56 protein-coding genes are annotated in these 57,671 nt (G+C 45.9%); 13 read left to right on the forward strand and 43 right to left on the reverse strand.

The annotated features are described in order from the left end of the window. Positions 1–189 precede the first annotated feature (189 nt). Positions 190–930, forward strand: coding sequence for a class I SAM-dependent methyltransferase (locus ACWPAB_RS07405; protein WP_003581037.1), 741 nt, complete (start codon positions 190–192; stop codon positions 928–930). A gap of 161 nt (positions 931–1,091) precedes the next feature. Here the strand turns inward: ACWPAB_RS07405 and ACWPAB_RS07410 are convergent, their stop codons facing one another. Further along, positions 1,092–2,639 carry an ABC-F family ATP-binding cassette domain-containing protein gene (locus ACWPAB_RS07410; protein ID WP_003573180.1) on the reverse strand — a complete coding sequence of 516 codons (1,548 nt, stop codon included), beginning with the start codon at positions 2,637–2,639 and terminating at the stop codon, positions 1,092–1,094. Between the two features lie 378 nt (positions 2,640–3,017). Between ACWPAB_RS07410 and ACWPAB_RS07415 the strand changes: the two genes are divergently transcribed. Further along, positions 3,018–3,956, forward strand: a complete 939-nt coding sequence (locus ACWPAB_RS07415) for an ADP-ribosylglycohydrolase family protein (RefSeq protein WP_003577423.1) — start codon at positions 3,018–3,020, stop codon at positions 3,954–3,956. Positions 3,957–4,033: 77 nt separating this feature from the next. After that, positions 4,034–4,633, forward strand: a complete 600-nt coding sequence (gene lepB, locus ACWPAB_RS07420) for a signal peptidase I (RefSeq protein ID WP_003563036.1) — start codon at positions 4,034–4,036, stop codon at positions 4,631–4,633. Between the two features lie 285 nt (positions 4,634–4,918). Here lepB and ACWPAB_RS07425 read toward each other — a convergent pair whose 3' ends face one another. The 4 genes from ACWPAB_RS07425 to ACWPAB_RS07440 form a co-directional block, all read right to left on the reverse strand. Then, positions 4,919–5,251, reverse strand: coding sequence for a hypothetical protein (locus ACWPAB_RS07425; RefSeq protein ID WP_003568838.1), 333 nt, complete (start codon positions 5,249–5,251; stop codon positions 4,919–4,921). 108 nt (positions 5,252–5,359) lie between these two features. After that, positions 5,360–6,103: a DUF975 family protein gene (locus ACWPAB_RS07430; RefSeq protein ID WP_016368314.1), complete on the reverse strand. Its 744-nt coding sequence runs from the start codon at positions 6,101–6,103 to the stop codon at positions 5,360–5,362. Between the two features lie 18 nt (positions 6,104–6,121). Beyond that, a complete protein-coding gene (locus ACWPAB_RS07435; protein WP_003563028.1) occupies positions 6,122–6,904 on the reverse strand; it encodes a glycosyltransferase family 2 protein in 783 nt (260 codons plus the stop codon). Positions 6,905–6,988: 84 nt separating this feature from the next. Further along, on the reverse strand, positions 6,989–7,747 hold the full coding sequence (locus tag ACWPAB_RS07440) for a DeoR/GlpR family DNA-binding transcription regulator (RefSeq protein WP_003577420.1): 759 nt from the start codon (positions 7,745–7,747) through the stop codon (positions 6,989–6,991). Positions 7,748–8,191: 444 nt separating this feature from the next. On the opposite strand from ACWPAB_RS07440, the gene ACWPAB_RS07445 reads away from it, so the two are divergent. After that, on the forward strand, positions 8,192–8,878 hold the full coding sequence (locus ACWPAB_RS07445; protein ID WP_016381754.1) for a cell wall-associated hydrolase: 687 nt from the start codon (positions 8,192–8,194) through the stop codon (positions 8,876–8,878). 640 nt (positions 8,879–9,518) lie between these two features. After that, the gene (brnQ, locus tag ACWPAB_RS07450) at positions 9,519–10,898 is read left to right on the forward strand and encodes a branched-chain amino acid transport system II carrier protein (RefSeq protein WP_003586556.1); all 1,380 of its coding nucleotides are present in this window, start codon (positions 9,519–9,521) and stop codon (positions 10,896–10,898) included. A gap of 150 nt (positions 10,899–11,048) precedes the next feature. Here brnQ and ACWPAB_RS07455 read toward each other — a convergent pair whose 3' ends face one another. Next, positions 11,049–12,143, reverse strand: a complete 1,095-nt coding sequence (locus tag ACWPAB_RS07455) for an LCP family protein (protein WP_003577416.1) — start codon at positions 12,141–12,143, stop codon at positions 11,049–11,051. Positions 12,144–12,271: 128 nt separating this feature from the next. Between ACWPAB_RS07455 and pepF the strand changes: the two genes are divergently transcribed. Genes pepF through ACWPAB_RS07470 form a run of 3 tightly spaced genes read left to right on the forward strand, consistent with a single transcriptional unit; the run spans position 12,272 to position 15,794 of the window. Further along, positions 12,272–14,071 carry an oligoendopeptidase F gene (gene pepF, locus ACWPAB_RS07460; RefSeq protein WP_003577415.1) on the forward strand — a complete coding sequence of 600 codons (1,800 nt, stop codon included), beginning with the start codon at positions 12,272–12,274 and terminating at the stop codon, positions 14,069–14,071. Beyond that, positions 14,068–14,949: an NAD(P)-dependent oxidoreductase gene (locus tag ACWPAB_RS07465; protein ID WP_016363473.1), complete on the forward strand. Its 882-nt coding sequence runs from the start codon at positions 14,068–14,070 to the stop codon at positions 14,947–14,949. Before pepF ends, ACWPAB_RS07465 begins: the two co-directional genes overlap by 4 nt. Next, positions 14,946–15,794 carry a metallophosphoesterase family protein gene (locus ACWPAB_RS07470; protein ID WP_003577413.1) on the forward strand — a complete coding sequence of 283 codons (849 nt, stop codon included), beginning with the start codon at positions 14,946–14,948 and terminating at the stop codon, positions 15,792–15,794. The genes ACWPAB_RS07465 and ACWPAB_RS07470 overlap by 4 nt, the downstream gene beginning before the upstream one ends. Before the next feature lie 71 nt (positions 15,795–15,865). On the opposite strand, the gene ACWPAB_RS07475 is transcribed toward ACWPAB_RS07470, so the two are convergent. From ACWPAB_RS07475 to gnd, 6 genes are all read right to left on the reverse strand, one after another. Continuing rightward, positions 15,866–16,663, reverse strand: coding sequence for a metal ABC transporter permease (locus ACWPAB_RS07475; protein ID WP_003586552.1), 798 nt, complete (start codon positions 16,661–16,663; stop codon positions 15,866–15,868). Continuing rightward, positions 16,660–17,379 carry a metal ABC transporter ATP-binding protein gene (locus ACWPAB_RS07480; RefSeq protein ID WP_003577411.1) on the reverse strand — a complete coding sequence of 240 codons (720 nt, stop codon included), beginning with the start codon at positions 17,377–17,379 and terminating at the stop codon, positions 16,660–16,662. Before ACWPAB_RS07480 ends, ACWPAB_RS07475 begins: the two co-directional genes overlap by 4 nt. 73 nt (positions 17,380–17,452) lie before the next feature. Then, positions 17,453–17,797: a hypothetical protein gene (locus ACWPAB_RS07485; RefSeq protein WP_003563007.1), complete on the reverse strand. Its 345-nt coding sequence runs from the start codon at positions 17,795–17,797 to the stop codon at positions 17,453–17,455. 248 nt (positions 17,798–18,045) lie between these two features. Next, positions 18,046–19,398: a gluconate:H+ symporter gene (locus ACWPAB_RS07490; RefSeq protein ID WP_003577409.1), complete on the reverse strand. Its 1,353-nt coding sequence runs from the start codon at positions 19,396–19,398 to the stop codon at positions 18,046–18,048. A 184-nt stretch (positions 19,399–19,582) separates the two neighbouring features. Next, positions 19,583–21,151, reverse strand: a complete 1,569-nt coding sequence (gene gntK, locus ACWPAB_RS07495; RefSeq protein WP_003563002.1) for a gluconokinase — start codon at positions 21,149–21,151, stop codon at positions 19,583–19,585. Positions 21,152–21,221: 70 nt separating this feature from the next. Continuing rightward, complete coding sequence (gnd, locus tag ACWPAB_RS07500; protein ID WP_003562999.1) at positions 21,222–22,127, reverse strand: phosphogluconate dehydrogenase (NAD(+)-dependent, decarboxylating); 906 nt, start codon at positions 22,125–22,127, stop codon at positions 21,222–21,224. Between the two features lie 302 nt (positions 22,128–22,429). Here gnd and ACWPAB_RS07505 point away from each other — a divergent pair, with 302 nt between their 5' ends. Further along, entirely contained in the window at positions 22,430–23,272 is an 843-nt protein-coding gene (locus ACWPAB_RS07505) for a MurR/RpiR family transcriptional regulator (protein WP_016381755.1), read from the forward strand. Between the two features lie 216 nt (positions 23,273–23,488). On the opposite strand, the gene ACWPAB_RS07510 is transcribed toward ACWPAB_RS07505, so the two are convergent. The 10 genes from ACWPAB_RS07510 to ACWPAB_RS07555 form a co-directional block, all read right to left on the reverse strand. After that, positions 23,489–23,878: a tautomerase family protein gene (locus tag ACWPAB_RS07510; RefSeq protein ID WP_003562995.1), complete on the reverse strand. Its 390-nt coding sequence runs from the start codon at positions 23,876–23,878 to the stop codon at positions 23,489–23,491. A gap of 37 nt (positions 23,879–23,915) precedes the next feature. Further along, positions 23,916–24,788 carry a class II fructose-bisphosphate aldolase gene (locus tag ACWPAB_RS07515; protein ID WP_016363297.1) on the reverse strand — a complete coding sequence of 291 codons (873 nt, stop codon included), beginning with the start codon at positions 24,786–24,788 and terminating at the stop codon, positions 23,916–23,918. A 22-nt stretch (positions 24,789–24,810) separates the two neighbouring features. Continuing rightward, complete coding sequence (iolE, locus tag ACWPAB_RS07520) at positions 24,811–25,707, reverse strand: myo-inosose-2 dehydratase (RefSeq protein ID WP_003573139.1); 897 nt, start codon at positions 25,705–25,707, stop codon at positions 24,811–24,813. 1 nt (position 25,708) lies between these two features. Then, positions 25,709–26,761, reverse strand: a complete 1,053-nt coding sequence (iolG, locus tag ACWPAB_RS07525) for an inositol 2-dehydrogenase (protein WP_003568835.1) — start codon at positions 26,759–26,761, stop codon at positions 25,709–25,711. A 37-nt stretch (positions 26,762–26,798) separates the two neighbouring features. After that, on the reverse strand, positions 26,799–27,839 hold the full coding sequence (locus tag ACWPAB_RS07530; RefSeq protein WP_003562987.1) for a Gfo/Idh/MocA family protein: 1,041 nt from the start codon (positions 27,837–27,839) through the stop codon (positions 26,799–26,801). 13 nt (positions 27,840–27,852) lie between these two features. Further along, positions 27,853–29,808 (reverse strand): 3D-(3,5/4)-trihydroxycyclohexane-1,2-dione acylhydrolase (decyclizing), encoded by a 1,956-nt coding sequence (gene iolD, locus ACWPAB_RS07535; protein ID WP_003562985.1) that lies wholly within the window; start codon positions 29,806–29,808, stop codon positions 27,853–27,855. Further along, complete coding sequence (iolC, locus tag ACWPAB_RS07540) at positions 29,805–30,785, reverse strand: 5-dehydro-2-deoxygluconokinase (protein ID WP_003568831.1); 981 nt, start codon at positions 30,783–30,785, stop codon at positions 29,805–29,807. Before iolC ends, iolD begins: the two co-directional genes overlap by 4 nt. Positions 30,786–30,821: 36 nt before the next feature. After that, positions 30,822–31,637, reverse strand: coding sequence for a 5-deoxy-glucuronate isomerase (gene iolB, locus ACWPAB_RS07545; RefSeq protein WP_003573132.1), 816 nt, complete (start codon positions 31,635–31,637; stop codon positions 30,822–30,824). A 44-nt stretch (positions 31,638–31,681) separates the two neighbouring features. Then, positions 31,682–33,160, reverse strand: coding sequence for a CoA-acylating methylmalonate-semialdehyde dehydrogenase (locus tag ACWPAB_RS07550; RefSeq protein WP_003577405.1), 1,479 nt, complete (start codon positions 33,158–33,160; stop codon positions 31,682–31,684). Positions 33,161–33,236: 76 nt separating this feature from the next. After that, complete coding sequence (locus ACWPAB_RS07555; RefSeq protein WP_003586533.1) at positions 33,237–34,727, reverse strand: sugar porter family MFS transporter; 1,491 nt, start codon at positions 34,725–34,727, stop codon at positions 33,237–33,239. A gap of 543 nt (positions 34,728–35,270) precedes the next feature. Here ACWPAB_RS07555 and ACWPAB_RS07560 point away from each other — a divergent pair. After that, positions 35,271–36,077 (forward strand): DeoR/GlpR family DNA-binding transcription regulator, encoded by an 807-nt coding sequence (locus ACWPAB_RS07560; protein ID WP_003577404.1) that lies wholly within the window; start codon positions 35,271–35,273, stop codon positions 36,075–36,077. A 186-nt stretch (positions 36,078–36,263) separates the two neighbouring features. On the opposite strand, the gene ACWPAB_RS07565 is transcribed toward ACWPAB_RS07560, so the two are convergent. The 7 genes from ACWPAB_RS07565 to ACWPAB_RS07595 form a co-directional block, all read right to left on the reverse strand. Beyond that, the gene (locus tag ACWPAB_RS07565; RefSeq protein WP_003577403.1) at positions 36,264–37,124 is read right to left on the reverse strand and encodes an aldo/keto reductase; all 861 of its coding nucleotides are present in this window, start codon (positions 37,122–37,124) and stop codon (positions 36,264–36,266) included. A gap of 196 nt (positions 37,125–37,320) precedes the next feature. Then, positions 37,321–38,073: an aspartate/glutamate racemase family protein gene (locus ACWPAB_RS07570; protein WP_003577402.1), complete on the reverse strand. Its 753-nt coding sequence runs from the start codon at positions 38,071–38,073 to the stop codon at positions 37,321–37,323. 5 nt (positions 38,074–38,078) lie between these two features. Continuing rightward, positions 38,079–39,632: a UDP-N-acetylmuramoyl-L-alanyl-D-glutamate--2,6-diaminopimelate ligase gene (locus ACWPAB_RS07575; protein WP_003577401.1), complete on the reverse strand. Its 1,554-nt coding sequence runs from the start codon at positions 39,630–39,632 to the stop codon at positions 38,079–38,081. Positions 39,633–39,773: 141 nt separating this feature from the next. Beyond that, a complete protein-coding gene (greA, locus tag ACWPAB_RS07580; protein ID WP_003562963.1) occupies positions 39,774–40,241 on the reverse strand; it encodes a transcription elongation factor GreA in 468 nt (155 codons plus the stop codon). Between the two features lie 131 nt (positions 40,242–40,372). Next, the gene (locus ACWPAB_RS07585; RefSeq protein ID WP_016381756.1) at positions 40,373–41,683 is read right to left on the reverse strand and encodes a D-alanyl-D-alanine carboxypeptidase family protein; all 1,311 of its coding nucleotides are present in this window, start codon (positions 41,681–41,683) and stop codon (positions 40,373–40,375) included. Then, the gene (locus ACWPAB_RS07590; RefSeq protein ID WP_003562959.1) at positions 41,680–42,870 is read right to left on the reverse strand and encodes a sensor histidine kinase; all 1,191 of its coding nucleotides are present in this window, start codon (positions 42,868–42,870) and stop codon (positions 41,680–41,682) included. The genes ACWPAB_RS07585 and ACWPAB_RS07590 overlap by 4 nt, the downstream gene beginning before the upstream one ends. A gap of 5 nt (positions 42,871–42,875) precedes the next feature. Then, on the reverse strand, positions 42,876–43,562 hold the full coding sequence (locus ACWPAB_RS07595) for a response regulator transcription factor (protein ID WP_003562957.1): 687 nt from the start codon (positions 43,560–43,562) through the stop codon (positions 42,876–42,878). Positions 43,563–43,716: 154 nt separating this feature from the next. Here ACWPAB_RS07595 and ACWPAB_RS07600 point away from each other — a divergent pair, with 154 nt between their 5' ends. After that, on the forward strand, positions 43,717–44,397 hold the full coding sequence (locus ACWPAB_RS07600) for a hypothetical protein (RefSeq protein ID WP_003573122.1): 681 nt from the start codon (positions 43,717–43,719) through the stop codon (positions 44,395–44,397). Positions 44,398–44,478: 81 nt separating this feature from the next. Here the strand turns inward: ACWPAB_RS07600 and guaB are convergent, their stop codons facing one another. The 8 genes from guaB to rsmG form a co-directional block, all read right to left on the reverse strand. Beyond that, a complete protein-coding gene (gene guaB, locus ACWPAB_RS07605; RefSeq protein WP_003562953.1) occupies positions 44,479–45,966 on the reverse strand; it encodes an IMP dehydrogenase in 1,488 nt (495 codons plus the stop codon). A 375-nt stretch (positions 45,967–46,341) separates the two neighbouring features. After that, positions 46,342–47,163 (reverse strand): DUF1129 domain-containing protein, encoded by an 822-nt coding sequence (locus ACWPAB_RS07610; protein WP_003577398.1) that lies wholly within the window; start codon positions 47,161–47,163, stop codon positions 46,342–46,344. Between the two features lie 31 nt (positions 47,164–47,194). Further along, entirely contained in the window at positions 47,195–48,301 is a 1,107-nt protein-coding gene (gene ychF / locus ACWPAB_RS07615; protein ID WP_003562949.1) for a redox-regulated ATPase YchF, read from the reverse strand. A 31-nt stretch (positions 48,302–48,332) separates the two neighbouring features. Next, on the reverse strand, positions 48,333–48,515 hold the full coding sequence (locus ACWPAB_RS07620) for a DUF951 domain-containing protein (RefSeq protein WP_003562948.1): 183 nt from the start codon (positions 48,513–48,515) through the stop codon (positions 48,333–48,335). A gap of 164 nt (positions 48,516–48,679) precedes the next feature. Beyond that, positions 48,680–49,552, reverse strand: a complete 873-nt coding sequence (locus ACWPAB_RS07625; protein WP_003562946.1) for a ParB/RepB/Spo0J family partition protein — start codon at positions 49,550–49,552, stop codon at positions 48,680–48,682. Beyond that, positions 49,542–50,309, reverse strand: coding sequence for a ParA family protein (locus tag ACWPAB_RS07630; protein WP_003562943.1), 768 nt, complete (start codon positions 50,307–50,309; stop codon positions 49,542–49,544). Before ACWPAB_RS07630 ends, ACWPAB_RS07625 begins: the two co-directional genes overlap by 11 nt. A gap of 9 nt (positions 50,310–50,318) precedes the next feature. Continuing rightward, the gene (gene noc / locus ACWPAB_RS07635) at positions 50,319–51,149 is read right to left on the reverse strand and encodes a nucleoid occlusion protein (protein ID WP_003562941.1); all 831 of its coding nucleotides are present in this window, start codon (positions 51,147–51,149) and stop codon (positions 50,319–50,321) included. Positions 51,150–51,152: 3 nt separating this feature from the next. Then, complete coding sequence (rsmG, locus tag ACWPAB_RS07640; protein ID WP_003577395.1) at positions 51,153–51,884, reverse strand: 16S rRNA (guanine(527)-N(7))-methyltransferase RsmG; 732 nt, start codon at positions 51,882–51,884, stop codon at positions 51,153–51,155. Between the two features lie 311 nt (positions 51,885–52,195). On the opposite strand from rsmG, the gene ACWPAB_RS07645 reads away from it, so the two are divergent. Both ACWPAB_RS07645 and ACWPAB_RS07650 read left to right on the forward strand, forming a co-directional pair. Further along, entirely contained in the window at positions 52,196–52,576 is a 381-nt protein-coding gene (locus ACWPAB_RS07645) for a hypothetical protein (RefSeq protein WP_003562937.1), read from the forward strand. Between the two features lie 132 nt (positions 52,577–52,708). After that, positions 52,709–53,380 carry a glutamine amidotransferase gene (locus tag ACWPAB_RS07650; RefSeq protein WP_003573114.1) on the forward strand — a complete coding sequence of 224 codons (672 nt, stop codon included), beginning with the start codon at positions 52,709–52,711 and terminating at the stop codon, positions 53,378–53,380. A gap of 79 nt (positions 53,381–53,459) precedes the next feature. On the opposite strand, the gene ACWPAB_RS07655 is transcribed toward ACWPAB_RS07650, so the two are convergent. The 6 genes from ACWPAB_RS07655 to ACWPAB_RS07680 form a co-directional block, all read right to left on the reverse strand. Continuing rightward, positions 53,460–54,080: an NADPH-dependent F420 reductase gene (locus tag ACWPAB_RS07655; protein WP_003562932.1), complete on the reverse strand. Its 621-nt coding sequence runs from the start codon at positions 54,078–54,080 to the stop codon at positions 53,460–53,462. Between the two features lie 147 nt (positions 54,081–54,227). Continuing rightward, entirely contained in the window at positions 54,228–54,875 is a 648-nt protein-coding gene (gene pcp, locus ACWPAB_RS07660; RefSeq protein ID WP_003573111.1) for a pyroglutamyl-peptidase I, read from the reverse strand. Between the two features lie 15 nt (positions 54,876–54,890). Further along, positions 54,891–55,805 (reverse strand): DUF979 domain-containing protein, encoded by a 915-nt coding sequence (locus tag ACWPAB_RS07665; protein WP_003577393.1) that lies wholly within the window; start codon positions 55,803–55,805, stop codon positions 54,891–54,893. A gap of 2 nt (positions 55,806–55,807) precedes the next feature. Then, positions 55,808–56,485 (reverse strand): DUF969 domain-containing protein, encoded by a 678-nt coding sequence (locus ACWPAB_RS07670; RefSeq protein ID WP_003577392.1) that lies wholly within the window; start codon positions 56,483–56,485, stop codon positions 55,808–55,810. Positions 56,486–56,793: 308 nt separating this feature from the next. After that, entirely contained in the window at positions 56,794–57,219 is a 426-nt protein-coding gene (locus ACWPAB_RS07675; RefSeq protein ID WP_003562920.1) for an Asp23/Gls24 family envelope stress response protein, read from the reverse strand. 34 nt (positions 57,220–57,253) lie between these two features. Continuing rightward, positions 57,254–57,667 (reverse strand): Asp23/Gls24 family envelope stress response protein, encoded by a 414-nt coding sequence (locus ACWPAB_RS07680; RefSeq protein ID WP_003562918.1) that lies wholly within the window; start codon positions 57,665–57,667, stop codon positions 57,254–57,256. Positions 57,668–57,671: the final 4 nt, after the last annotated feature.

The following is a 57,671-nucleotide window of genomic DNA, read 5'->3' on the forward strand; positions in this document are numbered from 1 at the left end:
CACTTTGTCGCCAAGCGACAACTTACTAAGAATATCAAATTGGCAACTCGTTGTCAACATCTTTTTTTAAATCGCTGTGCGGTTTAAACTGTTTTTATGACTGACAACTCGTACTATACTACGCAGTTTACTCACTCAAGTCAACCACTTTTTTAAAAAAAGTTTTTCAAGAAAGGAAAAGCACGCACTATGACAGAGGATCAAGCTTTTTGGAACGCATTTGCGCCTGATTATGCCGCGGCAGAGCAGGCGTCGCGTTTGCCTATCGCACACGATGTCATCGCATGGCTGCGTTCAACGCAATTGCTGCCTGCGCATTCGGCAGTCGACTTAGCTGCCGGAACTGGCCGCTACGCTGTTCAAATGATGCCATGGGTTCAGGAACTGACGCTCATTGATTGGTCGTCTGCCATGCTCGCCTTTGCAAAAGAGCGCATGCATCAACAAGCCGATGCTAAAGCTCAATTTATCGTGGCTGACTGGCGCAAATTACACAAGCCGCTTAATGCCGATATGTTGTTTGTCAGCCAGTTGCCGACACTTAAACCTCAAGACCTAAAAATGCTGATGAACTGGGCTAACCAAACCGTGGTGCTTAACTTTCAAACTGCACAGTCTGACGCTTTGCTTGAACAAGCGGCCTCGCTTTTAGGATTGCAGCTACCACCAGTTTATCAGGCGGACCCCGCCCGGATGACAAGCTTCAAAGTTTGGCTGACAGCCCAACGGATACCTTTTCAAAGTCATTCTTTGACATACGAAATTGAAGAGCAAACAACTTTAAGCGACTTGTTACCGGATCTGGCGACACCAATTGGTCTTAAAACTGCTGCCAGCCTTGCCAAGACCATCACCGGCCATGAGAATACGCACGTTCAGGTGACTGATCGGTTGACTTATACTTATACCCAACTGGTCTGGCATGTTTAATCACCACCCATTCAGTATGCTCGAAACACAAACCGAATTATCCGAATTCCGACTAAAAAAAGACTTGCTGCCAGTATGAACGTTCATACAGCAGCAAGTCTTTTTATAGATAACAGCATAAACATCATTGATGGTCATGCGCCGTTGATTTTTTCGAAACGTTAAGCTTTAACTTGCAACTGTTCAACGTTCACAACTGTGTCAACCCAGGAACTATCATAGAAGCCAGCTTCATGGGAAACTAGTAAAACTGCGCCAGGATATTGTTGCAAGCCTTCACGCAAAGCGTTTTTGGTGTCGTCGTCCAAATGATTCGTCGGCTCGTCCATCACTAGAATATTAGTCGTTTGGAGCATTAGGTCAGCCAACTTGACCTTAGCCTGTTCGCCCCCTGACAACATCGTCAGAGGATTGTTCGCCTCTTCACTGGTCAGTGCAGTGCGTGATAAGACCTGTCGAACGGTTTTCTGCGTGAGCGCTGGGAACCGTTGCTCCAAATACTGCACTGGGCTTTGTTTAGGTTGATCCCAGTGCAACTCTTGTTCATAGTAGCCAAAAACAACATTGTCAGCTATTTCAACGTTGCCACTGATCGCCGGTAAAAGGCCGAGCAATGTTTTTAACAACGTCGATTTTCCGACACCATTGAAGCCTTCGAAAGCAATGATCTGATCTTTTGCAACCGAAAAGTTCATTGGTTGTAATAATGGCTTGTCATAGCCAACAACCAAATCGTTAACATCCACCAAGATTTGTCGATTAACAGGCGCATACGGAAACGCCAAATGCGCCTTGGATCGCGTCCCAGGAGGCGTCAATTTGTCCATTCGCGCCAGCTGCTTTTCACGGCTTTTAGCCATCGTGGCGCGCGTGCCTGCCTTAAATTTCCGAATAAACGCCTCAGTTTTCTTAATCGTCTCTTGCTGCTTGGCAAAAGCCTTCAAATAAGTCTCATGATCGGCCTCTTTTTGGCGCATGGCTTGTTTTAACGTTCCGGTGTATTTTGTGATTTGCCCGAACTCAATATCTAAGACAGCATTGGTTACATTTTCTAGAAAATCAAAATCATGTGAGATCACGATAAACGCGCCCTCAAAATTTTGGAGCCAGTCCGTTAGCCAGGCAATATGCGACACATCAAGATAGTTTGTCGGTTCGTCCAGGAGCAACATATCCGGCTTTTCAAGTAATAATTTTGCCAAGATTAACTTCGATCGCTGGCCGCCAGACAATGCTTCAACAGGATGATCCATCCCCATTGCTGTAATCCCAAGGCCTTCAGCAACAGTTTGAATCGTTGTTTCCAGATCATAAAAATCGCCCGCTTCAAGCTCTTGTTGCAGCTCCCCTGCTTTGGCCAGTAAATCGTCATCGGGATGATTAGCATAATCGGCATAAATCTGATTCATTTTTGCTTCTTTACGGTAGAGATCACTAAACGCGGTCCGCAAAAATTCAATAACTGTTTGGCCGGGTACAAGATTCGCATACTGATCCAAATAGCCAACATGTAAGTGCTTCTGCCAGACGATTTTACCTGCATCAGGCGTCAGTGCCCCTGTCAGAATCTTAATGAGGGTACTCTTGCCGACCCCATTTTGCCCGATCACGCCAAGGTGGTCTTCGATATTTACTTGAAAACTGGCATCTTGGTACAACACTTTGTCTAAAAAGCGCTGTGACAGGCCGGTTACGGTAAGAACACTCATGATTCCTCCTATACTAAAACGTATAAAAAACGACAGCTGATTGGTTGCTTAGAGCGTTTGCTGAAACCACTTCGCAAGCTGTGACAGTTTGCATGCGGGTGGCCTCAATGCCAATTGACACAATGATGACACTGGCTCTGGCTCCCTTATTCACGCTCTTTCTGAAAATAGTCACTGCTTGCTAGGCTATCACAGCATGGTTATTTTTACAACGGAGCAAATTTTTTGCAATTTTATGCGTTCTAGCGAAATAATAGCTCCATAGTAATATCAAAGAATTTATATGTGGTCTGCCCTTTGACAAGGTTAAGTATGCTTCGGATGACCTGAGAAAATGTCAAAATCACGACACGACATATACATAGAGGGGGAACCTAAATGGGTATCATGGAATCACGCTTGATTCACGGCACCGTTGGTTTTGCGATCGGTGATGCGTTGGGATTGCCAGTTAAGGGACAAAATGCGGCTGAATTAACCGCAGCACCGGTGACCACCATGAAGGGTTATGGCACCTTTAACCAACCTGCTGGCACCTACTCTGACGAAACTGGACTCGCGTTAGTCGGATTAGATGCCTTGCAGCACGGTTTTGATGAACAAGCCTTAATCAAGGCTTACCAGGCTTGGTTCACCGCGGGTAAGTATGCTCCTTATGGCAAACGCAGTCCGGATATCTGGCCAAGCATTGAAACAGCACTTAAAACTGGCCAATCAGTTGCCGCCGCCAAAGAACCCGGGGCACTCATTCGAATCTTGCCATTCGCCTTTTTCGCCTATCAAACTTTTGACACGAGTCTTTTTCAAAAAGCTGAAGGTGTTAAGGTACTTGAAACTTTTGTTCATATTACTAACCAAGACGCTGAAAACTTGGTTGCTGCTGGCATTTACATGCAAATTGCCGTTGAATTACTTGGCGCGACGCCAGATTTACCGAGTGCCATTGCCACTGGTATCGACAAAGCAGGTAGTTATTTTGGAACCACGCAGCCTTACCAGCCAATTTTTGAAGCTTTTCAAGCAGCCTTGGCAGATGATAAGTGGCCTGATGGGAGTGCTACCGATCCGATCAGTTTGTTAGCACGCACACTTAAGGCACTGCAAAGTAAACCGGACTATCACGATGCCGTCTTACAAACCGTGAACCAAGGTGGCGCTACCGATACAACTGGCGCGCTTGTTGGCGGTTTAGCTGGACTTGCATACGGGTATACAAGTTTGCCGCATCGTTGGTGCCTGATGTTAGCCGAATATGCGCAAATTGTCGATTTATGCCGGCAAGCCGAAAATAGCGGCTTTTTCCCAAAATACGATTAAATTGACCGGTGATCTTCCTAGTTGCGAGCGTTCGGCTTGTGGTAGACTGAAGTTATTCTGTTCCGGAAGGTGTCATTGTGAAAAATAACAGTCATTCCACCTTAAAAACGGTGCTCGAATTCCTTGTCCTTTTTGCCGTTATCTTCTTTGCCAGTCAACTACTGATGCGCTATGTGTTGAGCAAAGATGTGGTGCAAGGAACTTCGATGCAACCGACTTTGGAAAACGGTGATCGTTTGTATTCTATCCGCGTCAAAAAGCCTAAGCGAAACGATATCGTGGTTATTAATGCCCCTGATCGGCCTGGTTCTCTCTATATTAAACGTGTCATTGGCATGCCTGGTGACACCGTTAGTTCAAAAGATAATCAATTGTCAGTGAACGGCAAGAAGATTGCCGAACCATACTTGAACAAAAAGTTTGCCACCGACGAGATTAATAAATGGGCCAGTCAGCAGGGACTTGATGCTTCAACGATTAAATTCACCAATGACTTCAACATCAAAACCCTTTCCTCAACGAAATCTGCTAAGGTACCAGCCGGCAAATACTTCGTGATGGGTGATAATCGGCTAGTATCCCATGACAGCCGCGATTTTGGATTTGTTGATAAGTCAAAAATTCAATCAGTTGTTGTTTGGCGCTATTGGCCATTGAATCAGATGAAACTTTACTAGTCTGACAAAGCACTCAAAAGCACCGCCAGTCGTTAACCTTTTAATGGTTAGCGACTGGCGGTGCTTTTGGGTGAAACGTTGTTTGGTTGTCACTACCGGAGCTCATATATAAGTGACTCGAGCCTAAACGAGCTTGATTGATCTGCGGTCGTTTTCGTTTTTGGCTTGCTTTTTGATGCTTGGCTTGCTGTCTATAACGCGCTCGCCATCGCAGAAACCTACACATAAGAACCTCGAACCTAACCGGCCATTTAGGCTCCTGTTTCTAAAAGCGCTGGCTCGCGCTCACTGCGACTTTAAAACCTGCCGATCGATCAACCTGCGTAGTTTGGTTTGAATGGCCATCATCGTCATGCGATCACTGTCTTTAAATGCTTCGACGTAACTTGGCGCATCGGTGCTGATGCTGGCGGCTGGGTGGCCATCTAAATCGGTAATGTTGATAGTATCACCGTCAATCTTAGCCGTGAAGTAACTGCCCTCGAAACCTTCATCAAGCAACCACTGAGCCCAGTTTTGAATATTTTCAGCAATAGCCTGATCTAGCGGTACTTTATCTTTTAAGGCGGCTTGCCGAGCTTTCACTTCGGCAAGTGTCATATAGGCTTCAGTTTCCATCGTCTTTTGCCTCACCTTCAAAATGCTAATACCGATATACAATTCATTTTGTTGAGATCGCGGTCAGTATACCCCGTCTCGCAGCTGGCGACAACGATTCAGCTTTAGTCATGATTGAGCCACTTGAGCCGCGATCTTGTAAGCGCGCCGATTTTCATAATAGTTAGCGTGAACCAATTGCAAGTATGGATTGATCGCCCAGTCAAATAAATGGAACGTGATGTTTTCCAGAAGATACCAACCGATCATGGAAACATACAGGCCGAGCAAATCGCCTTTGAAGCCGCGCATCAGTCGCCAAGAACCGATCAACGCCGATATCGAGGAAAAGCGCTGATTGGTTTCATGACCATCTTTAAAGACCCAAAAGGCCTGACGCCAGCCCAATGCAAGTAGTATTCCAGGAATCAAGAAAAATGACAGCCCCATCAACGTCAAGAAATACATAAAGATCCATAATGAGATGGCACCCCAGAACCACTGACCGTTAAATAGGCCTAGCAGCGCATGCAGTGGTTGAACTCGCTCTTTACGGCGTACAAGATCTAGCACGCCAAAATTGACCCCTTGAATCAGCATCGTATTGACCAAGCTTTGAATCGTATTCATACTTCCGGTACGATTGCCACTTTGCAGATAATTCTGGAATCCATCTGGATCAGTCAAAGCTTTGTCAATGCCGAATTTTTGAATTAAGGCGAAGACCATCAAGTACGTGATGATAGCGACAGCTGCCTGAATTAAACTCGGTAACAAATAAGCCAGCATCAAATCGCGCCGATTCGTGCCTTCTTTTAATTGCCCTTTTGCTTTTTGCTTAAGCTGGCGATAAGTCATTAAATGTTCTGTCAACGCCCGCGCCTCCAATGATCAATGTTCAATCTTAATTGCCTCTTTCTTAGTGACCTTTTCTGTTCGTCGTGCGACTCGTAAAACTTGATGAATCCGCCAAAGCGCATATAGCTGCTGCGGAACCGCACCGATGATCCCCAACGATTGGGTCGCTGAGTCTCGACGAACAACATGATGATAAGCTGGATGCCCGGTGTAAAGAAACCGGTGAGTGGCCATCACGTAAGTCGCCGTGAACAGTTCATCTTCCATAATTGTCATGCTTTCATCAAAACGTAGCCTTACTTGCTCGATGACATCACGTCGAAAAACTTTATTCCATAAATAACCGCGAATATAACCAATTGGATGAAGCATTTGCCGAATTAGGCCTTCCCGCGTGAGCTGCTTAGGCTTGCGTAAAGCCTCATGCACCGGTCGCGGGTCAGGATCATCCCGATAAAACGGCATCGCAATGAGATCCCAGCCACGCGCCATCATGTCAACGGCGTGAGCAATAAAGTCCGGCTCGTACCAGTCATCGCCATCCATAAAAGCAACTAAATCGCCTTTGGCTAGGGCCAAGCCGCTATTGCGTGCAGCCGAAACCCCATGATTCACCTGCTTCAGAATCGGTTGAATACGCGAATCCAGTTCTGCGAAATGCGCAATGATCTGCGGAGAATGATCTTTTGAGGCATCATCGATCACAATGATTTGCAAATGAGAATAAGTTTGTTCAATTAAGCTTTTCAAGCCGTGAGCCACATAGGCTTCAAGATTATAAACCGGCACAATGATGGTGACGAGTGGCTTTACCATGAACGCACCTCCTCACTCGTGCGAATCCCCGGATCATTTATTAGCTGTTGAATAGGTATCAATCCCTTTTTAGTCAAGCAGTTGTTAGTCGCCAAGCAGAAACTGTGTCTGTGGGGCAAACCATTGCTTGTGCGTTCGCGATAATTTTTTATCCGTAATAAGTGTGGTAATCTGGCCGAGTTCCAGCCCGCGATAAGGCGCTTCAATCTGAAACTTTTCGGTTTCAGAAACCACGACCACCCGGCGTGCTGATAACGCCGCTGCCTGCTTCACCTGAGCATCTTCCATATAGGAAAAGTAAACCCCATCTTCGGCAATAGCCGTTGCACCGATAAATGCCGCATCAAAGGCGATTCGGCGAAGTGTTTCAAGCATCGTTGGTTCAAAGAAGAACCGGGCGTGATGATCCAGTTTGCCACCAAAAAGATGTAAATTAACACGTTCTTCAACTGAGAGTGCGATCGCATTGTCTAAACTGTGCGTGTAAACTGTCACCGGTTGTCGAATGGACTGCGACAATTTTAATAAGGTTGTCGAATCATCAATGAAATAAACGCCGCCAGGTTTGATTAACGTCAATGCTGACTTAGCCATCTTTGTTTTCTGAGTTGAAAATCGTTTCAGCCGCGCAGAGTAGCTGGGAATCGTGTGACCAAAGCTAAGAGACACCAACCCGCCACGAGTTCGTCTCGCAACGCCTTGCGCATCAAGCGCAACAATATCTCGGCGTGCGGTATCTCGTGAAACACCAACCGCCTTCATAATATCCTCGATACTCAACTCGCTGCGTGCTGCCAACAGTTTTTTTATCTCTTCAAAACGTTTTTCCCGATACATTGCCACGAATTCGGCCTCCTTGACAGTTCAGCTTCATTATACCTGATTCTCAAAAGCACCGTTTAGGCTAGTCATTGAATTGTATCATGAACGATCAGAGTTAAAGTTTAGGCTCCCATAAATTTCCAAAAAATTCACAAATTGTGGTAGAAAATTGGCCAATATCACAGTAACTTCAAGGTCTCAACCCACTTTTTCGAGAAAAGTTCACTGATTGTTACGAAAAATTTTAACATTCCGTTTGTTACACGAACGTAACAATATTACTGAATTGAGTATATTTGTAATGATGTTGGTATTTTACTGACATACCACCCCTATATACTTCGTCTTGTGTTCTCGGGGGAACAAAACGACGACTATTCAAAATATTAGGAGTGAATATTTATCTTTACTAAGCAAATTAAATTATCTATCATCGCGTTACTCAGTTTCGCACCATTATTAGGGATGGCAAGTAACCATTCACAAAAGGTCGAAGCGATTGCCGATCACGCCGATGCAGATAACGATAGTAGTCACGTAAACGCAAAGTCAATTGTGTTAAGCAATGAGGCTAAAGTTGAACAGGCGAATGCACATTCACTGATCAATCCTAAAAAAGAAATCACGTTCACAGTCGGCACGAATGATATTGCCGAAGCAGCACATCAGATTGCTGATCAAAAAGCTGCCGCTGCTAAAGCTGCCGAAGAACAAGCAGCTGCTGAACAGGCTGCAGCAGAACAAGCGGCTGCTGAACAGGCGGCTGCTGAAAAAGCACAACAGGAAGCACAACAAGCAGCTCAAAATGCTGCGGCAGCATCTGCTGCTTCAGCCGCTTCTGCTTCATCAAGCGCTGCTACAACAGCTTCGACGGATACAACCACCAACAAAGGTACTTTCAAGTTAAGTTTCTATGATCCGTCCGTGCTTGGGTCTGGTTTGGGTTACGGCGGCGTTGCTGCTAACCTCTCCGTATTCCCGAAAGGTACCCGTCTGAAGATTACATTATCTGATGGCACTGTTTGGTATCGGACTGTTAATGATACTGGTAGTTTTGCAGCTGGCAACCCTAATCAATTGGATGTTGCAATGCCGAATTCACAGATTCCTTCAGCTGGAGTTTTGACTGCGACGGTTGAAGTCGTAGGTTAATAGATTGCTTTAACCCTTCGCATCAGTGCGGAGGGTTTTTGTTTGCGCAAATTTTGCTTAGAACCGTGTTGACTAATAAGGGACTACTTGATCTCGGAGGTTTCAAAACGCGCAAACAGGCGCAGAAACCTGCTCATAAGGACTCCAAGCCTAAATGCCAAAGCCCGGCCATTTAGGCTTGGGGCAGCTTATGCTCCGGTTTCTAAACGCGCCTGTTTGCGCTCTGAACTTTTTAGTTGACATCTGTCGTTTTTTTCGTAAAATAAACAACAATTCAACAAACGACTAAAAACGATGAGTAGAAGAGTACCTGAGTTGTCGGTGTCAGCGAGTCTCGGTTGGTGGGAAGAGACCTCTGGTAGCTTTGGGAAAGTAGTCTACGAGTTGCCGAGGTGACTTTGGAAGCTTCGGTTGGGATTGCGCCCATTATAGCAATCGTGTATCGCCAGGCAACTGGCCGTACACGGTAAGGCCGCTTACGGTGACGTAGCGGTAAATTAAGGTGGTACAGCGTGATTCGCGCCCTTAACAGTCGAGACTGTTAAGGGCTTTTCTTTTGGTTAATTAGCCAACTCCTTTGAAAACCTTCTTACAGTCAAGACGCTGTCGGCAATCGTTTTGATTAAATGGAGGGATATCAATGTCACCACAACCCACACTCACAAAGCGCCAGTATTTGACACTAGGGTCACTTTTGTTCGGTATGTTTTTTGGCGCTGGCAATCTGATTTTTCCGATCCACATGGGTCAACTGGCCGGTTCAGCTTGGCTACCAGCGGCAATTGGCTTTTTGCTATCTGCTGTGTTGTTGCCGCTGCTGTCAATCATGGCGATCAGTCTAACCCGTGCGAGTAGTATGTACGATCTTGCTCGGCCAGCGGGACATAGCTTCGCATTGTTCTTTCTGCTGGCCACTCACGCTAGTCTAGGCCTGCTGATCGCGTCCCCGCGTACCGCTACTGTCACATACTCAATTGGCATTGCGCCGTTCTTAGGAAAAGGTCAACAACAAATCGGCCTTTTGATTTTCTCGTTTATTTTCTTTTTAACAACCTTCTTGCTTGCTCGCAACGAAAGTAAAATTACGACTTATATTGGCAAGCTGCTGAATCCGCTGTTGTTGATTTTGCTAGCAGTGATCTTCTTTTGGGCACTGGTCATCAAAGGTGATATTCGTGCGATAAGTTTTACCAGCAGCCCTAAGCTCATGAGTAGCAACTTGATTAACGGCTTTTTGCAAGGGTACAACACAATGGACGCACTGGCCGGGTTAGGCTTTGGTGTGACGATCATCACAGCCTTGAAACTCATGGGCTTGCACCAGGCATCCACTCGCGCCAAGGCTGTTGCGAAAGTAGGCTCCTTGGCCATGGGCTTGGAAGCTTTGATCTACATGCTCCTGATCTTGCTAGGAGCAATCAGTCTTGGCTTCTCTAAGCTCACAGCAAACGGTGGGACGGCGTTTAACCAGATCATGACACATTATACCGGTTTGATTGGCACGGCCTTGTTAGGCGCGATGACGCTGCTTGCCTGCTTAACCACCGCAATCGGTCTTGTGACATCCTTCTCGCAAGATCTCGGTCATCGTTTTCCAAAACTTGGCTATCACTTTTTCCTGCCAATGACGACAATTGGTGCTTTCCTGATTGCCAATTTCGGGTTGGATCAGATCATTGCTTATTCAACGCCAATTTTAATGCTGCTCTATCCGCTGGCAATTGCCTTAATCATGCTCGGCCTCATGCATCCTTGGATTGGAAAAAATACCCGAATCTATAAAACTACGGTTGCCTTCACGATGATCCCTGCGCTTTTAGATGCCATCCATGCCTTACCAGCTGGGCTAGCACAACTACCGATTTTCAGTAGCATTCAACAATTCGCTACAACCTATATTCCTTGGTTCGGCATCGGGATGGATTTTGTGCCATTTCTGCTCATCGGCTTTCTTTCGGGGTTCATCGCCGCTAAACTTAGCGGTCACAAATTGGCCCCGGATTTGCCTGATCCAGATTAAAAACGTCTTGATTTCTCATCAGGCAAAAAATATTCAGTATAGCGCTTCACCATGACGCGCTCCCAGTCGCAGAAGCCTGAGCGCTCCTACTCGCGCTCACAAAAAAACAGCAGCCTTGGCAATGAAGCCAGAGTGCTGCTGTTTTTTTGATCACGGTCCGGTTGTCGCACCATCGAGCGACACAGTGTAGACCGGATTGTTCGCTGTCCAATCAAATCCATTCGCATTGTTAATTTCATTTTGCTGAGTATTAAAATTACTTAGCGTCTTGCTTTCAAGCCCTAACTGCCCACGCAGCTCATTGGACATCTTTTGAAGCGTTTCGGTTGTCATCACCTGATAAGCAGCCTCATCAATATAAACGCCAATCCCTTTAAGCTGTTGACGATCAATGGTAGTTGCTGAAGCGCGATAATTTTGCGCAATTGACATCATATCATCAAATGTTAGGTTGGTCCGCATGCTAGATGATAAGGAATCCATGACCTTTTGGTAATTTGTCAACGATTTGACCGATAAAAGGTGTTTAACGATTTGATTGATAACTTCCTGCTGACGTTTTTGTCGACCATAGTCGCCTTCAGGATCTTCGTCACGCATTCGGGCGTATGCCAATGCCATCCCGCCATCGAGATGCGCCTTTCCTTTTTTAAAGGTTTGGCCTCCGGTATTCCAGTCTGTCCAACTAAACGGAACATTGACATCCACACCGCCGACAGCATCAACGATTTTTGATAAGCCTGCCATATTGACCGTGACGTAATAATTAATCGGTACATCTAATAACTTCTCAACTGTTTTAATAGCTGCATCGGATTGGCCATACGCATACGCCGCATTAATCTTCTCGTATGTCGGCGAGTCGCTTCCAGTACCGACCATCTCTGCCAGCGTGTCACGAGGAATGCTGGTCATCGTTGTTTTCTTCTCTTTAGGATTGATTGTGACCAGCATCATGGTGTCAGATCGACCGGTATCTTTCCGACCAAAGGCTCCGGTATCGGTTCCTAATAGAAGAATACTGATCGGTTTTTTGCCATCGAGATCTGAGCTGACTGCCTTAGTACTAACTGGATCATACGTTTTTGCAACTGCTTTTTTGGCTTGAGAATAAAATCGAGCGGCATATCCACCAGCGAGAAAAAAGGCAACGAGAGCTATGACAGCCAACGCACGAAGAATCGGATGACGTCGTTTTGGTTTGCGTTTTAATGTTCGTTGATCTAAATCTGGTTGCTTGTCCATTCGAGCTTCACTCCACTTTTAGTTTCCAGAGTAGTTTAGCAGATAATTATGAAGAAAAAAGGGATTTACCTCAAATGCCGCCTCAATATGGTAACATTAAAGAAATATTAGAAATTGGAGCTGATTAGATGCAACATTTACCGGCACGCGCAGAAGTCCCTACCGAATTGACATGGGATCTCACGACTATTTATCCAGATGACAAGGCTTGGCAAGTTGACTTTGAAGCCGTTCGTCAGCAAGCAAAGGAAGCGGCAGCACTTAAGGGTACATTGGGCAAGTCGCCTGAAGCACTTGTCGCAGGTATCAAAGCCGTTCTCGCGGTGTTCAGACGCTTTGAAAAGGTTTATGTCTATTCCAGCTTGAAAAGTGATCAAGACACTGGCAATGCAGCGTATCAAGCCATGAATGCCAAAGCAGAAAGTCTGGCAGCTGATCTTGCCAGCCAATTAGCCTTCATGGATCCGGAAATTCTGGCGATTCCAGCCGATCAGCTGACCGCTTGGCGCGATACCGAAAGCCTCAAACCCTATGGCCACTTTATTGATGCCATCACTGTGAATCGCCAACACGTCCTGACCACAGCGGCTGAGTCATTAATTGCCAGTGCTGGGGATGCGCTGAATGCCAGTCATGCAACCTTTAATGTGTTGAACAACTCCGACCTGCAATTTGGCTTTGTTGAAAATGAAGACGGTGAGACCGTGCAACTCAGCAATGGTTTGTATGGCCAACTCATTCGGTCAACAAATCGCAAGCTGCGTAAAGACGCGTTTGAGGCTTTGCTGCGGGCATATGAAAGTCTTAAGAATACCTTTGCTCAAACATTGAGTGGCCAGATCAAAGCTCATAACTTCAATGCTTTAGCGCATCATTATCCCGATGCTCGCGCTGCTGCAATGGCAAGTAACCACATCCCCGAAAGTGTCTACACAACACTGCTTGATCAAGTCAACGCTCACTTGCCATTACTACATCGCTATATTGCCTTACGTAAAAAGATTCTGAATGTCGATCAACTGCATATGTATGATATCTACACACCGCTGACCGGACGTCCGCCATTGAGTTTCACCCTCGATCAGGCAAAAGACGAAGCCTTAAAGGCATTGGCTCCGCTGGGAAATGATTATTTAGATCATATGCGGGAAATCTTTAATAATCGTTACATTGATGTCGTCGAAAATAAGGGCAAACGGTCCGGCGCTTATTCCGGTGGCGCGTATGACACCAATCCGTTCATTTTACTGAACTGGCACGATGCCGTTGATGAATTGTACACTTTGGTTCACGAAACTGGTCACAGTGTGCACAGCTGGTACACTCGTCATCACCAGCCTTACGTTTATGGCGACTACCCAATCTTCGTCGCAGAAATTGCCTCAACAACCAATGAAAATTTATTGACGGACTACTTCCTAAAAAACACCAATGATCCTAAAGTTCGGGCGTACATTTTGAATTACTATCTAGACGGCTTCAAAGGAACGGTCTTCCGTCAGGCTCAATTTGCTGACTTTGAACATTGGATTCATCAACAAGACCAGCATGGTGAACCATTGACGGCAACCAGCATGTCCTCCTATTATGCGGATCTCAATGCCCGTTATTACGGACCAGATGTTGCACGTGATCCTGAAATTGCCTTTGAATGGGCTCGTATTCCACATTTCTATTACAATTATTATGTTTACCAGTACGCAACTGGTTTTGCCGCTGCCTCGACTCTGGCCGCCGGCATCAGCGGTGGCGAACCAGAGGCGGTTTCCCGCTATATCGGCTACTTGAAATCTGGCAGTTCCAAGTATGCGATTGATACAATGAAAGCGGCCGGCGTTGATATGACCAAGCCAGATTATTTAGAAGCCGCCTTCTCACTATTTGAACAACGACTCGCTGAATTAGAAGAAATTTTGCAGAAAGGATGAGCAGTGTGAAACTTGGGTTTATTGGCACCGGTGTGATGGGCACCGGTATTATCAAGAACTTTTTAAAGAATGGCCAAGAAGTGGTCGTCTTTAACCGAACGCAGGCCCATGCACAGCCAGTCATTGAGGCTGGAGCTACTTGGGCCGAATCGCCGCACGCTGTTGCTGCGCAGTGCGACATTGTTCTCTCAATGGTCGGATTTCCGCAAGACGTCGAAACCATTTATTTTGGTAGCGATGGCATTTTAGCTGGGGCAAGAAAAGGGGCACTGCTCATTGACATGACAACCAGTACCCCCACTCTGGCGAAGAAAATTGCTGCTAAGGCTGCCGAGAAAGGCCTGCAAGCCGTTGATGCGCCAGTTTCTGGTGGTGATATCGGCGCCAAAAATGGCACGCTAACCATCATGGTCGGTGGTGACAAGACTTTGTTATCGCGATTGCAGCAACTTTTCACGCCCATCGCCGCCTCAGTCAATTATTTTGGCCCGGCCGGCTCAGGGCAACATGCCAAAATGGCCAATCAAATCATGATCGCTGGCACCATGACCGGTCTTACCGAAATGCTTGTCTATGCTAAGGCTGCTGGCCTGGATCTTGACGAAACGCTTAAAGTGGTTGGCGGTGGCGCAGGTGCCAACTGGAGTCTCAGCAACTACGGACCACGTATCCTGCAAGGCGACTATACGCCGGGATTCTTTGCAAAACATTTTCTAAAAGATCTGCGCATTGCTCTGGATGAAGCCGATAACATGCACTTACAACTGCCAGCCACGCAATTGGCCAAACAGCTGTATGAACAAATGGTTAATACTGGTAAGGGCAACCTCGGAACGCAAGGGTTGATTACGATGAACGACAGGTGGGATCAAGCATGACGACAATCGCCATTTTATCGGATATTCACGGCAATATGACGGCCTTTTCAGCGGTCATTCAGGATGCGAAGGCGCATCAAGTGGATGAATACTGGTTTCTAGGCGATCTGTTTTTACCCGGTCCAGGTTCTGATAAGTTATGGGCGACGCTGCAAGGACTCAAACCCACACATATTGTTAAAGGCAACTGGGATGACGATTTATTCTGGGTACTGGATGGACCAGTTGATCTGTCACAGCCAACAGATGTTTACTTTAGTCGACTGGTTGCCTATCTGTGGCCGCACCTCACGGCTGAAAATCTGGCAACAATTCGAAATTGGCCGCTGCATGAAGTTTTCGAGCAAGATGGTTTGATCGTCAGTCTAGCACACAACCTTCCTGACAAAAATCATGGACATGCCTTATATCCTGATCAACCACAACTCAACTTTGACCAAATTGCCCCAGATTCGCAAATTGATCTAGCTGTTTATGGGCATACCCACCAACAGCTACTGCGCTACACCAGTAACGGTCAAGTCATCCTCAATCCAGGTTCTATTGGCCAAGCCTATTCACCCCGGCCACACCTGCAAACAACCACTTACGCCGACTATGCATTGCTGCAACTCAATGATGGTGCCATCACCGATCTTGATCTGCGGCAGGTGCCTTACGACGTGTCCGCAGAGTTATCACTAGCCAAGCAACAGCAGTTACCTTATCCTGAGGTTTACACGAAGTTACGCCACACTGGCGCCACCAGCACTCACAATGCTGCTTACCTCAAACAATTCGAACAGCGCCACGATTACCAACAGGAAGTTGCTGAATTTCTGCACAAATATCGCCATCAACACTAACTACGTCAAAAAAGACTCACAACACAACCGCTACTCAATACGGTTTGTGTTGCGAGTCCTTTTTCAATTGCTTAGTTTGTTCGGTGATGGTACCACAATGCCAAGAAATAAAAAAGAAATTCAATGGCAGCGATGAAAAACGTCACCGGCCAGTTCGTCAAAAAGCCTAAATACAAGCCGCTCCAAACCCCGATTAAAGCGGTAATGACGGAAATCACAATCATCTGCGGTAAAGTTCGACCCAGATACTTAGCGACATTGGGCGGTAAGGTCAGTAAGATAAAGACCAACAAACTTCCGACAATTTGCGCTCCAATCGAAACCGAAACAGCAAGAATGAGCAGAAAGTAAATGGAAATATATTTACTTTTCAATCCCTGCGCCGCCGAACCAACCGGATCAAACGAATCAAACGCGAGACGCCGATAGCCAAAATACAACGTTATTAGTACGCCGGCGGCCAATGCCACCAGTTGCCAGACATCGGCGCGGGAGATTCCGATGATGCTCCCAAACAAAATGGTGGTTGCATAACTAGCATTGGCGCTGGAAAGTGACAGAAACAAAATTCCTAAACCAATAAACAAGCTGGAAACCGCACTGATCGAGGCCTCTCGCCGCGATGCTTGAACGGACATGCGGCCAACACTGATACTACTGATCGCTGTGAACAACAACATCCCGTCTAACGGTCTGATGCCAGCAAACACCGCAAACGCAGCGCCTGCAAACCCAACTTCAGAAAGTGTGTGGGCTAAGAACGACATGTTCCGCGCAACGACGAACACACCGACAATGCCTGTGGTAATGGCAATAAACGTACTTGCCATGAATGCATTTTGCATGAATGCATAAGCAAATAAATTCATGCGATCACCCCACGATTCTCGGCATCATTGCGTAATTCTTCTGGCATTGCTTTCAAATCCATTTGCGCTGTTGGCTTCATCTCATAACTTGACCCGGTCAGTAGTAAGTATTGTTGGGTGTACTTTTTGGCTAAGCTCAGATCATGCGTCACAAATAGCACCGTTAATTGCCGCGTTTGATTCAACTCCTGCACCAGATCCATCAACTCCTGCTTCGTGTTGACATCTAAGCTGGCCGTTGATTCATCCAGAATCAGAAAGTTAGGATCATCTAAAAGAGCTTGTGCCAGATAAGCCTTTTGTTTTTCGCCGCCACTCGCCATTCCAAGCCGCGTATCAGCAATTTTACCAAGGTGAGTCGCTTTAATCACGGCATCCAAGGCAGCCTTCTCCTTACCCGTATGCCAGAAAAAGAGATGATCCAACTGCCGGAGTTGAATGAAACTGCGGATCGACAACGGAAATTCCGTATCAACATTCCGGAACTGCGGCACATAACCCAATCGAACCGGTGGCTGTTGCCGAAAGCGAATCGTTCCGGCTTGCGGTTTTAGTTGCGCCATTAGTAACCGAATTAAGGTTGTTTTGCCGACCCCGTTCGGACCAACAAGACTTGTCATTGAGCCCACATTCAACTGAAAACTCAGATCCTGATAAAGCTGTTGATCCCGAAAACCAAAGCTGAGATGATCCACGGTCAAAATCGGTTCGCTCATAGCTGCCTCCCAATAGTAAACGGTAACGATTACGGTTTACTATTGTATCGAACTTTTCATGAAAAGGCCAGTTTTATTTGGATTCTTCTGCCTTAAACGGATTAGCCGTACTGAAATCCAGCCGAATTGTTTTCGGCTTATCTTTGACCACAAGGATATACCCATGACCCAAAAATGGCTTTTCGCCAGCATAGGTAAGCGGAAACTCTTGTGCTGGTGCAAGATTGCCTTGAATGATCATGGCATACATTTCATCATCGGTATAATCATCCGAAAATGCAATGGCGACTGGTGCTGTCACAATTTGCTTAGCCTTATTCATCACAGCGATCACATCAAAAATCTGATTGGTGACTTCTTTAGGGAAAACCTTGGCCACGTCTTCGGCAACGCGGCGTTTTTTAGTTGGTTCGTACATGTGTAAACGATCTCCATTTCTGTATTAGCGAATGGCGTAAGTTTATCATATTGTGGTCAGTCGGGCGAATCGAGATCATTTTAATCTTCGTGAATGCTGGCCGGTTTGACAGGAAAACGGTGACCGCGGTCTACTAAGTTGGGTCGGATAGTGCCAAACCATCAGTATCTCTAAGAACTTATCCATCCTCATTTCATCTTGAAACAGATAAAAAAAACCGGCATTGCCAGCTTTTTTTATTTCTTCACTTAAACCACCAAACTCAACAACAGCACCCCACCAAGTCCAACAACTGAAATAATGGTTTCTAACAATGTCCACGTCAACAAGGTCTGTTTAATGGTCAAATCAAAGTACTCACGAAACATCCAGAAACCGGCGTCATTAACGTGACTGGCAGCTAATGAACCCGCACCAATTGCCAGTACCATCAAAGCTGGCTGGATGCCAGCACTTTGCATGAGTGGCAGAACCAGTCCAGAGGCTGTCATGGCCGCAACAGTCGCGGATCCCAGTGCAATTCGTAAGACAACCGCAATCAGCCAACCCAAGATAAGTGGTGAAATGCCTGAGCCAACGAACAAATTTTTTACTGAGTCGCCGACGCCACCATCAATCAGGACTTGTTTGAAGGCACCGCCGCCACCAATGACGAGTAGTAACATCGCAATTGATTTCACAGCGTCCTCGAGGGTTGTCATAATGGCTTTGGCTGGCAGCTTGCGCGCATAGCCCATTGCCCACATAGCGAACAACAATGAAATCAGCATGGCGATACTTGGTGAACCAATGAATGCGATAACGTTATCAAGACCATTTGGTATCTTTGGAAGTTTGCCACCATGAAATACCAATTCATAAACCGTGGCAATCGCCATCAAAATCACTGGGAAAAGTGATGTGAGAACGGAGATGCCAAAACTTGGTGTTTCTTCCAATTTAAAGGTTTTTTGCGGCCCCAATGCTTTCAAATTACCGCGCCTTTCAAAAGCATCTGGCACAAAGCGATGCGCAAGTTTGGAAAACAACGGTCCGGCAATATAAACAGTCGGAATGGCGATGATCACGCCATAGGCCAAAACCAGACCAGCAGAAGCGCCTAATGCAGTCGAGATCGCCGTTGGAGCTGGATGTGGCGGCAAGAACCCATGGGTCACCGACAAAGCCGCTGCCATCGGGATACCAAGTGTCAGAATTGGAACGCCTGCTTCAGCCGCAATGGCGAAAACAATTGGAACCAGCAAGACAATCCCAACTTCAAAGAACAAAGCAATACCGATAATGAAAGATGCCAAAACAACGGCAAGTTGCAATCCGCGGCGACCGAAGGCATTGATGAGGGTATGCGCAATGCGGTAAGCTCCACCAGCATCAGCAACCAATCGACCAAGCATGGCACCGAAGCCGAAGACCAAGGCCAGCTCACCTAGTTGCGCGCCAATCCCATTTTGAATACTGGTCGCAATCTTGGCTGGCGCCATTCCCAAACCAAGGGCAACGACGACAGCTGTGATGATCAAGGAAACATACGTGTTGAACTTAAACTTGATGATAAGCACCAGCAAGAGCAGGATACCTAAGACCAGGACGAGTATATCCATTTCTATTCCCCCTAAATTTTACAGATTAAGAAATCGCTTACAATTTTATTTATGAAAAACGTTCATTGACGTTTTTCTCGAGACATGTCGTTTGATCTGTGTACCCAGTTGCTTCATTCTCGCTATTTTCCCATCGAACCAGCATATTCCGTCTTAGCACGGACAACAGGCGCAGTGCTGGCGACTAATCCTCAGCAGCTATATGGGCATTCGGATCTGGATGCGCCCGCTGATAGTCGGCAATTGCTTGATACTCGCTGCCAAGTTTACGCGTCAATCGAATCCAGATTGGCAACAACTCACGATAAGCTTGAAAATTGTCAGCATTGGGTTCATGGGTATTGGTGACACCAATCATATCTTTAACCACGTTCAAATCGTCAATCAGTCCCAGTGACTTCATTCCCAAAACAACTGCTCCCAAGGCTGAACTTTCAAAGCTTTCCGGAATATTGACTTCCTGTTCAAAAACGTCAGCCAACATCTGGCGCCACAGTGCACTGCGCGCAAATCCGCCAGTAGCCTGGATGGCTTTTGGTTTGCCAGTGATACCTTCGATCATCAGCATCACCATATATAGGTTGTAAACGATTCCTTCAAGTGCTGCTCGCACCATATGCGCACGTGTATGCTGCCGGGTTAAGCCAAAGAAACTGCCACGTGCATTGGCATCCCAAATCGGTGCCCGTTCTCCGCCTAAATATGGATGGAAAAGTAAGCCATCAGCACCAGCGGGTATCTTGCTGGCAATTTCTGTCAGAATTTCATAGGAATCAACTTGCAGTTGCTCAGCCGTTAATTTCTCTGGTGCAAAAAGTTGATCACGAACCCAGCGGAAGACAATACCACCGTTGTTAACTGGACCGCCAACAACCCAGTGATTCGGTGACAGGTAGTAAGTGAACAGGCGCCCTTGCGGATCAACTACCGGCTTGTCAGTCACAACCCGTACTGCACCTGACGTACCAATGGTCACCGCCAAGACACCAGGATCAATCGCGCCAACGCCAAGGTTGCTCAATGTCCCATCACTGGCACCGAGAATGAAAGGCGTTTTAGCATCAATACCGGTCACCGCCGCATAGTTGGCATTTAATCCTGTCAACTGATAACTGGTGTCGACCAGTTCTGGCAATTGATCGCGCCGAACATTGGCAACATCAAGTGCACGGTCATCCCAATCCATGGTGTGAATATTAAAGAGCCCAGTTGCGTTAGCCAGCGAGTAATCCTGCACATATCGGCCAAAGAAGCGGAACAAAATAAAGTCTTTAATGCCAATAAAGTGGGAAGTCTGAGCGACCAATTCTGGATGTTCGGCACTCAACCAAAGCAATTTAACCAATGGGGACATCGGGTGCGTCGGCACACCTGTATTTTTAAACAGTGTCATCCCTAAATCGCTTTGCTTCAGCTTCGTTGCATAGGCTGCTGCTCGGTTATCAGCCCACGTGATGACGCGCGTCAGCGGCTTATCATTTTCGTCCATCAAAATCAGACTGTGCATCGCTGCGGAAAAGGAAACCCCACCAAGTTCATCGGGTTGGACATTACCGCGATGCATCACTTCAGTTAAACCGCCAACTGTCGCTGCAAAAATCTCTTCCGGATCTTCCTCAGCCATGTCGGGCGTATCTTGATATAACGGGTAGGGATTGTTAGCGGTTGCAATTGCGTGACCCTTGAGATCAAACAAAACGACCTTTGTGCTAGTAGTGCCCAGATCAACGCCAATCATATATTTGATTGCCATGCTTATCTCCTTTACTTAATCAATTTTTGACTTAGTTATTAAAATGGCGATATCACGATGGTTCTGCAAGTTATTTTGACTTAATTGGATCAACCGCATGGCCGCCAAACTGATTACGCAAGGCAGCGACCACTTTACCCGTCATCGTATCTGCTTCTTCAGAGCGATAGCGCATCATCAACGAACTGGCAATCACCGGCGTTGCAACATGTAGACGTAAGGCTTCTTCAACGGTCCAAGCACCTTCACCCGAACTGTGCATGATACCCTGAATCTTTTCAAGGTTCGCATCCTCGGTAAAGGCATTGGCGGCCAAATCCATCAGCCAGCTGCGAATCACCGAGCCATTGTTCCACATGTTGGCAACCGCCGCATTGTCGTAGTCATACGGACTGTGGGCTAACACATCGAAGCCTTCACCAATCGCCTGCATCATCCCATATTCAATACCGTTGTGAACCATTTTCAAATAGTGACCAGATCCAGCTGGGCCAGTATACAGATAGCCACCTTTTGCAGCGATCGCCTTGAACAGCGGCTCAATCTTGTTAAAGATCGCCTTGTCGCCACCAATCATGAAATTGCCATCGGCGCGTGCACCGGCCATGCCGCCTGAAGTGCCGACATCAAAGAAATGAATTCCCTCAGCAGCTAGCAGCTTTCCGTGTGCGATTGAATCCTGATAATAGGAGTTGCCGCCATCAATCACAATATCATCTGGCCGCAACAGTTTAGCTAGCTGACTAATCGTGGCTTCTGTCGGTTTGCCAGCAGGCACCATGCTCCAGATGATCCGCGGAGATGCCAAGCTCATAACTAAGGCATCCAGGCTTGCCACTGCCTTGGCCCCATATTGCCCTACCGCTTCTCGCGCTTTGTCGTTCAAATCAAATGCTGTCACTTCAATATCATGATCGCGCATATTTGCGACCAGATTCATACCCATTTTTCCTAAACCAACCATGCCAATATGCATGTTTGCTGCCTCCTCGTTATTTGACCCTGTGACCATCCGTTTTCAAAAAAACAAGCCGCTTCTGTGATGGTTATCTTATATCCTGATGCCATTGTATGTAAATCGTTTACAAAAATCAAGTAATTTGACCGTAAATTATTTTCACACCGCTATCATTCATGCTATACTGAATTCGAAAAGTGGTGTTTCGCTTGGTGCAATTAACCATCAGCCTTAGACAATAAACGCACTCTGACAATGCGACTTAAAATTCTGACATTCTCGTTTCTGCTCTGGTGAATGTATTTTTAGGAGGGATCAAGATGCATGACTTTCTGGTACAACTGCAAATTTATAAACCGAATCTAAGTGGCCAGGAGAAAAAGCTAGCTGCCTATCTTCAAGCCCACCCGGACCATGCCAGTCAGGCCAACATCTCGGAACTCAGCCAATTGACCGGCGTCAGTACAGCGACGATTTCCCGCTTTGCTAAAGCCTTAGGTTACACAAACTTTCAGGCCTTACGCATGGCGTTGGCGCAGACTTCACCAGAGGATGATCATGCGCTTTTTGCTGAGTTGAGTCCCAAAGATTCCGTTGATACGCTAGCGCAAAAAATTTTCACCTCCAACATTGATGCACTGAGAACAACCTTAGCAAACCTAGATACTGATGCTTTGATCAAGGCTGTTAAATGGATTACCCATGCCGAGCATCTCGGACTTTTTGGACTAGGTGCCAGTAATCTTGTTGCACTAGACGGTTACCATAAATTTTTGCGCACGGCGATTCCCGTGGCCTATGCGGCTGACTACCACATGCAGCTAATGGCCGCCACACATCTTAGCCCGCGCGATGCGATGATCCTGACATCGCATTCAGGAGAGGACAAAGATGCCATTGCATTAGCTGAACTAGCTAAGAAACAACAAGTGCCTTTAATCGTCATTACCGGTTCCCCAACTTCGCGCTTAGTCAAAATGGCAGATGCTGCCTTTGTTGCAGTTGCTGAAGAATCACGCTACCGCACTGAGGCGCTTCATGCACTGATTGCCGAAATCAGCATTATGGACACGCTCTTTATGATCAGTGCCATCAAAACCGATAGTCAGACAGCACCGCTTTTCCGCCAAGTAAGAGCAACAATTGATGCAACGCGGCACTAAGCGCTTGAGCTCACCGCCTTGCCCTTGCCCAATCTTTCAAAGTATATAAAAAAGCATCTGCCGCAACCTCATGGCAGATGCTTTTCTCATGGAAAAAACTAAAAACCTAATATCGCTGATTTTGCCTTAGAAATCCGTTGAACACTGATCGTAACCAATTCAGATTTATTGCGTAAGTGGTCAACGATATTGCGTTTGCTTCTAATTCAATTGTCGTTACAGACTACCTTCAAGGAACTGTGCCTTCCCTTGTCCGAAGCTCCAGCCTTGATCATCATTGAATGAAACGTTAATCATGAGGTCATTCTTGTCCACTAATCCGGCAGTTTCCAATTTATCTGCTAAATCTTGATAAAATTTCTTTAGCTGTCGAATGGTTCGGACTCGACTCACAATCGATATGACAATGACCCTATCTGTTCTTGGAATATCTAATCCTGTGTCCTCGACGACCATTTCATAAGGCTCATGTTGATGAACGATCTGATAACGATCTCGTGGTGGCACGTCAAAAGCTGCTACCATGACCTCGTGAGCAATTTGTAAAATGTCCTTAATCTCTTCAGGTGATCGGCCTTTGATCATATCAAAACGAATGAGTGGCATCTTAATCTCTCCCTCTTGGATAAATTTGTTGTTCACATCAACTCATAGAAGATAGGCGAGTACTTTTCCCTAACACATGAAATGCCTTCATCTTCGCTTCTACCAAATACGCGATTGCTTGCTTACCAGCAGTTAAAATTGGTTGCGGGTCATGATTGGAACGTTTGGCTTGCAGGGCTTTGGTCACAGCACTCGTCCAAACTGTATTAACTTCTGTATTGATATTGATTTTTGCAGTGCCTAACTGAATCGCCTGTTGGATCTGATCATCTAAAATGCCAGACGCACCATGAAGCACTAAAGGTAATTTAGTAGCCGCTGCAATCTCGGCCATGCGTTCAAAATTCAGATTTGGCCGACCGACGTAATCACCGTGAACGGATCCAAGTGCCGCGGCTAATGCGTCAATACCTGTTGAAGCCATCTCAACAGCGTCAGCAACGCTTGCATATCGAATCCCATTGACGAGTCCATTCTCATTACCACCTACGCTACCAACTTCGGCCTCGACAGAAACATGATGTGCATGGGCATATGCTACGACTTCTTTAGTTAAGGCCACATTTTCGCCAATGGGCAACTTTGAACCATCAAACATCACCGACGTGTAACCAGCATCAATCGCTTGATAAACATGGTCAACTGATAACCCATGGTCCAAATGCAAAGCAACTGGTACTGTCACACTGAGCGCTTGCATCATAAACCGTACGTAGCGAGCCATATAGTCAAAGCCGCCTAGAAAGTCAATGATACGATCGGAAGTGGCGACAATGATCGGTGTCTTAGTCGTTTGTGCAACTTTCAGATACGTCTCTAACCAATCAGCACCATTAATATTGAAATGACCAATTGCGTAACGATCTGCCAATGCCGATGCCACTAATGACGTCGCAGAAACTAATGCCATTTTCCCCATGTCCTTTCTACACTTATGCTGACTGAGGAATATTCATCGTTGCATCCAGGTATTTCTTCGCCTTTAATGCATATTCAAAAGGATTGGCTTTGGCTGGATCTTGTTCAGCTTCAACAATAATCCATCCATCATAACCACTTTCTTGAATAGCTTCCCAAATCGGTTTGAAGTCAATCATGCCATCCCCTGGCACAGTGAACATCCCATTTTTAACTCCTGCTAAAAAACTCAAATGATCTTTATGCTCTTCGTCTGCCTGCTGTTGGCGAACGTCTTTGAAGTGAATATGCTTAATCCGATCTTGGTACCGGTTAAAGATGGTCAATGGATCCTCACCAGAAAGCACCAAATGCCCTGTATCGAATAGCAGCGATACTTTGTCCGGGTCGGTCATTGTCATTAATCGGTCGATTTCCGCAGTTGTTTGAACCCCCGTCCCCATGTGATGGTGATAAACGATTTGCATCCCGACTTCACGGGCCCGATCACCCAATCGTTCCAATCCTGTTGCTAAACGTTCCCATTCATCGTCGGTAAAGTGAGGTTTGTCGTCAAAAACCGATTTGTCTAATAAACCTTGAACACTATGCCCTTGTTCGGCGACAACAATCACTTTAGCGCCCATGGCATGGAGAAAATCTCGGTGTTTAATAAACGCGGCCTCTGTTTCTTCGTATGGTTTAGTGGTTAAAAAAGCACTGAACCATGCACTAGCAATTTTCAAATGTCTAAGATCCAAAAAGTGTTTCAAAGTCTTCGGATCTTTAGGATATTTATTGCCGACTTCTGTCCCTTTATAACCGGCCAACGTCATTTCATCAATGGCTTGTTCAAATGTAACCTCTTTGCCTAATTCAGGCATATCATCATTTGTCCAGCCGATTGGGGCAATACCCAATTCAATCGTCACTTTAAGCACCTACCTTTTTGTCTACAGACGCTACTTGAACAATGTCATTCTTTTCAAACGCTTCTTGCAAAGCTAATGCCGCCTTTGTCCCTTGCAGGCCATCTTCTGCTGTAATGCCGACATCCTGGTTATTCAAAATGCTATTCACAAAAGCTTGTTCTTCACTTAAAAAGGCTTGTGCAAAGCGTTCCGGGAAGTTTTGCGAAGTCGGGCGTATAATACCTTCCTCATTCATGACTGTCACAAGATTCTTCTCCGGCACCTGAGCAATGCGTAACATCCCTTTAGTCCCAATAATCTCAGTTTCAACGTGGTAGCCATGCGCGGCATTACGCCCAGCCACTAAAATGGCCATCGTTTTGTCCTCTAGTTGCATTAAGGCTGCACCTGTTTCCAACTCGCCGGCTTTATCCAGAACAGGATAGGCACGGTTAAGACCAATCGCCCAAACTTTGTCAATCTCTTTGCCGGTAAACCAACGAATGACATCAATGTCGTGAATCGACATATCCAAGAACAACCCGCCACTATTAGCAGATGTTGCAAATTTAACGAAACTTGCCATCCCCGCCGCCGGATCAATGCTATAGCTGCGAATCAAGGTAATATCACCAATCTTACCTTGATCTACCAACTGCTTCGCATAACGATAGGAGTCATCAAACCGCCGCATAAAGCCTAACTGAAACTTCAAGTTTGCATGTTGCGCAATGACCTGTTGCGTATGCTCAATTGCCTCAATATCTAGGCCAATTGGCTTTTCACTGAAAACATGCTTCCCAGCATTTAAAGCGCTTTCAATTTGCTGAAGATGAAATCCTGACGGCGAAACAATGAAGACAGCATCGATGTCCGCATGTTGCACCATGTCGTCAAAATCTTCAAAGACCTCTTCGACGCCGAGTTCCTTTTTTGCCCAGTCCAGTTCAGCGGGTACAACACTTGTCGCCGCTTGCAGCTTGGCGTGCTGAATCTTCGTCGCAATGTTTGTCGCATGAATTTTACCCAGCCGTCCCAAACCAACAATGCCGATTTTAATCGTTTTTTGAGTCATCGTTTCAATTACCTCTTTCTATTTTGTCTAAGCAAGACTAAGCATGAATCGCGTTTTTGTTTTGGTAAAAAGTTGGTGTTCCGGCCACATTGATGAGAACAGTTTCCTGATCTTTCTGTGACCGATTCGCAGCAGCGGCCGTAATAGCGGCAATATAGCCGTCCCATGCGCTCGGTCCGACCGGTGGCTCGCTTTTAGCAACCTGATCAATAAATTCTTGAACTTCAGTGTTATATGCCTGAATAAATCGGTTGATCCAACTCATTTCAACAGCCGTTTGCTGATTAGCATTTGAGCGCAGAATCGGTCCAAGGCCATAATTCGGTAACTGCAGTTCGCCTGTTTCGCCGATCACTTCCAGCTTAACTTCATAACCATACTGAGCCGTTACATGAACCAACACCTGAATAACTGTCCCTTTTTTGGTTGTCAAAGTTGCCAACTGCGGATCGTGCAAGCCTTCATTCCTAACCTCTGCTGATTGTCTTGGATAAGTGATCTGAATAGAAGTGTATTCATCATCTAGCAGCCAATGCATTTCATCAATTTCGTGAATCAAGGTATCCGTAATCGCCATTTCATTTGAATAATTGCTGGCTACATTTGGATTAATATGACTCGCTCGGACAACTAATGGCGCACCGATGATCCCAGTGTCCAATTTTTCCTTAAGTGCACGAATGCCCTGATCATACCGACGCATGAAGCCAACCTGAATCACTTTTTTAGACTTTGTCAGTTCTTTATCAACAATCCGTTTGGCACCTTCTAATGTGGTTGCCAACGGCTTTTCGGTAAAAATAAATTTGTCAGTATCCAACGCTTTCAGGACAGTCGCCTCATGTGCCCCGCCAAAACTAACAACGAAAACTGCATCAATATCTGGATCTTGTAGCAGACTAGTGTCGTCTGGGTACACTTTAGCGTTAAGATGAAAATCTCTCACAGCGGCCTCTGCAGCCTCGTGATCAATATCCGTGACAGCGACAACTTCTGCACCAGTGAGAACATTTGTCAGTCGATCAATATGCGCTCGCCCCATAGCACCTGTTCCAATCACACCAACTTTGACAACCATATTTGTCACTCCTTTAATATTTAAATGCTTTATCAATACCCGTTTGAATATCCTGATACGCTTTTTGCACTTTTGGATTATTGGAAATTTCTGAAACTCCCACGCGCCACCAACTTTGGCCATAACCCTGAGTCATTGTCTTTGGTAAGACTTTGATATCGATCAAAGTTGATACTGTTTGCTTTTTAGCGTCCTCAATGGCCGCAATTAAGCTTTTACGGTCGTTAGCGCGATAAGCTTTTGCCCCGTAGCCTTCAGCAATTTTGGCAAAATCGGTCTTCATAATATCGTTGTCCGCAGTGCGAAATTCAGTGAGATAACTGTTGCTCCCTTGCGCCATCTGCAAATTATTAATGGAAGCAAAGCCTGAATTATCAAAGACTAGAATATTGATTTTCTTATGGTATTGCAGTGCTGTCACTAGTTCGGAATGAAGCATCATAAAGCTGCCATCTCCGACTAATGCGTAACTTTCTTGATCAGGTTGGGCCAGCTTAATACCCAAAGCAGCTGGCACCTCGTATCCCATCATGGAATAGCCGTATTCCATGTGATACGTATTTGGTACGACTGGATCCCAAATCCGCTGCACATCGCCCGGCAAGGAACCTGCAGCTGCAACGATGATACTTGTCGGATCAATCGTATTGTTAACGGCAATAACTGCCTCAGTTTGTGTTAGGTGTGTTTGCAACTTCTCTGCATAAGCGGCCATCGTTTTAGCATCAAATTGATTTTTGACTTCAGGTACATATGCCGGAGCATCGTAATTTGTGTGTGCCAAACGTTGACGCTCTTTTTGCCACGCCTCTTTAATGGTTGCTAGGTCGGTAAACTGGCTTCGGTAATCGGATAAACTTTCTGTCAGCTGACTGAGCGTATCCCGAACATCTGCCACAATTGGAAAAGCGTCAAATTTATACGATTGCATGCGATTCAAATTAATATTGATAAGTTGCGTTTTCCCCGGGTGAATTGCTGTCTTAGAAGCTGTCGTGAAATCCGTATACCGGGTACCAGCCCCAATAATCAAATCCGCTTTGGTAATGACTGCATTGGCAGCGGCAGTGCCTAAGATACCAGTACCTCCCATATTATTAGGAAAATCTGAAGAAATCGCTGATTTGCCGGTGGGTGTTTCTACAATCGGAATGTTAAATCGCTCAGAAAATGTTTCAATGGCAGCTCCAGCATCACTAAACTTTGCCCCGCCGCCTACAATCAAGACTGGCGTTTGACTTGCTTGAATCAGTTCGACTGCTCCAGCCAACTCGGCTGAGCTAGGCTGAACCCGTTTAACAACATGAACACGCTTCTTAAAAAAGCTGAGTGGATAATCATAGGCTTGGCCCTCGACATCTTGAGGCAAGGCGATGGTCACGGGGCCGGCCGTTGCTGGATTTGTCAAAACTTCAAAAGCTTTGAGCAGCGCACTCATCAATTGCTCAGGACGTTCAATCCGATCCCAATATTTGGATACTGGCTTCAACACATCATTCGTTGTCGTATCTGCACTGTAGTCAACCTCAATTTGTTGCAAAACTGGATCTGGCTGGCGCGTAGCAAATGTGTCTGCGGGTAAAAACAGAATTGGGATGCTATTGACATATGCGTTACCGGCGGCCGTCACAAAGTTAGCTGATCCGGGGCCTGCTGAAGCCGTGACTGCAAATATCTTGTGGCGATATAATTGCCGACTATAAGCGATTGCCGTGCTAGCCATTCCTTGCTCATTGTGTCCTTGGTAAACCTTCAAATGACCAGGATCTTCCTGCAACGCCTCGCCCAAGCCCAAGACATTACCATGACCAAAGATGGCAAACAGGCCTTCAACAAATGATGTCACTTGACCATCGACATCAATGTATTGTTGATTCAAAAAACGAACCAAGGCTTGTGCTGTAGTCAGTCGAATCGTTTCTTTTTTAGCATCTGCAGCTACTTGTGCATTTAATTCCGTCGCAGTCATGACTGATGCACCTCCTGAGCTTCGGCCTTTTCGATGAACGCTGTTAGCTGGTCTAAGTTAGGCATTGCTTCTGAAGAACTTAACTGGCTAATGACAATAGAGGCTGCTGCACTGCCATATTTAAGCGCTGTTTCAAGGCCTAACTGATGCTGATAGGCGTACAGAAATCCCGCCGCAAAAGAATCGCCTGCCCCAAAGCTCTTTAATACCTTTGTCTTGAAGACACCGAAGTGGTAAGTTTCGCCAGCCTTGGTATAAGCATTGGATCCTTGTATGCCACTTTTAATGACGATTAAGTTCGCGTCATATTGGAATAATGTGGCAATGGTTTCTTGATCTGTCCGGCCTTGGTGATTTTCCAAAACGTCAAACTCATCACGCGTTCCTATGATGACATCTGCTTTTTGAGCCACAAGTTGATAGTACAAAGATGTTTCTTCGGCATTCTGCCAAGTATAAGGCCGATAATCCAATTCGAAGATGACTTCGACTCCAAGCTCTTTAGCGATTAACAATGCCTTAAGAATAGCTTCTCGTGAAGGACTTTGTGCCAATCCAGTTCCAGAAATGACTAGCATTTTAGTCTGAGCCAAATATGCCCTCGAAACTTCATGCGCATTAAGATATAGGTCAGCTGCTTCATTGCGATACATTAAAATATCGCTTTCTTCAGGACTGATAATTTCGGTAAAGGTTAGTCCAATTTTGTGTCCTGTGTCATCTTTAACCATGTTGGACGTATCAATGCCCACACTAGCCATGTATTGCGTGACATAATGGCCTAATTGATCGTCAGAGACTTTCCCAATAAAGCCAACTTTTTGTCCAAGTTTGGCAGATCCTATCGCAATATTGGCAGGTGACCCACCCACAAATTTTGCAAAAGTTTTCGTATCTTCCAAAGGGCGATTATATTCAACGGCATTCAGATCAACAGCTGCACGTCCAATGGCAATCAAATCAAATTTTTGTGGCATCTGAAGTTTACCTCCTTTAAAAATAATCTCGGTTACTTATTGCCGATCAATAATCCACGCATGTTCCGGCGCATTGTGAAAATGCCAGACACGCGTCGGGCCTGCCATGACGTTGAGATAATAACTGTCATAGCCGTCAGGTACACCCACTGGGTGATATCCCTTTGGCACCACAACAACATCTTGATTTTGCACAGCCATCGTTTCATCTAAACTCAAATCATCCGTGTACACACGCTGAAAAACGAATCCTTGTTTAGGTCGCATTTCATGATAATAAATTTCCTCTAACAGTGACTCTGCTGGCAAATCATCATGATCATGCCTGTGAGGCGGGTAACTCGACCAGTTCGCCGAGTCCGTATAAACTTCCACTAATAAAAGCTTGTCGGCAAAAGGAAGATTGTCCGGCAAAATATTCTGCACAAGCCGTTTATTGTTGTACTTCCCGCGATGTTCAACCTGATGAATATTCCCTCGAATTAGCCGAACCGGAAACGTTTGATTCGTTGGTGCATAGGCAATCAAGATTTTGGCAGCCTGCTTGGCCCTAATACCAAATGCTAAACCCGTGCTGACATACACACTGTCTGTGGGGATTTTGTCAAAAATCGAAGTTCGTTGACCAACATCTTCAAAAGTTTGATCGTCAGCAGTGATAGTTACTTTGCCTTCCAGCACAACAATGCCAGCTTCGAATGCTTCCAAGGTTTCTTCATACGAACTATCTGCAGAAAATTCCAGAACCTTGACGGCTGTATATTTCATCGGTGAGTTGCTTGCATTCACATCCTGAATCAGCCGAACACCTGAAGACAGTTCCTGATTTTGCTTGTGATATAACAGGCTCATGATAATCCCCCTTGTAAGTGTCTTACCCTTATCCTGTTCATCGTCTACTTGAAACGCCGCTGATCATATCGAGCGGTCACAACTTTCTTATGCGTATAAAAGTCCACACTGTCTTTACCATTAGCATGTAAGGTGCCAAAGAAAGAATGTTTCCAGCCAGAGAACGGGAACACTGCAATCGGTGCAGGAACACCTAAATTGATACCCAACATGCCTGCATCAATATTTTCCCTAAAGTAACGGATGGAAGCCGCAGAATCTGTAAACAAGCACGCCCCATTAGCCAATTCAGACGTGTTGGCGATCGCAACCGCTTGTGGCAAGTCCTTTGCCCGTATAACCGAGAGAACCGGCGCAAACATTTCATCATGCCAAATGGTCATATCTGTTTTGACATCTTCAAAAATAGTCGGTCCGACAAAATACCCATCATGTTTCTTGGCTTCTGCTGAACCATCCAACACAAGCTTGGCGCCTTCTTTGACCCCTGTTTGGATGTAGTTCAATGTTCGCTCTTGATTTTCTTTGCGAATAACCGGTCCCAAGAAGACACCTTTATCAAGGCCGTTGCCAATCTTGATATCCTTTGCCGCTTGCGTAAACTTCGCCATAAACTTGTCAGCAATCTCATCTTGAAGGACCAAGACAGATGTCGCCATGCATCGTTCACCAGCTGAGCCGAATGAGGAGCTAATAATGCCTTTAACCGCTGCATCCAAATCGGCATCGGCCAGAACAATCGTATGATTCTTGGCTCCCGTTAAAGCCTGAACCCGCTTCAAATGGTCACTGCCTCGTTTATAAACGTACTCGCCGACACGTTCAGAACCAACGAAACTAATGGCCTTGATGTCTGGATGATCTAAAATGCCATTAACAACATCAACCGCACCATTAACGATGTTGAGCACGCCATCCGGTAAGCCCGCTTCTTGAAAAAGTTCAACCAACCGCTGACTCGTTAGCGGTGTTTTTTCAGATGGTTTCAGAATAAACGTATTACCAGTTGCTACAGCCATTGGAAACATCCAGCAAGGCACCATCATGGGAAAGTTAAATGGCGTAATGCCGCCAACAACCCCAATTGGATAACGATAATTCGTGGCTTCTACATCAGTGGCCACTGATGACAATGAATCTCCCATCATCAAAGTCGGCACACCAGCAGCAAACTCAACGTTTTCAATACCTCGTCCAACTTCAGCAACTGCTTCGTCAAGGCTTTTTCCGTTCTCTTCAGTGACGATTCGCCCAAGTTCTTCTTGGTGCTCAACCAATAATTGTTGGTATTTGAAAAGAATCTTCGCACGCTTTGGAATTGAAACCTTTTGCCAAATCTTAAAAGCCTCTTTTGCTGCCGTAACAGCATCTGCTACGTCTTCACTAGTCGAATGTGGCACTCGCGCCAAAACATCTCCAGTGGCCGGGTTATAAACATTCTCAAAAGTTTCTGTTTTTGCATCCACCCATTTACCATTGATAAAATTCTTTAGCGTCTTAACATTTTGCTTAGTTGTATCCATTTCGAGTTTCTCCCTTCAATGCAGAAGTAACGGCACTCATTAAAGCGCTTTCAAATATTCCGAAAATGATGCTTAGCTAGTTCTTGTTAATCTGACTTTCTTCAGGAAACTTGTCATCGTATTTATTATCCAGTTCAATTTCTTCCAAAGATCTGCCTGCGGTTTCCGGAGCAAATTTCCAAGCAAAGATCAATGAGAGAATATTGGCGCCAACGAAAACTAGGAAGGTATTCGACATGCCCAGTCCTGCCAACATAACTGGGAAGAAATAACCGACAAAGAAGTTACTGATCCACAAGAAGAAGGTCGCAAAGCCCATGCCCAATCCACGAAGACGGGCTGGGTAAATCTCTGACAATAATAACCAAGTTAGCGGCCCTAAAGCTCCTTGGAAAAAGGCTAAATAAATGATGGTCAACAGAATTGTCGCATAAGGTAACAAGGGACTGCCATTTAGAAAATGGCTAGTTAACGTAATGCCGACCAGCGAAAACAACGTTCCACTGATACCAGTTAAAAGCATCTGTCGCCGTTTAAACTTGCTCATCAAATGCATAGTCACAATGGTTGCAACGACAGACGTAACACCATTTAAAATATTCGCAATTAATGCCGCATTTTGTCCGAAACCAGTTGTTTGCAAAATCGTCGTGCCGTAATACATCATGACATTAATCCCGACAATTTGTTGCATGATGCCTAACCCAATGCCGATTAAGACCAAGCGCCGAATCCAGGAAATCTTTAAATCCTTAATCGAAGCATTTCCAACTTCCTGCGCTGATTTCAATGAAATTTTGATTTTTTCCATTTCATCTTTAGCCTGTGCTTCTGTTCTGATTTCACGCAATACTTTTAACGCTTGATCCAATTTACCATTTGCTGCTAACCATCGAGGTGACTCAGGCACAAAGCTCATGCCTATCCATAAAATGATGGCCGGTATGGTCGCCAATACGAGCATCCATCGCCAAATGCCGGGAATGTGTCCCAAAGTTGTGCCCAAAATAGCATTAAAGACAAAGGCGAAAAGTTGTCCTGACACAATCATGAACTCATTTTGCGTCACAATTCTTCCGCGCAGGTTCGATGGCGCCACCTCAGCCAAGAATGTTGGCACGATCACCGAAGCTCCGCCAACTGCCAGCCCTAGAATAAAGCGAACACCAGCTAATATAGGGGCATTTGGTGATAACGCAGATGCAATGGTTGAAACGACAAACAACATGGCTAAGCCAGTGATGACTTTATGGCGCCCTTTTCGATCCGAGATTCTCCCAGTCAGCACTGCACCGAATGCAGCACCAAGTGTTAATGAGCTGGCAACAAATCCTTCCATTCCAGGCGACATGTTAAGTTCACTTGCTCGCGTCATAAATGGTAGTGCGCCATTAATCACACCCGTATCATACCCGAACAGCATGCCGCCAAAAGTGGCAATCACTGAAATAATGCGTAGTCGTTTACGAGCTGACTTAGGCAGTTTTTCCGAAAGCATAGCCGCTTCTTTTTGTGCAGCGAGTGCAACATCGGCTTTGTTCGCAACGGCTTCTAATTCTTTGCGCATTTCTTAAACCCTCCAAACTGACTAAAGCTTTATAAGAGCAACGAATTAAGCGCTTACTTTATGATCACATTGCCATCATAGAGTTTAATCAGATCAAAGTCAACTAAAATGTACTCAACACTTGTCCACAACATGTTCACCATTTATCTATATACGTCTTAAAAGATGAAATGTGAATTCGCACGATGGTATGATTAAGTCAGTTCAAACAGTTATTCAGCATGCTACCACTCAAAATGCAGTATGTTTAAACGTTCATTTGTGGCCATCCCCTTGCCTACGAAGAATCACGATTTCTAGATTTTTTAGGAACTTGGTTTCGCATGATTCTAATCGATGCTATTGATCATGTCTGAGACAACGACGAAAATCACGCGGTTGAATTCATTCAGGCTTGATTGTATTAGCCAAACTCTCAATTTATTGATAAAGTCACTTAATCAATAAATAGGTGTTCTTCTTTTAGTCAAAATATGGTCATTAAGTTGACCGCCTTATGCTATAATCAGGTTGACCAATTGTTTAGAAAGGAAGGTGACATCCATGCTTAGAAAAGAACGAATTGATGCGATGCAGCATTATATTAACGAAGTCAGAACTGCTTCCATGAAGGAACTCGAAGACAAATTTTCTATAGCCCCTAGCACACTCCGTAGAGATCTTGCTAACTTAATCGATGCTGGTACTGTCAAAAAAGTATACGGCGGTGTCACTGCTACCTTTAACAGAGCGAAGCCCAACGCGCTAACCATCTACAGTGAACGGCAACTTTCTGCTCCCTCCGAAAAACGTCAAATTGGTCGAGCCGCTGCGCAATTAATCGAACCAGACGATTTGATTTTCATCGACTCTGGTACAACAACGGCTGAAATGGGCGCCTATTTACCTTCCGAGTTTTCATTTACACTCGTCACTAACAATTTAGAGATCATTAATAAAGCCGCTCCCCTTGGGAATATTAAGTTGGTCATTATTGGCATGAATTTTGATCGACGAACCCAGTCCTTTACAGGAATTGACAATATGAATATTTTCAGTCGCTTTAATATTGGTAAAGCCTTTATGGCAGCAACAGGCATTTCTATTACTAGAGGGCTGTCAAACTCTGAATATAACGAATATTTGATTAAATCTGAGATTTTTAAAAAAGCGCATCAAAAAATACTGTTAATCGATCACACTAAGTTTGATCGTGTTTCATTACTGACCTACGGTACTTTGAAAGACATTGATGCCATTATCACCTATGGCGACATTGCGCCCAAGTATGTCGACTTTCTTGCTGAAAATGACGTTCAGCTAATTAATGCACAAACAGGCAGCATCGTTTCCGAGTCAGCCGATAAATAACCCTGCTTTTCATCTACTTGAACGCCTCAATCAGCTGTTGCTGCATTCACCTGACACACAATAAAAACAAAAATGACTTCATTCCCCAAAATTTGGAATGAAGTCATTTTTTATTTATAAGTTCATCAGGAATACTTGATCATTAAGCAATCAGTTACACTGAATCCCCTTATATAGACGTTTGCCTTAGAAATCCGTTGTATCTGGGTCAGTTGCTAAGCCGGCTTCACCGTGCAAAGCATCAATCAAGGTCATATCATGATGGCTCAGTTCAAAGTCGAACAACTCGGTGTTTTCCTTAATCCGATCGTCATGAACGGATTTTGGCAATGGTAAGAAACCATGTTGCAATGACCAGCGGAGGACGATCTGAGCAACACTCTTTTGATAGCGTGCGGCAATTTTCTTTAAGGCATCAACTTGGAAAATTTTGCCTGTGCCAAGTGGGCTGTACGCTTCACTTAAAATATCATGGGCGTCATTATACGCCACAACTTCTGGCTGCAAATCACTTGGATTCAAGAAAATCTGGTTAACCATTGGCTTGACAGTAGCTGTTTTTAGCAAAGCGTCAATGTGCTTGGCGCGGAAGTTTGAAACCCCAATTGCTCGAACTTTTCCGGCTTTGTACGCTTCTTCCATGGCCTTCCATGACCCTGCATTAGTTTCTTCCCAATTATCACGGAACTTAATTGGGTTTGGCCAATGAATTAAATATAGATCCACATAATCAACGCCCAGTTTCTTGAGTGATTTATCTAGCGCTGCTTTAGTCGCCTCGTAACCGTGATCACCATTCCAAAGCTTAGTGGTTAAGAAGATCTGATCGCGAGGTACGCCGGATGCGCGCAAACCTGCACCAACGCTTTCTTCGTTACCGTAAGCAGCCGCCGTGTCAATATGACGATAGCCTGCAGCCAATGCCGCTTCGACACTATGCTTGGCAACGTCGCCATCAGGGGTCTGCCAAGTGCCGAACCCGACGATCGGAATCTTAACACCATTACTTAATGTATATGTGTCGGTCAATTTGGTTAAATGTGCCAAAATGAGCATCTCCTTTACTGGGTACTACTATAAGCTTACCACAAGTAAGTAGTTGATTGAATGTGTTAGCAGCCTAGCGTCACACTTGCATCAGTCAAAAATAGCGATATCCTGATCAATCGTCTTTCTTAGCATTCAAAAAATGCTTGGTTGCTAAGACATCTAGCAAAACCAAGCATCTTCTTTTAACACGCTATTAACGCGCCATCATTTGATTCAACAATGCCTTTCCAGCTGCTTCACTTTGACGGAAAGCTTTGCCTAACGCAATTGTTTTATCAACAATAATGCTTTGCGCATCAATCACATGATACGGATGATCACCGGCTTTTTCCTGTGCAAACGATAGCTCAGTACACCCAAGGACAATGACGTTGACATTAAAATCATCATGCATCCGTTGAAGAATACGATGATACAGGGCCGCGTTGACTTCGCCCTTTTCCTTGACGTATTTATAAATCAACTCAGTGACCATGTCTTGCAGCGCCTGATCGCCAAGAACGACTTCACGCCCGCTAGTTTCGATTTCATGACTGTAAATGCCGTCTTGGATCGTTCCTTGGGTCGCAATCAATCCCACCCGCTTTTCATTTGGAAAACGCTCACACATATCGCTGATGGCTAAATGTGGCATGTGTAGCAATGGAATCGGTGTCGCTGCGGCTAATTGGTCATAGAAATAATGAGCCGTGTTGCAGACAATGACCATGAACTCCGGATTGAGCAAACTTTGATCTTGAATGTCTTCCAACAAATCCGGATAAAAGCTAGGCTTGCTATGATCCAAAATGTAATCCGTACGGTCAGGAACAGTCGCATCGTTAACCAGAACGTAATTCAGATATTCCTGATCGCTATGCGCGTGGGTACGCTGGTTTAACAAGCGGACATAACTCTCAGTTGCCGGCGTGCCCATGCCGCCAATAACGGTGAAAAATTGACGCATTCGTATCAGCCTTCCTGTAGCGATTTAGCGACTTGCTTTACAACAGCCATGTCTGTTGGCCATGGTGTATTGACGCCGCGTACCTTTTGATAGGGGTCGGCCCCTTTGCCAGCCACCACCACGATATCATTTGGTCCGCTGTCGCTAATAGCTTCAGCAATGGCCTTTTGCCGATCAAGCACTTTGTGTACTTTAACTTTGCTATGATCGATTTTACTATCGATTTCCTCAATGATGTTTGCTGGATCTTCGTACCCAGGATCGTCGGTAGTCAAGAATGCCTCAGTTGCAAACTCAGTGAGAACCTTAGCAAATCCGGGACGACGAGAAACACCTTTATCACCGGGGGATCCAACCACAACCAGTAATCGAGGATCCTTGTAAGCGTGTTTCAAAAACGACAATAACGCCTTCATACTAGCGTAATTGTGCGCATAATCAACATAGACAGCACCATGTCCGGCAACTTTCGTATGCTCCATGCGACCGGGGATTTTAACTTTTGCAATACCCGGAACAGCAGCAGATGCATCCACACCAGCCAATCCAGCACCAATAATAGCAGCCGTCGCGTTACTTTCGTTAAAATCACCAATCAAAGCAAGCGAGTAGTGACCGCCGATGTTCAATGCTGCTGCTTTTTCCGTGACTGGTACTAAAGTGAACCGACTCTCAGCAACGTCAGCTTCCTGACTATCAAAGCGAAAATCAATATCGATATCATCGCGTTTAGGTCTGAAGCCAGCACTGGCAAACAGGTAGATGCTTTCTGGATAAGTGGTGGTCGTTGCGGCAGCATAAACCTGGTCAAAATGCTCGGTTTCGGCATTAATGACCACTTTGCGCGCATTGACCAACAATTGCAGCTTGTTGTGTAAGTAATTAGCAAAGGTTGGATGTTCATTCGGTCCGATGTGATCTGGCGTAATGTTCAGGAAGAAGCCGACGTCATACGTCAATCCAAAAACGCGATTGCGCAAATATGCCTGACTCGACACTTCCATCACGAGATGGGTCATACCGTTTTCGACAGCCTCGCGCATATCGCGGAAAAGATCGAGGCTCTCTGGCGTTGTCAGATTAGACTTGAAACGCTGATCGGGCTCAGGGCCAACAACCGTATCAATTGTAGAAAAAAGCGCGATATGTCGTGGACGAGCCTCATTTAAAATAGCTTCTGTAAAATAGGAAGCTGTGGTTTTCCCCTTGGTTCCTGTATAAGCGACCACAAACAAATCATCTTGCGGATAATCAAAGAAAGCAGCGCTCAAAATCGCCATTGCTTTAGTAATATTCCGCACGATCAAGGCGTTTAAGCCGTTGCCTTCAACGTAAGGTTTCTCGGCAACATAAGTTCGCGCACCGTTGTCCTTGGCCATGGAAAGATAAATTGGTCGGAACTTGTCGCCTTTGCAGAAAAACAGTGTTGGTCCAGAGACCTTGCGTGAATCATAGGCGATGCCGGTCATATCGACATCTTCAGTATTCTGAATTGCTGCACTCTTTAGCAGATGATGTTCCTTTAATAATAAGATACATGCTCTAAGTGATAGTGCCATTGGGCTGCTACTCCTTTTTATATGCCGTGAATTCAAGCTTCATTATAGCATAAGCGCGGTACTGGCATTAAACCAGTCGGACTGTCACAACTATCTGTGTGCCGTCTTGGTTCATGCTCAAAGTTCATTGATTATCTTTTTTTATGCAGATGCAATGTTCATTAACGTCACCTGATACGAACCGCTTGGCGCTGTCACCGTGACGGTATCGCCTGCGTGGTGCTGCCGAATAGCGGCGCCCAAGGGAGAATTGATGGCAAGCTTGTCTTGGCCCATCCCAGCTTCGGCAGGGCCGACAAGTTCATAAGTCGCTTGGTCCTCGTCATCATCGAACTTAAGTGTGATCCTATTGCCAATATCGGCAATATCACTAGCGGCCGGGTGCGTGACTTTAGCATAACGAATGAGTTTATCCAGATATCGCAATCGGCCTTCTAGCTGGCGCAACTCACGCTTAGCAGCGCTATATTCCGCATTTTCCGAGCGATCCCCCAACGCTGCCGCATCGGCCAAGTTCTTGATCTTTGCAGGCCGAATGGTTTTAAGGTCTTCAACTTCCTGCTTCAAGTTAGCCAAACCTGTTGGCGTGATCTCGTGATAGGTGACCATTTCAATGCCTTCTTTTTTATCTGAAAACTAACTCTCTACTTGTTGCAAAAAAGGTGAACGTGATGATCTCCATTCGGAGTTCAGGACATTCACCACTTTTTCGTTTTTGGATCAATGAGGTAACTGCTGGACTAGAAAATATTGCTGAAGAAATCGCCAATGCCACGGAAGATCAGGACAAAGAAGTTTGCTTTGTTATCGGTCTTGGTGGTCTTTAAGGTAATGCCTTCGCTTGCTGAACTGCCGACAAAGCCAAGGTTGTCACCTTTGGCGCTAACTTCCAGCTGCGCAATCGTGGTACCTTTTTTGACTGGTGCTTCGACAGTATTCTTCTTCACGCCTTTTGCTGGCGTGTAAGTATATTGAAGTGATTGTTTGCTGCTGTTAGATGGCACAACAGCAACAGCCTTGGTTGACGGCGCAATCGGCGTTGTCCGTGATTGACCACGATTGACCTTGACGCTGTCGTACCCTTTAATCCCCTGACCAGCTGCAGCTAACATCATCGTTTTCCAATTTTCCAAAACATTGGTCATCAATTTTTTGGTTTGATCAAAACGGCGAGTTTTAGCATCACCATTTGCATGCAAGATAACCGTAATAATTCGCATGCCATTTTTCTCAACCGTCCCTGTAAAACAATCCCCAGCGGCATCAGAAGTACCTGTCTTCAAGCCATCAACTGGGAGGTTCTTATCATAAGACACTAGGCCCTTGAGCATCCAGTTCCAATTTTCCATATCGATCGCATCACTGGTTCCCTTACGGAATGTCTGTTTAGCAATACTCGTGGTCTTAAGGACTTCTGGATGATCTTTCAGTAAATGTTGTGCCACCTGGGCCATATCTTTTGCGGACATTTCGTTCTCCGCGTTATCATCTGTACCAGGTACCTTAGCATCTTTCAATTGGCTGTTATTCAAACCGGTCACGTTGACAATTTTTGCATCGGTGATACCCCAGCTATTGAGTTTTGCAGTCATCTGACTGACAAATTTCTCCTGACTGCCCGCTACTTTTTCAGCTAATAACATCATCGCTGCATTCGCCGAATAAATTAAAGAAGCATCGTACAGTTCGCGGACTGAATAAGAGCCATCGCGCCGCAACGGTACATTACTAAGGTCACGATTCTGACTGAGTTCCCAGATTGCGTTATTCAGTGTCACTTTGTCATCCCAATTGATCTTACCGGACTTAATTGCGTCAAGCACCAACTCAATGCTCAACATTTTGGTCATAGATGCAATTGGTAAAACACTGCTGGCATTCTTAGCATATAATATCTTGCCAGTAGTCGGTTCAATGGCTACTGCTGCCTTGGCGTCAACTAGATTGGTATCGCTGCTCTCTGCCGCAGATACAGACATTGCTGGCGCAGCACCCCCAATCATCAATACCGCCACCACTGCGGCAATCAACCCGCGCATCAACTTCTTCATTTTGACTTTCCTGCTTCCTCATTAGATTTATTTTTATTGTCTGTCAGCGAAGCGCCAACTTTTAATGGTAAATGAATCACAAAGCTTGTTATCTCCGGGCTAGAATCGGCATAAATATACCCGCCATGCAAAGCGATGATACTTTGGGCAATCGCTAACCCAAGACCAGTCCCGCCAGTTTCCTGCGATCGGCTTTCCTCAACGCGATAAAAACGATCAAACAACTGACTCAAAGCATCATTCGGAATTTGTGCGCCATCATTTGAGACCTTAACAACGACTTCACTACCGATACGTTGTGCATCAAGAAAGATGTGACGCCCGCCTTGGCCGTACTTAAGCGCATTAACAATTAAATTGTTGAACACTCGGCCTAATTTTTCGGTATCAGCTTCCATCATCAACGGGTCAGGTTCCCCGCTGACCAGAATCCGCATATGCTTCTTATGCGCCTCCAGCTCAAAACTAGCTGCCAGTTGCTCTAGCATCGCAATCATGTTAAAACGTACGGGATTCAGCTTGGTCGTGGTCGATTTAACCTTGGTGTACTCAAAAAGGTCCTCAACCAGTACTTTCATCTGCTTAGCCTTCAAATAAGCCGTGTGCGTGTACTTGAGTAGCTCTTCTTCACTGCGATATTGATGATCTTCAATCAGGCCAAGATAACCGATAATGGACGTTAGCGGCGTTCGAATATCATGGCTGACATTAGTAATCAGCTCATCTTTACTCTGTTCGATCCGCCGTTCCTCGGCCATTGAATTGACGGTTGAATCAACAAGCGCGTTAATGCTGCTGACAACCTTTTGCAACTCCGTATTGACCTCAAACTTAATCCGATGATCAAGATGACCATCGGCAATAAAATGTAGCTCCGCAATGACGTGACGCATTTGCATTTGCCGATATCGCCGAGCAAGTCGCCAATACACCACAATGACATCAGCAATCGCCATCAGTGCTAGGAAAAGATTGGACCAGCTCCACAAATGAAATCCACGGCTGCCAAACGTCAGATTCGTTTTCACACCCCAGATAGCATTTTCCAAACCAGGATTGTGCGCGATCATCTGATTAATCAACACCAGCAAGGCAAAATTAAGCATTAACAGCAGAATCACCGTTACGATGCCTTCAATCCAAAGTTCGGATTTTTCCTTACCAGTTAGTTTGACTTTTTCACTCATGATCGTTAGGCCTCAACCTTATAGCCGACGCCCCAAACTGTTTCGATCACCTTCTCGCCATCGGTCGCTTCTTCAATCTTGTCACGCAGATGCGAGACATGCACCATAACGGTTTTCGCTGAGACGATTGATTCCTGTTGCCAAACGCGTTCAAAAATCTCATCAGCCGAGAAAACACGATTCGGATGGCTAGCCAGCAAGTACAGAATGCCGAATTCCAGCGCGGTTAGCTGAATTTGCTTGCCGGTAAGGGTGGTGACTTCATGACTATCTTTTTTGATCGTTAGCGGACCGACTTCAAGCACATCCGGTTCCGTATTGGTCACCTCATTTTGACTTCGGCGCAACAAACTCTTGACGCGCGCCATGACCTCTAGCGGATTGAATGGCTTGGTGACATAATCGTCTGCTCCAGTAATAAGGCCTTGAATCTTGTCCATATCTGCTGTTTTAGCCGAGACGATAATGATTGGAATCTGTGAATCTTTGCGGACTTCTTTGACAACATCCATCCCAGACATATTAGGCATCATAATATCGAGGATCATCAAAGCAATATCAGGATTGGTCACAAGCTTAGTAATGGCTTCCTTACCGGAATACGCCTGAATCGGTTCGTAACCTTCGTTTTTAACGTAAATACTTAGTAATTCGACGATTTCTTTATCGTCGTCAACAATTAAAATTTTCATTGTATTGGCTCCGTTTATGAGAAGAACTGTAGGGTCTGTTACATCAAAGTCCATTGTACCAAAGTTGACCGGGGAATTCTTTACGAAAAGCCTAAGAAAACAGGGCTAGAATAGGTACAAAAGTGTTGATTTGATCGCGAAAGAAGGCGGCTAATTGAAAGATTTGACAAAAATGGTCACAGCAAGTTTACCCTCAACCATGCACATCGCTGGCATTAACATTGCCCGCTCAAGCGGAAGTACTTACTGGCTATTAAGGCAATCCTCCCAATGGCTCACCTTACGCCTTGCCACACATCCCCATTGGTTACGAGGTGTTCGTCAGCTACAGGTTGTCTTACCAGCATCATCAGCCCGCCACGACTCGATAACCATGTTGACAAAAGCCTTAGCGAGTCCTGCCGCGGCCAAAAACACATATACCTTTACAGCAATTGACACGGCCCTTGCCAACATGCTGCTGTGGACAGCGTCGCGTAAACTGGTCTTCATGCTGCGCCTGACCCCCGAGATGGCCACGACTCATAAAATGACCCCTTTTAGTTTACAACAAGATTTTGCGCCGTTACCGCTTTTCTTGGGTGATCGTAACAATAGTAATGACTTATTGCTACCTGTCCATGATGCCAAGTTGCAACAAAGTCTGATTGATTTTTATAGTGCTAATTTGCTATTCACGCAATTCTCCAGTCATCAGTTAGTGAAACTTTTGCCAACTGCACAATGGCTGCAAACCATTCTGACAACTGTACCCACTAATCCCGCTTGGCCATTGACATTGGCCACAACTTTCGGCACGGAACTACTTGACGTGATTCATCGGGCACGAATGTAGCCTCTTAATCATAGCGCGTTCGCCAAAAAAGGCCCGCACTGCAACCAATGGCAGTACGCGCCTTTTTGTGATACCAATCTTTTATTGAACGGAATAGTTAGGTGCTTCCCGCGTGATCTGCACATCATGCGGATGGCTCTCGCGTAAACCAGCACCGGTAATTTGAATGAACTGCGCATTATCTTGGAGTTCTTGAAGATTCGGTGCACCGACATAACCCATGCCGGATTCAATACCACCGAGCATTTGGAAAATCACATCGCCGAGACTGCCCTTGTAAGCCACGCGGCCTTCGATGCCTTCAGGAACCAGTTTGTTTGCTTCGTTAACCCCGCTCTGGAAATAACGATCACTAGAACCGTGGGCCTGCGCCATCGCGCCAAGTGAACCCATGCCGCGATAAGTCTTGAAGCGACGGCCTTGATAAATTTCGAACTGGCCAGGTGCCTCATCAGTGCCGGCCAAAAGGGAACCGAGCATAACGGCATTGCCGCCAGCTGCCAAAGCCTTTACGATATCACCGGAATACTTGATCCCACCGTCAGCGATAATTGTCTTGCCGCGCTTACGGGCAACACTGGCGGCATCATAGATGGCAGTCAGTTGTGGCACACCGACACCGGCAACGATCCGGGTTGTGCAGATTGAACCGGGGCCAATGCCAACTTTGACAACATCGACACCAGCATCATACAACGCTTCCGTTGCTTCAGCCGTGGCCACATTACCGGCAATCAGAGTTGCTAATGGGAACTGTTCCCGAATCTCTTTGATTTTCCGAATCACGCCAGCACTATGCCCATGGGCCGTGTCGATCACAATCGCATCGGCACCGGCATCAAGCAAAGCTTGCGCCCGATCAAAGGTGTCAGAGGTAACGCCAACCGCTGCTGCAACCAACAAACGGCCATGCGCATCTTTAGCAGCATGCGGGAATTCAACCACTTTTTCAATATCCTTGATCGTAATCAGCCCACTAAGGCGGCCTTCCTTATCGATCAACGGTAATTTTTCAATTTTACGAGACTGTAAAATAGCTTCGGCATCTTCGATTGAAGTGCCAGCCGGCGCGGTCACAAGCCCTTCCTTGGTCATAACCGTGTCAATCAGCACACTTTTATCATCAACATAACGCAGATCACGGTTGGTGATGATGCCGGTCAACTTGCGATCTGTGGTGTTATTAACAATCGGGACGCCGCTAATCCGATATTTTTTCATTAAATCTTCAGCATCACTAACCGGTTTATCGGCCGTCAGGAAGAATGGATCGACAATGACACCATTTTCACTGCGCTTCACCTTCAGCACTTCATCCGCTTGTGCTTCGATGCTCATGTTCTTATGGATCACGCCCAACCCGCCTTGGCGTGCCATTGCAATTGCCATAGCACTCTCGGTAACGGTATCCATCCCCGCCGAGATGATTGGGATATTCAGCTTCAAGTTGTCCGCCAGTTGTACAGACAGATCGACATCGTGAGGTAAAACATGACTTTCTGCAGGTATCAACAACACATCATCAAACGTAAAACCGCGCCGGGCAAACTTTGTATCCCAAAGACTCATAGCGTAATCCCTCTTTCAATTTTTAGTTGTTGACTAATGTACTACCGGAATTTAGGCACGTCAAACAAGTCTAACCATTTTTTTCGAAACGCCGGTATCATAGGCTTAAAAATGAAAGAAAGTCTCATAATCGTTCATATGGAACCGAACAAAATTTTATCAGCTATAGCTTTCTCAAAATAATGTTCGGCTTTTGTCGTGTGTTGTGACGCGTCATTTAATATCATTCGTTTTTTACCCGCTAAAACCTTCGCATGTAAAATGACAAGAACATTTGCCGTTTTCCCTCACTGGCAATACAAAAAAGCCGCCATTTTCGGCGACTGTTGGATTTTTTAAAAAGTAGATACCCGATGTTGAAATCGGACTATCAGCTTATCTCTGGAAAAAGCTTTTGAGGTGATACCGGTGCTGTAAGACCCAGTGAATCCCATAGGCAATGGCGCCAATAATGATATTGACGAACCACGGCATTGGGCGCGTGAACGGCGTGTCAAGCATCGCCAAGGCACTGCCAATGAACGTGATCGACACGACTAAGACAACACCGCCGCCCAAGACAAGCCAAGCACTGCGGCGTTTCTTTTTATCTTGCTGCATCCAGTCAGCATAATAAACGAAGAAGAGACCAGCCATTAGACTCAACATCACTAAGTAAACAAAACTGCTGCTGGCGGCGTTTTGCGACTTGGTATCGAAGTAGGCAAGTGCCCCATACATAACCGCTAAAATCGACATGAAGAACAGACTTTGGTCAATGACCATCAACCACATTGGCTTTTTAGGCTCAGGTTTTGGCGTATGCAGAATTTCGTCTGCCTTTACCGTAACCGGTCCGTAAAGCTGATTGGCTGGCTTGCCTTGTCGTTGCGCTGTGATGATCTCGGGCAACATCGTTTTGAGTAGTTCTTCTTCATCCGCCGCGTTCATACCGCCGTCTTTTAACTCACGGCGTAGTTTGAAAATATATTCATCATTTTTATTAGTGAGCCGTGCAATCAGCTCTGGCACAGTGGTCGCAGGCTTTTCCTGTTTCACATGTGCATTTTTAGCCGCCGTTGCTTGATCTGCTGACGACTCATCAGTGGCTGCCGACTGTACTTTTGATGCTGTTTGTTCAGTCGTAGCAGTATTTTTACCAGTTACTGCAGCATCGGTTGCCGTCTGTTTCGTCTCTGCTTCATGTTTCTCTGCCATTGGAAACTCCTATCTCCTAAGTCGTTATGCGTTAGACATTGAACCGGAATTCAATGATGTCCCCATCCTGCACTTCATATTCTTTGCCTTCGGATCGATAACGGCCTGCTTCTTTAACCGCCTGAACAGATCCGTACTTGTCTAAATCGGTGAAGGACATTGTCTCGGCGCGAATAAAACCGCGTTCGAAGTCGGAATGAATAATCCCAGCAACTTCTGGAGCCTTCATTCCCTGTCTAAATGTCCACGCACGGGTTTCTTTGCCACCGGCTGTGAAGAAGGTTGCCAATCCCAGCAAATGATAGCTAGCCTTGATCAGCTTATCCAACCCAGACTCGTCGACACCTTCTGCTGCCAAAAAGTCTGCCTTTTCATCGTCATCCAGTTCAGCAATTTCTTCTTCAGTTTTGGCAGAAATCGCAATCACTTCGGCACCTTCTTTGGCAGCCTCGGCCTTGATTTGCTTGACGTAATCAACCGAATCCGGATCAGCCATCGCTTCTTCAGCAATGTTAGCGACATACAAAACTGGCTTGCTGGTCAGCAAGAACAAGCCTTTGACAATCTTCAGCTCATCTTTATCAAAGTCGATGCTGCGAACCATCCCGCCATCTTCCAGTACGGGCTTAATCTTTTTGAGCACCTTGAATTCAGCCTGCGCTTCTTTGTCATTGGTTTGTGTTCGCGCCACTTTTTCAACTTTAGCATAGCGTTTATTGACAGCATCAAGATCAGCGATGGCCAATTCCATATTAATCGTCGCCATATCCTCTAACGGGTCGACTTTGCCAGTTACACTGGTGATGTTGTCATCATCGAACGCTCGGACAACATGAACAATCGCATCCACCTGACGAATGTTTTCAAGGAACTTGTTGCCGAGTCCTTCACCCTTAGAAGCACCTTTAACAATGCCGGCAATATCTGTGAATTCAAAAGTTGTATGAATAATCTTCTTGGCCGGAATCAATTCATCGATTCGTGCCAGACGTTTATCTGGCACTTCGACCATCCCGACATTCGGGTCGATTGTAGCGAATGGATAGTTCGCCATCTCGGCGCCTGCTTTAGTGATTGCGTTAAAAAGCGTGGACTTACCGACGTTTGGAAGTCCTACGATACCTGCTGTTAAAGCCATTTGGTTACTTCACACTTTCTATTTAGTCTGTCTACTCTACATGACCCAACACTTTTTTGAGTCGTTTTTCAAAATCGCGCCGGGACATCATCACAATATGACCGCATCCGGTACATTTGATCTTGATATCAGCACCTAAGCGGATAATTTCCCATTTGTTGGTACCGCAAGCATGCGGTTTCTTCATCTGAACGAGATCATGTAAATCATACATTTGTCCACCTCCAGCGTTGTTGTGCTTGTCGGACCGGATTAAACGCGTTCGCTGGCCCAGAAACCTGCGTGTAAGGACCTTGGACGCAATGGCCAAAAACCCGGCCATCACGTCCAAGGCCGCTTACACTCCGGTTTCTAAACGGGCTGCTCACGCTCTGCTAGTTAGTCAATATTGACGTCGAGCATGGCCAAGATCCGATTCAAATCTTTTTCGGAAGTGAAGTCAATCTCGATCTTGCCTTTGCCTTTGTTGCCTTCATTAATATTCACCTTGGTGCCAAAGCGTTCGCCAAGTTGGTTCTCAGTTGCCCGCACGTATGGCGACTTTGGCTTTTCTTTGGTTGCCGGGCGCGTGTTGCCAGCATTCATCTGATTAATGAGCCGTTCTAGCTGGCGCACAGTCAGGTTCTCATTGATTGTCTTCTTGGCCACACTCACCATTTTGGACTTATCTTTGAGACTTAACAGCGTCCGTGCCTGTCCCATTGACAGCTGATTGGCACTTAACATTTGTTTGACTTGCTGCGGCAGTGTCAAAAGGCGTAAGTAGTTCGCAATATAAGGTCGGCTTTTGCCAAGTCGTGCCGATACTTCTGCTTGCGTCAGATTCAGACGCTTGATCAAGGTGTCATAAGCCTGGGCTTCGTCTAGCGGCGTCAGATCTTCCCGCTGCAAGTTTTCCAGCACAGCGATTTCCATCATTTCGGGATCATTGAAGTCCCGAACAATGGATGGAATAGTCTCCTTGCCAGCCAATTTAGACGCACGGAAGCGACGTTCACCGGTAATAATCTCATAGCCTGAAACACTCTTGCGGACAATGATCGGTTGGAACACGCCGGTTTGTTTGATCGAACCAGCCAGTTCCTTCAAGCCTTCCTCATCAAACGTTTTACGCGGTTGGTAGGGATTTGGTCGGATGTCAATCAGCGGTAATTCTTCAACTGTATTATTGGCACTCAGATCTGGGCTCTCAAAATCTTTGAAAATCGCATCGATACCACGGCCTAAGCCTTTGTTATTCTTATTCGCCATGAGCAGCCAGCACCTCCTTGGCTAAAGCCTCGTAAACCTCTGATCCCCGGGACTTTGGATCAAAATCCACAATTGGCAGACCATAGCTTGGCGCCTCCGCCAATCGCGTAATCCGCGGAATCACCGTTGCATATACTTTATCGCCAAAATACTTGCGGACCTCGTCAATGACTTGTGCGCCGAGATTGGTCCGCGCATCATACATTGTCAACAACACCCCTTCGATCGCTAAGCTCGGATTAAAGTGTTTCTGAACCAACCGCACCGTGTTTAGTAACTGGCTTAAGCCCTCCAAAGCGTAATATTCGCTTTGGACCGGGATTAAAATCGAGTCGCTTGCTGTAAATGCATTGATCGACAATTGGCCAAGCGATGGCGGGCAATCAATCAAAATATAATCGTATTGATCCTCCACAGGATGCAATCCCAGCTTCAATCGCATTTCACGCGCCATTTGGCTGGTTAACTCGATCTCAGCGCCAGCCAGTTGAATGGTGGCTGGCACAATCGACATGTTCTTATGTTTCGTTGGCAGAATGGCTTCGGTAATCGGCTCTTCATTGACTAGCACATCATAAATATCCTTTTCAACTTGGGCCTTTTGAACGCCGACGCCACTAGTCGCATTGCCTTGTGCATCAGCGTCCACAATCAAAATCTTCTTGCCAAGGTTGGCCAAACAGGCGCCCAGATTGACCGTGGTGGTGGTTTTGCCAACGCCGCCTTTTTGGTTAGCGACTGCGATGATATGTGCCATGAGCTCCTCCTATCTCTTTTCTTTCGGAATCTCGATGATCATTCGGTAAGCGTCGTCAGTATCTTCTTCTTTTGCTGTGACCGTCATACCGGTTTCCCGGATCATTTTAACCGAACGTTTTAATGTGTTCCAAGCAATGCGCGTATCATGGCTCACCGCGGATCGTCGAACTTTAGGTTTCGGTTTTGGGGTTGGCTTCTTAGGCCGCAACATCTCATTGATAAGGGCGCTGGTTTCTTTAACGGTCAGATCGTCTGCAAAAATCTGGTGTAAGGCGGCAACCTGTTGCTTCTCGTCTAACTTCAGTAGTTCACGACCATGCCGTTCACTGATACGCGACTTCATTAAAGCTTCTTGAACTGGCTCGCTTAGTTTCAATAAACGGATTTTGTTGGCGACAAATGCCTGACTTTTACCGAGTTGCTCGGCCAAAGCGGCTTGTGTCAGGTGATTGAGTTTCATAAGTGCCACATAAGCTTGGCCTTCTTCAATCGCACTCAAGCCTTCGCGCTGCAAATTTTCAACTAGTGCCATGGATGCACTTTCGTCGTCGTCCATTTTCTGCACAATGGCTGGCGCTTTTTCCCAGCCCAGGGTTTGCATCGCGCGATATCGCCGCTCACCCGCGATGATTTCGTACTTTTCCGGTTTATATTCACGGACAATAATCGGCTGCAACAAGCCATGATCCTTGATCGTCGTTGCTAGCTCCCGAATCGATTCCGGCGTAAAGACTTTGCGCGGCTGGAATTGGTTAGGCACGATTGCGGTCATTGGCAGTTGTTGAACAACCGTTTCGTCGTCAGGCTTTTTATGGCCAAAAATGGATGATAATGGCACGCGTTATGCACCTCCCAAAGGTTGCTTATTCGGTATCCCCGGCTTGCGCGGATATTTGTTTGGTGTTGGTTTAACTTTGTCGATGACCAGCAAATGACGTGGATCGCCGGTTTCCGGCAACGTCAACGCAGCATCTTGGGCCAATTTGCCGCCAAGTAAGCCAATCGCTGACTTGGCCGCAATTAATTCTGCGGGTGTCGCCGCGGCTTTCATGGCCACAAAGCGACCTTGCGGCTTTACTAGTGGCAAACAGAGCTCAGCCAAGACATCCAATGCCGCAACCGCACGAGCCGTGACCAAATCAAAACTGGCACGGTGTGGCGATTTTTTGGCACCAAAAGCTTCGGCGCGGTCATGAAAGAGCTGAACATCTGTCAGCTCCAAACGCGCCGTTAATCGTTCTAGAAAGCCAATTCGCTTTTGTAAAGAATCCACGATGGTGATTTTGAGTTGCGGGAACGCAATTTTTAACGGAATTGATGGGAAACCTGCCCCAGCACCCACATCACAAACTGACATTACTTGTGTCTGAAGCTCAGGTAGCACCAACGCAAGCGTTAGTGAATCGTAGAAGTGTTTGAGGTAGACGTCCCCTTCAGCTGTAATGCCAGTCAGATTCATTTTTTCATTCTCACTGATCAGATACTGATAGTATGCCGCAAACTGATCCTGTTGGTGATCGTTTAAAACGATCCCGTGATCAGCCAAGGCTTGGACAAAAGCTGCTGGATCCATGCCTGCCTCCATTTTCGTAAACTTGATTTTGTGGAACAAACAGGGTTTCACGTACCCGTCAAGTGTAACGTAAAAGCGGTCTCTGCTCAACCGTCTTTATATGGAAAGAACAGGCGTTAAGCGCAAGTTTTTTGACACACCTATTATGCCCCTTACTGCTCAAATCAAGATTCGCTATCTGGGCTAGCTGCGGTCGCACTACTCACCTAATTACCCAACCACAAGATTTGTCTGAACGGTCCCTTGTCATCTTGCAAAAACGCGTTCACAGTTCGATAATGAAATGGTAACTAAACTCAGAGGCGAGAAAAATGGAATTAGACGGTAAAGAAATCAAAGAAAATGAACAACTGACCGATGCCCAGCTGGCCGATTTGCACAAACAGTATGAGGCTTTGTGGGATAAGTTAAAAAAAGACAACTACCGAACTGAACATCAATTCATGGAAGTTTTGTACGAGGAACCTGACAATAGTCAAAACTATGAAGCTGCCTTTTTCACTTATCAAATTCGTAAAGATACTGGCGATAATCAATTTGACCAGTTGACCATCACGTTAAACAACAAGCCAACCTTCCACGATCAGCCAGATGAATTTGTCTTCGAAATTAGTGACTACGCGGATATGGATGCTCTTCACAAGGCAATTGAGGAAAAAGCCCAGCCGTGGATTAAGGCTCACAAACGTTAATAACCAGACTAACTCGAAACACTTATCCTGTTTCGAGTTTTTTTAATTAAAATCGCACTATGCACTTTCTTTCCTCTCAGCCAACACTTGTGGTAAGCTGTTGCCAGTCAAACAAACGGAGGGACCCGGCTAATGGCGGATAAAATTAAAATCGCTTATCTTTATGAAGACCTCATGAACACATATGGCGACAGTGGCGATGTCAAAATTCTACGTTATTTATTAAATCAACAAGGTTACCAAGTCGATGTCGATAATGTCAGTCTTGGCGATCATTTTAATGCGGACGACTATGATTTTATCTTCTTCGGCGGTGGTCAGGACTATGAACAAACCGTGGTAGCCAAAGACCTATTGCGCCATGCCCAAACACTTGGCCGGTATATCGAAAATGGTAAACCGATGCTGGCAATCTGTGGCGGTTACCAGCTGCTTGGCGATTATTACAAAACTAGCGAAGGCTCAGTCATCAAAGGCCTTGGCATTTTGCCGCTGCACACAGTTTTCAAGCCAGACAGTCGCATGATCGGTGATACCAAGTACGAAACCGAGTTCGGGACAGTTACCGCATTTGAGAATCACAGTGGCCGGACTTATTTTGACGACAAGCAAAAGCTCAAACCGTTGGGCAAAATGATTGAAGGTTACGGGAATAACCCTGAAGACGGTGTCGAAGGTATGCGTTATAAAAATACCATTGGCAGCTACTCCCATGGTCCCATTTTGAAAAATCAAAATATTGCTAAGGCGATCGCCAATATGATTGTGAAAAATCACAAGGCACGGATGGGTCAGCCTGCATAATTAAAAGAGCATTGCCGCAGTATACGGGCAATGCTCTTTTTATACGAATTTCATATGGCTTTGGCGCCCAGTTAACCCTTTAGTGTTGCACTTGAGCACGAACCTGATCAGCATCGCCAGCAAATAAGAACAACGGTCCATCCGCCTGTGCTGGATAGCTATCTGATAGACTGCCGAGATCGACAACATCAAACCCAATTCGTTTGATCAATGTCGTGACCGTCTGCTTAGCGGCATTATCATCCCCGGCAATCGGAATGGCAATTCTTCCTGCTGGCTGACTTGGCTTGGCAAGACTACGAATTTTGGTCATCGCAATTGTATTGAATGCCTTGACCACTTTTTTCGTGCCAAAATGTTTAGCAACGAGTTCTGATGACGTGACTTGATGTGCTGCCAGTGCTGGCTGGTCGCCATCGCGGCTAGGATAATAGTTAGTCGCATCAATAATAATCGTCTTCGGATCCACGCTTGTCGGCAATTCCGGCAACGCATTAAATGGCACGGCCAGCACGACAATGTCTTGTTTAGCCGCGTCAGCAACGGTCCCAGCTTCGACCGTCGAGCGCATCTCTGCAATAACCGGTGCCAATGATGCCACGCCATGCCGATGTGAAATAATCACCTGTTCACCAACATGACTAAACAGTTGGCCTAATGCCCGGCCGACATTACCTGATCCAATAATACCGATAGTCATCTAATCACCCTCTCTATTGAGATCACACCTTCATTATACCGCCTTGCTTCTTTAAATACCGGCCAGCAAGCATTCTAGCCCACTCAAAAAGCCGCACACCCGTCATGCGGTCTGCGGCAGTTCAAATAAAAAATGATCCACAACTATCTAGTGATTCTTGCCTTCAATCGTTTCGATATCGCCTTTGCCGTCACGGGCGACGATGGCCTTGATAGCGGCAGTGATGCCTAAAACATCATCATCCAATGACAACGCTGGTGTTTCCGGACGAGTGACAACCTGTTCCGGCAAAAATGGAATATGCATGAAGCCGGCCTTAATATCGGGAAACATCTTATCCCGCATATACTGTACCTGATAAAAAATGTGGTTGCAGACGTAAGTGCCTGCTGTGTTGGAGACTGCTGCCGGAACACCAGCTTCCCGAATGGCTTTGGCCATGGCCTTAATCGGTAACTGGGTAAAGTAGGCATTCTCGCCATCGCCATGAATCGTGTGATTAAGTGGCTGATACCCGGCATTATCTTGAATCCGACCGTCATCCAAGTTAATCGCAACTCGCTCCGGCGTGAGTTCAAACCGGCCACCAGCCTGACCTATGCTCAACACATAGTCAGGCTTTTCTTTGGCAATAGCATCTTTAACGACATCGGCTGAAACATTAAACTTTGTCGGAATTTCCAATTTAACGATTTGTGCCCCGGCAATTTCATCCGGCAAACGTTTCACGGCTTCAATCGCAGGATTAATTTTATCGTCGCCAAAGGGATCAAATCCGGTAACAAGAATTTTCATGAGAAGATTTCCTTTCTAAAATGCCAAGAAGTACATGAGGCCGATTTGAATGATCAACAATAGTATCGCAATTGGCGCCTGCTGTTTGATAACACCAAGTGGATCCTTCATTTCGAGCAACGCGACTGGCAAACTATTGAAGTTCGCCGCCATTGGCGTGAGCAAGGTCCCACAGTAGCCAGAGGTCATGCCAATAGCCGCCACAATCGCCGGATTAGCGCCTTGCGCAATGACAAAAGGAATGCCAACGGCTGCTGTAATCACGGCAAACGCAGCAAAGGCATTCCCCATAATAATCGTAAAGAGCGCCATCGCCACACAGTATAGAATCACGCCGCCAAGATGACTTCCAGTTGGGAATAAGCCGGCAATCAATTTCGCCGTGAGTGATCCGACCCCAGCAGCAGTAAAAACTGCCCCTAAGGTTGCTAGTAATTGCGGCAAAATGCCAGCAGCACCAACTGACCGAACCATCCGCTGGGTATCATTATAAACCATTTTGCCTGGCGCCTTCGTCATGATGATAGCCACAATTAACGAAACCGCCGCACCAATGCCAATGCCGACCTGACCACCGAGTTTAGTAAACTGGGCGACACCGATGGAAACGACTGCAAGTACCACGCTTGGGACGAATACCCAACCGCCAAGCCGTTTGGCCGCTGTTGCCGCGTGTGCGCCGTCAACGGGCTTAATTTTGCCTATCTGAATCTGCTTGAACAACGCCAAAATACCGATAATAACAACTAGAACACCAACGACCATCGCGGGCATCAAGGTCCCAAAGGCAAAAATCACTGCCATGATCTCCCAAAACAAACCGGTTCCGATACGTGCCGGATTATCTTTTGCGCGAAACGCCTCAATACCAGCAATCGCCATCACGACGCCAATCAGAGCATAAAGGATCAATAAAAGGGTATTGACCATGATCATTTGCCTCCCTTATGCGACTGCTGTTCAAATTGGCGATCAAACCAGCGATTGTAGATAGCCACAATGACCAACGTGATCAATGCCACTGGAATGGATGCTAAAACGACCTGCATCGGCTCAACTGGATGATTGAGGCTCTTCATCGTGCTCGCGATCAACAAGACACCCGCTGTTGCAACAAACAGGTTCTGCGCAAAGAAATTGCCAAAGTTGTCAGTCGCCGCAGAACGCGCCTTAATAAGGTCGATATCTTTATCTGTTAGCTTACGTTTGGTTTCAGCCGCCGCCGTTACCATCGGCGTGATCAACGGTCGTACGAACTGCACTTGACCAGATAACGAGATACCAAAGACACCACCTAACTCGCGAATCACAAGATAAATATTCAAAATACGACTGGGTGTCAATTTCTTTAGCTTCTGAATGCCATTGACGGCAACTTCCTTGAGACCGTGGCTTTCCACTAACCCAATCATCGGCAGGGTCAGAAAAAATAACGACACCATGCGATTATCGACAAAGCTCTGCCCAAGTGTGGTCAGCAAAGCCGGGATGCTCATGCCCGAAAAAACTGCTGTCACAACTGCTGCCAAAACCACTACCGCTGTCGTGTCCCACTTCAATGCAAACCCGACAACGATAATGACAATGCCAAGTAATTTTAAGTATTCCATGTAGGATCCCCCTTTGTTCTATGAAAGCAGTTTACGTGTTGTTGTTGACAGCGTCAATTCGTTAAGGGGGATTATCAATCGTGCAAACTATAAAAATAACTTGTGCGTCACTAGTTTCCTAACCGAGCTGCCTCACGCTCATTTTAACGCGCTCGCCACCCCAGAAACCTGCGTGTAAGAACCTTGGTCGCAATGGTCAAAACCCGACCATCACACCCAAGGTCACTTACACTCCGGTTTCTAACCGGGCTGCCTCACGCTCACAAAAAAAGCCAGTTCAACGACTGAACTGGCAATTTATATCACGATTATGCTGGCTGAAGATCCTTTTCTTTGTCAGCATCTTTGTTCTTAGCCTCGTTACGAGCAATTTCGTCTTTGGTGAGCATATCCTTAACGGTCATCTTCACCTCAGTGACATTAAGTCCGGTCATTTGGCGGACATTCTTGACGATTGCCATCGTAACTTTGTTGAAAATTTCCGGTGCATTTTCACCATATCGAACGGTGGCATCAAGTGACACAGAAACATTCTGATCATCGCTCAGGTCTACATCCACACCTTTAGTCGGATCTTCATCTTTGCGGAAAAGATCGGTCATATTTGCCATCATGCCGCCTTCAAGCGAGTATACGCCTTCGACTTCATTGCAAGTGATGCCCACAATTTTTGCAATGACAGCGTCATCGAATTTCAATTCCTTATTGATGCCAGCGTTTTTCGTGTTGTCCATGTTTATCTCTCCTTTGTCTTATGAAGGTTCAACATCATTTTTTTTGCCACTCGCGTTTAGTCAGTACATCTTTGACATGTAGATTGAGTTCAACTAGCTGTAGGCCCGTCATCCGGGTAATCTGAGCACTGATTTTTTCGCAGAGTTGTTTAAAAATAGCTTGCGCATCACTGTCAAATGCCAGAAACACATCCATATCAATTGCTACTTGTTTCTCGCCAACTTCAGCTGAGATGCCTTTGGTGATATTCTCGCCGCTAGAAAAGGTTTCGGTCAGATTGTCCATCATCGTTCCGTCCATTCCTAGCAAGCCATCAATCTCTCGAGCACAAAGCGCAGCGATTTTTTCAATCACTTTGTCTTCAAACGTCAATCGACTATTGGCCATCAATGTTTCTCGTGTAACAGCTGGTGATGCTGCTACTGGCGGTGTTGCAACTGCGTCCATCCGT

The sequence above is a fragment of the Lacticaseibacillus sp. 30 genome, assembly GCF_053819265.1.

What these genes read in the sequence shown, in the direction of transcription:
- ACWPAB_RS07555 (WP_003586533.1), bottom strand. Translation starts at nt 34,727, where the DNA reads ATGCGCAAAGAATTAGAAGCCGTTGCGAACAAAGCCGATGTTGCACTC.
- ACWPAB_RS07675 (WP_003562920.1), bottom strand. Translation starts at nt 57,219, where the DNA reads ATGGACAACACGAAAAACGCTGGCATCAATAAGGAATTGAAATTCGAT.
- ACWPAB_RS07650 (WP_003573114.1), top strand. Translation starts at nt 52,709, where the DNA reads ATGGCGGATAAAATTAAAATCGCTTATCTTTATGAAGACCTCATGAAC.
- ACWPAB_RS07585 (WP_016381756.1), bottom strand. Translation starts at nt 41,683, where the DNA reads ATGAAGAAGTTGATGCGCGGGTTGATTGCCGCAGTGGTGGCGGTATTG.
- gntK (WP_003563002.1), bottom strand. Translation starts at nt 21,151, where the DNA reads ATGGCAATCAAATATATGATTGGCGTTGATCTGGGCACTACTAGCACA.
- ACWPAB_RS07405 (WP_003581037.1), top strand. Translation starts at nt 190, where the DNA reads ATGACAGAGGATCAAGCTTTTTGGAACGCATTTGCGCCTGATTATGCC.
- iolD (WP_003562985.1), bottom strand. Translation starts at nt 29,808, where the DNA reads ATGACTGCGACGGAATTAAATGCACAAGTAGCTGCAGATGCTAAAAAA.
- ACWPAB_RS07680 (WP_003562918.1), bottom strand. Translation starts at nt 57,667, where the DNA reads ATGGACGCAGTTGCAACACCGCCAGTAGCAGCATCACCAGCTGTTACA.
- ACWPAB_RS07465 (WP_016363473.1), top strand. Translation starts at nt 14,068, where the DNA reads ATGAGCAGTGTGAAACTTGGGTTTATTGGCACCGGTGTGATGGGCACC.
- ACWPAB_RS07655 (WP_003562932.1), bottom strand. Translation starts at nt 54,080, where the DNA reads ATGACTATCGGTATTATTGGATCAGGTAATGTCGGCCGGGCATTAGGC.
- brnQ (WP_003586556.1), top strand. Translation starts at nt 9,519, where the DNA reads ATGTCACCACAACCCACACTCACAAAGCGCCAGTATTTGACACTAGGG.
- pepF (WP_003577415.1), top strand. Translation starts at nt 12,272, where the DNA reads ATGCAACATTTACCGGCACGCGCAGAAGTCCCTACCGAATTGACATGG.
- ACWPAB_RS07610 (WP_003577398.1), bottom strand. Translation starts at nt 47,163, where the DNA reads ATGGCAGAGAAACATGAAGCAGAGACGAAACAGACGGCAACCGATGCT.
- ACWPAB_RS07645 (WP_003562937.1), top strand. Translation starts at nt 52,196, where the DNA reads ATGGAATTAGACGGTAAAGAAATCAAAGAAAATGAACAACTGACCGAT.
- ACWPAB_RS07590 (WP_003562959.1), bottom strand. Translation starts at nt 42,870, where the DNA reads ATGAGTGAAAAAGTCAAACTAACTGGTAAGGAAAAATCCGAACTTTGG.
- ACWPAB_RS07560 (WP_003577404.1), top strand. Translation starts at nt 35,271, where the DNA reads ATGCTTAGAAAAGAACGAATTGATGCGATGCAGCATTATATTAACGAA.
- ACWPAB_RS07530 (WP_003562987.1), bottom strand. Translation starts at nt 27,839, where the DNA reads ATGGTTGTCAAAGTTGGTGTGATTGGAACAGGTGCTATGGGGCGAGCG.
- ACWPAB_RS07505 (WP_016381755.1), top strand. Translation starts at nt 22,430, where the DNA reads ATGCATGACTTTCTGGTACAACTGCAAATTTATAAACCGAATCTAAGT.
- rsmG (WP_003577395.1), bottom strand. Translation starts at nt 51,884, where the DNA reads ATGGATCCAGCAGCTTTTGTCCAAGCCTTGGCTGATCACGGGATCGTT.
- ACWPAB_RS07620 (WP_003562948.1), bottom strand. Translation starts at nt 48,515, where the DNA reads ATGTATGATTTACATGATCTCGTTCAGATGAAGAAACCGCATGCTTGC.
- ACWPAB_RS07435 (WP_003563028.1), bottom strand. Translation starts at nt 6,904, where the DNA reads ATGGTAAAGCCACTCGTCACCATCATTGTGCCGGTTTATAATCTTGAA.
- ACWPAB_RS07445 (WP_016381754.1), top strand. Translation starts at nt 8,192, where the DNA reads ATGGCAAGTAACCATTCACAAAAGGTCGAAGCGATTGCCGATCACGCC.
- ACWPAB_RS07575 (WP_003577401.1), bottom strand. Translation starts at nt 39,632, where the DNA reads ATGGCACTATCACTTAGAGCATGTATCTTATTATTAAAGGAACATCAT.
- ACWPAB_RS07415 (WP_003577423.1), top strand. Translation starts at nt 3,018, where the DNA reads ATGGGTATCATGGAATCACGCTTGATTCACGGCACCGTTGGTTTTGCG.
- ACWPAB_RS07670 (WP_003577392.1), bottom strand. Translation starts at nt 56,485, where the DNA reads ATGGAATACTTAAAATTACTTGGCATTGTCATTATCGTTGTCGGGTTT.
- ACWPAB_RS07595 (WP_003562957.1), bottom strand. Translation starts at nt 43,562, where the DNA reads ATGAAAATTTTAATTGTTGACGACGATAAAGAAATCGTCGAATTACTA.
- ACWPAB_RS07550 (WP_003577405.1), bottom strand. Translation starts at nt 33,160, where the DNA reads ATGGATACAACTAAGCAAAATGTTAAGACGCTAAAGAATTTTATCAAT.
- ACWPAB_RS07470 (WP_003577413.1), top strand. Translation starts at nt 14,946, where the DNA reads ATGACGACAATCGCCATTTTATCGGATATTCACGGCAATATGACGGCC.
- greA (WP_003562963.1), bottom strand. Translation starts at nt 40,241, where the DNA reads ATGGTCACCTATCACGAGATCACGCCAACAGGTTTGGCTAACTTGAAG.
- ACWPAB_RS07480 (WP_003577411.1), bottom strand. Translation starts at nt 17,379, where the DNA reads ATGAGCGAACCGATTTTGACCGTGGATCATCTCAGCTTTGGTTTTCGG.
- ACWPAB_RS07485 (WP_003563007.1), bottom strand. Translation starts at nt 17,797, where the DNA reads ATGTACGAACCAACTAAAAAACGCCGCGTTGCCGAAGACGTGGCCAAG.
- ACWPAB_RS07665 (WP_003577393.1), bottom strand. Translation starts at nt 55,805, where the DNA reads ATGGTCAATACCCTTTTATTGATCCTTTATGCTCTGATTGGCGTCGTG.
- ACWPAB_RS07410 (WP_003573180.1), bottom strand. Translation starts at nt 2,639, where the DNA reads ATGAGTGTTCTTACCGTAACCGGCCTGTCACAGCGCTTTTTAGACAAA.
- iolC (WP_003568831.1), bottom strand. Translation starts at nt 30,785, where the DNA reads ATGCCACAAAAATTTGATTTGATTGCCATTGGACGTGCAGCTGTTGAT.
- ACWPAB_RS07490 (WP_003577409.1), bottom strand. Translation starts at nt 19,398, where the DNA reads ATGGATATACTCGTCCTGGTCTTAGGTATCCTGCTCTTGCTGGTGCTT.
- ACWPAB_RS07510 (WP_003562995.1), bottom strand. Translation starts at nt 23,878, where the DNA reads ATGCCACTCATTCGTTTTGATATGATCAAAGGCCGATCACCTGAAGAG.
- ACWPAB_RS07475 (WP_003586552.1), bottom strand. Translation starts at nt 16,663, where the DNA reads ATGAATTTATTTGCTTATGCATTCATGCAAAATGCATTCATGGCAAGT.
- ACWPAB_RS07455 (WP_003577416.1), bottom strand. Translation starts at nt 12,143, where the DNA reads ATGGACAAGCAACCAGATTTAGATCAACGAACATTAAAACGCAAACCA.
- ACWPAB_RS07625 (WP_003562946.1), bottom strand. Translation starts at nt 49,552, where the DNA reads ATGGCGAATAAGAATAACAAAGGCTTAGGCCGTGGTATCGATGCGATT.
- gnd (WP_003562999.1), bottom strand. Translation starts at nt 22,127, where the DNA reads ATGCATATTGGCATGGTTGGTTTAGGAAAAATGGGTATGAATCTGGTC.
- pcp (WP_003573111.1), bottom strand. Translation starts at nt 54,875, where the DNA reads ATGAAAATTCTTGTTACCGGATTTGATCCCTTTGGCGACGATAAAATT.
- ACWPAB_RS07425 (WP_003568838.1), bottom strand. Translation starts at nt 5,251, where the DNA reads ATGGAAACTGAAGCCTATATGACACTTGCCGAAGTGAAAGCTCGGCAA.
- ACWPAB_RS07515 (WP_016363297.1), bottom strand. Translation starts at nt 24,788, where the DNA reads ATGGCATTAGTTTCTGCGACGTCATTAGTGGCATCGGCATTGGCAGAT.
- ACWPAB_RS07570 (WP_003577402.1), bottom strand. Translation starts at nt 38,073, where the DNA reads ATGCGTCAATTTTTCACCGTTATTGGCGGCATGGGCACGCCGGCAACT.
- iolB (WP_003573132.1), bottom strand. Translation starts at nt 31,637, where the DNA reads ATGAGCCTGTTATATCACAAGCAAAATCAGGAACTGTCTTCAGGTGTT.
- guaB (WP_003562953.1), bottom strand. Translation starts at nt 45,966, where the DNA reads ATGAGTCTTTGGGATACAAAGTTTGCCCGGCGCGGTTTTACGTTTGAT.
- ychF (WP_003562949.1), bottom strand. Translation starts at nt 48,301, where the DNA reads ATGGCTTTAACAGCAGGTATCGTAGGACTTCCAAACGTCGGTAAGTCC.
- iolG (WP_003568835.1), bottom strand. Translation starts at nt 26,761, where the DNA reads ATGACTCAAAAAACGATTAAAATCGGCATTGTTGGTTTGGGACGGCTG.
- ACWPAB_RS07630 (WP_003562943.1), bottom strand. Translation starts at nt 50,309, where the DNA reads ATGGCACATATCATCGCAGTCGCTAACCAAAAAGGCGGCGTTGGCAAA.